We start from the raw sequence: 56,579 nt of genomic DNA, 5'->3' as shown, positions 1-56,579 counted from the left end.
AACGCCACATCATACATAAATGAAGGATGCCCAAAAGATCCTGACCGCATTTTACCCTTCATCCAGGGAGGGTTTCCAATCATGGCTGTGGATTCAGTCTGACCGTAAAAGTCCCTTATCTCTGTGTTGGTATGGTTTTTCCATTTTTCAATCACATCGGGATTCAAGGGTTCTCCGGCGCTGACAGATTGCTTTAAACACGACAGATTAAAAGAGTCAAGATTCATGTTCGCAAACATTCTCCAGGCGGTCGGAGGCGCACAAAACGTTGTCACTCCATGCCTTGAAACAGCATCAAGATATTGTTCTCCATCCAGAAATGAAAATTTAAACCCGGTTGTTGTGGCACCGACATTAAAGGGGGCAAAAAAACTGGACCATGCCCATTTTGCCCATCCGGGTGCACTCAGGTTATGATGGACATCATCAGGCTTTATACCAATCATCACTGTGGTTGACAAGTGTCCCACCGGGTACGATATTGCTGTGTGTCCGACCCTTTTAGGAAGACCGGTTGTCCCCGAAGTGAAAAAGCAGAAAAGAATATCGTCGTATCTTGTCTTTGCAGTCTCAGCTTCAAGGGATTCATTTTCAATCGCATCAAATGATATCCAGCCCTCTTTTTGTCCTAAAACCAGTTTAAGTTTCGGTTCAATATCTATTTCTTCAAGAGCTTTATCAATCAGGCATGCAGAATCTTCATCTGCCACGATAGCCTTGGGAGGATAGGTTTCAAACCTGAATTCCAACTCTCTTTGACTCATTGTAGTTGCTGTTGGAACATTGACCATTCCCGCCTTAATGCAGGCAAGTCCCGCAAACCAGCTTTCAGGTAAGACGGGACTCATCATATAGAGATTATCCCCTTTTTCGACCCCTGATTTTAAAAAGAAATTTATCAGTTGATTTGCCTTTTGCGATAAGGTTCTGTAAGAATAAGTTTTGGTCTCCAAAGTATCGATATCTGTCCAGATCAAGGCTTTTTTTTCAGGATTTCCCTTGACATGAAGATCTTCAAATATGTCAGCGGCCCAATTAAAATATTCAGGCGGTTCCATGGCATTTAACCGGGCAAACAGTTTTCTGGCGCAATCTTCCTTGTCCAGGGTTTCTTCCATCATATTTATCCGGATAACCTCTTTGAAAAACTCTTTCATACCTTTGAAACACTCCTTGCATTCTTATTTAATGTTCGTTATAAGATTTGACTAAAACACTTGATTGTATAAGTTATCACCACAATGTTTGTCAAAGTTTATTTCTGATTTCTTGTGAATTTAAACTATTAATCAAAATTAGCCGCCATATATGAAAAAAACCGATACAACCATAATACTTGCTCCGCTCCAGGGTTTTACCGACGTCACCTATCGAAATGTATTCTCAGATCATTTTTCAGGTGTTGATGAGGCGGTGGCTCCATTCATTTCAACCATGGGCCAGATGCGATTAAAACCCTCCAGAATAAAAGATGTCGATCCTGAAAATAACAAGAAACTTTTTGTAGTTCCTCAAATTCTTGGAAATGTTGCCAAAGACTTCATATTTCTTGCTGATCACCTTTATGAAATGGGTCATCAAAAAATAAATTGGAACCTGGGCTGTCCCCATTCAAAAATTGCAAAAAAAAAGAGGGGGTCAGGGCTTTTAATGTATCCTGAGGAAATTGATACCTTTCTGGATACCGTGTTATCCAAAATTTCAAATACACTTTCTATAAAAGTCCGGTTAGGCAGAAGATCAAAAGATGAAATTTTCAAGGTCTTACCTGTTTTGGATAAATATCCCTTAGATGAAATCATTCTTCACCCCAGAACCGGGCTACAAATGTATGAGGGGACACCAGATCATGATGCATTTGAGAAAACACTTCTTTGCAGCCGGCACCCGCTCACTTATAACGGTGATATAACGGATTTAAATTCATTTTATGCCGTTCAAAAAAAATTCCCCCATATCAGACGGTTCATGATTGGCCGGGGAATTCTTTCCAACCCATTCCTTGCAGAAAATATAAAACAAATTATCGTAAAGAAAGATCAAATTGAACGATTAAAAGATTTTCATGACGATCTTTTTGACAGTTATAAAAAAATATTCTCTGGACCGGCTCATTTAACCGGACGAATGAAAGGATTCTGGAGCTATCTTGCATCCTTTAAGCAAAGCAGAAAACCGCTTAAAAACATACTGAAAACCAACTCTATCGCTAAATACCAGGACATGGTGAAACGCTTTTTCAACGCTGAACTTGAATTTAATAAATAGATAGGAGCTTTTACCTATTGTGTTATCATTAATTTTTTTATTATACATATAGAATAATTTTTAGTGTATATTAATAATATGGAGATAATAAGTGAATAAGCTTAAATTGATTGAAACACTGAAAAACAGATGTTCTCTGAGTCAAAATGAAGCAACTGACGTCGTGAATTTATTTTTTTTAGAGATGACAAATGCCCTGACAGATGGGAATCGAGTCGAACTGAGGGGGCTATGGTCCTTTTATCTGAAAGAATATAAATCCTATACCGGCAGAAATCCGAAAACCGGAGAAACTGTCCGGATTGATTCTAAAAAGCTTCCCTTCTTTAAATGTGGCAAAGAGTTAAAAAAGAGAGCTGATTACACGCCCAATTAATTAATATATGTGATAAAACGCTAAAATAACCATTCCTTAAATAAAAATACGGGAGTACTGAAAATGATTCAACCAACAAAAAACATCCTTTTTGCATCTGATCTTTCTGCCAGTATGAAGCAGGTTTTTGAGCATGCTGCTACTTTGGCCATCCGCAATAATGCAAATATCGTCGTTCTTCATGTGATGGAAGAAACTCAGCATTCTGAAAAACGAATCCAAATGGCGTTTGGCGAACAATTATATGAAAACTTAAAATCAAAGCATCGAAATGGGGCAAGAGACATCCTGATAGGAAAAAATATTGATGCCCTGAAAATCCGTCAGGCCATTGCCGGCTTTTTTGAAGGTGCCGAACAGAACAAAGACGCATCTGAAAATCATTCCCTGATTTCGAAAATTCTGGTGGCTGAAGGTCGTTCCATTGCCGATGAAATCACATCAACGGCTAAAGAGGAAGAATGCGACTTGATCGTCATGGGGTGCAAACAACAAGGCCTCCTGGCAGAAGCCATGGGAGACCATGTGGTAAGAAAGGTATTGAAACGGTCCGGCGTTCCGATCTTTATCGTTCCCTTTATGGAAAAATAAACAACGCTAAAGACAGATCTTTTTAATATGTTCCAGGTATTGGCCCATTCCTCTCATAAAAATATCATTATGATTTGCCCCCTTGATCTCCAAAAGTGTTTTATCGCTTGAAGCACATGCATCAAAGAGCGCCTGGCCATCTGAAAATGGAATAATGTGATCAAATTGAGCATGAATCAAAAGAAAGGGTTTTGAAAATGTTTTAATTTTATCGATATTTTCAAAACCCAGTTCTTCCTTAAAGCCGATGATCTGAGGATTAATACCAAGCTTCTGCAGCAATGGTGCCGCCCAGGCAAATCCACTTTCAATCATCAGACATTTAAAATCATTTGCTCTTGTAGCACAAAGTTCAATTGCTGATGCACTGCCCAAAGATCTTCCCATAACACAGAGAGGGCCGGTCAATTTCATAGTTGACATATACGCCAGGACAAAATCAAAAATCCTGAGGCAATCCTTCATCATTGATGTGACAGATGGGCTGCCTGTTGATCTTCCATATCCCCGGTAATCTACGACTAAAAAATTAATACCTATATCATTATACAGACATCCGAAATCGTCATAATCGGAAACAATTTCCCCGTTGCCATGGAAAAAAAGTATCACAGGTGCATCATTCTTTACAAAATGAAATGACGCACCCACCTGAATCCCTTCGTCAACCGGGATCATTATGTCAGCCCGGTTGTTTCTTGTCTGCCTTAAGCTGTCTTCAAATCGCGGATGGAAAAGATACCTCAAAACTTGAGGTTGATCCAAAACTGATAAATTTTTCGTGTTCGATTGTGCCATACACCCCTCCTCCTGGCGGAATCATTCTTTATTCAGCGTTCTTTGCCCCTGGCAAAGGTTACAACTATTCCAAAAACTGAAAGGACAGCACCCATAGCCATTGTTCGCTTAAAACTGATCATAAAAAAAGGTTCCATTGCTGCCAGATAATTTTCAAGGGTTGAGCCATTTGTAAGCGTTGAAAAAGAACTTGTAAAAATCAATCCGGCCAGCGCAACTCCGATCACCATCCCGATATTCCTGGCCGTAGCAACAGCCCCGGAGGCTATTCCGCGTCTTGACAATGGCACACAACTCATAATGGCCGTATTATTGGGAGACACATAAAGCGCTGTTCCGATTCCGGCAAGGGCAATCCGCCACATAATTGATAAAACACCCATGGACGGATGAATATGCATTAATGAAATCAGAGACAATGTCAAAACACTCATGCCAATCATGCATAAACGCCTTGAACCAAACGTATCATACAGCATTCCTGACACGGGACTTACAAATAAAAGGAACAAAAAAAGAACGATCATGATCAACCCTGTTTTTGATGCGGAAAAACCACAGGGATATGTCAGGTAAAACGGCAGCATAAAGACAATAACAAAAAGAGCCGCAAATAAAATAGCCGAAGAAATCACAGGAAATAAAAATAATTTTATTTTCAAAAGTTCCATATCAAACAATGGATAGTCCGATCTTGCCTCATTTGCCACAAAACAGATACTTGCCAGGATGCAAAGGCCTGCAAATGAGAGGGACAGAATTGAAGCTATCCCCCACTTGGACAATTGTGTCAAAAAAATAATCAGGCTTGATATTATAATGATCAATAAAACACTTCCTGTTTTATCCATGGGCTCATAGCTTCCCTGGGCCGTATGAACGCTTTTTAAAATAAATATTCCGCCTATGGCGGCAGCGATCCCAATGGGAATATTGATATAAAAAATGAACCGCCAAGAGAGATATTCAAGAATAAGCCCGCCAACGACCGGTCCGGTCGTAAGCCCGGCAGCGACCACGGCCCCGATCATTCCAAGTGCTTTTCCCCGCTCCTGAACAGGGAAAACATCTACAATCAGGGCTGGTGAACAGGCCATCAGCATAGAAGCCCCACACCCTTGTACAGCCCTGGAAATAATTAAAAATTGAGGCGTTCGGGCCATACCACATAATAGAGAACCAGCCACAAATATAGCAAACCCCAGGACATACACAGATCTCCTGCCTTTAATATCAGAAAGCCTGCCAAAGGTTAAAAGCAGAGAAGAAATGGTCATAAGATAAATTAAGACAACCCACTGAATGGTTTGCATATCTGTTTGCAAATCCTGCATCATATAAGGGAGTGCGACATTGACAATACTGGAATCCAGGGTTGACATAAAAATTGAGGTTGCAACAAGGAAAAAAATTTTCCATTTTTTTTCATCAACAGGGGTCATCTTTTCATTCCATTCTTTGTAGTAATGAAAAGATTATGTTATATGAAGCCAATTGACAAGAAAAATAAAAACGGATGGGAGGGCTATGACCGCTGTTAATGAACTTGTCTTAATATATCTTGAAGATATGCCCATATCTTTTGCAAGGGTGGAGAGTATCCTGCCGGATGCAAAAAAAGACTGGTATCATATCAAACTGCTAATGCTCCAAATCCCTTTGCAGTTTGTCACATGGACTTTAAAAGATGACTATATTAATGGCCAGGAGTTTCATATGAATGGTAAAAAAATGAAAATAGAAAAGGTTGAAAGCCCTATTGAAGATCTACCATTATCAAAGCCAGACAATCCTTCCGATCAGAAAACCAAAAAAAATATTGGCTCCGGAAAAAAGGAACAAGCCAAGATCATCTCTTTTCCCGGCTTGAAAAAGAATCATGAACCGGAATCCGGATAAGATCTTATCTGCCTCAAGAAGAACGGATATTCCCGCCTTCTACCTGGACTGGTTCATGGACCATATCAAACTCGGATTTTTCAACATAAAAAATCCATACAACAAAACCATTAAAAAAGTCGAGGTGTCCGGGGGTTCAATTCATTCAATTGTATTCTGGTCAAAAAACTATGATGCATTTATCAAAGTTAAAGCGGGGGAAAAACTGACGCGACTTGGATTCAATCTCTATTTCAATTTTACAATAAATTCGGAAATCTCTTTACTTGAGCCTAATCTGCCACCCTTAAAAAAAAGGCTTGAACAATTAAGCGAACTTGCCTCCCTCTTTGGACCTGAAAAAATATCCTGGCGGTTTGACCCCATTTGTTTTTATGAAACAGACGACAGCGGCCCGGCAAAAAACAATCTTTCAGACTTTACCATGATAGCAGCAAAGGCATCAAAATTCGGCATCAAAAAATGTGTCACAAGTTTTTTTGACAACTACGCCAAGATCCAGAGAAGACTTAAATTTTTATGCCAAAAAAATCATCAGACTGTTTTTTTTGCTGATCCGTCCATGGATAAAAAAAAAGCAGTGATTCATCGAATGGAAAAACATTTGGCAACAACTGGCATAACGCTTTATCTGTGTTGTGAAAAAGAATTATTCTCAAATCTTGATGCCGATACAAGGATTCAACAAAATTCATGTGTAGACGGCAATTTGTTAAAAACACTCTTTAGGGGTCACCCTGAAATTAAAAGAGACTACGGCCAACGCTCAAAACAGGGGTGTAACTGCACTAAATCCATTGATATTGGATCGTATGAAGAACATCCATGTTTCCATAATTGTCTTTTTTGCTATGCAAACCCTCAAATTGATACCTTCATTAAAAAAACTAAAATTCAATGAAAATTAAAGACCTGTCTATAAACGGAAAAACCTTTTTAGCTCCCCTTGCAGGAATTACCAACCTGCCGTTCCGACTTCTTGTAAAAGAATGCGGTTGTGCTGTTGTCTGTTCTGAAATGGTCAGCGCCAAAGGTATTTTTTATAACTCTGAAAAAACCCTGGATCTTTTATCTTCTAAAAAAGAAGAACAGCCCCTGTCTGTTCAATTGTTCGGCTCTGATCCCGACTCCATGGCAAAAGGTGCAAAAGTTGTACAGGACCTGAAAGTTGCCAATATTATCGATATTAACTTTGGATGCAGTGTGAAAAAGGTCGTAAAACAGGGGGCCGGGGTTGCATTGATGAAAGACCCCGAACTAAGTAAAACAATCTTAACGGCCGTCCGAAAGGCAATTGATCTGCCGCTGACAATAAAATTACGGTCTGGATGGGACCCTTCAGGTCAACAGGCATTCAACCTTGCACAAATCGCTCAGGATACAGGAGTTGATGCCATTGTCATGCATCCCAGAACCGCAAGCCAGGGATTTAAAGGCAAGGCAAACTGGGACTTAATTAAAGAATTAAAGCAGCAATTGTCTATTCCTGTTATTGGCAATGGCGACATTAACACTGTTGAAGATGCTCAAAAAATGGTCACACAGACCGGATGTGATGCTGTCATGGTTGGGCGAGCTGCCATGAAAAATCCATTTATCCTGTCCCAGATTGATGATTTTCTTGCTACCGGATCTTATAAAATCCCTTCAAATTACGACATGTTCAGGACAATGGAGCGGTTGACCGAGATGTATGTGACTTATTTTGGAGAAAAGCCTGCCTGCAAAATGCTTCGAGGCAGGCTTTCATGGTTTGTAAAAGGAATGCCCGGGAGTTCTAATTTTAGAAAAAATATATCCCGCATCAATTCAAAGAATCATGTACTGACGCTCATCAAAGAATTTGAAACCGGTATGGCGTAGACTTTTATTCTTTTTCATAAACGGCTGTTGCTATGGAACTGACTCCTCCTCTGGGTGTAAATTCACCTGTGACTTCCATTCTTAAGGGCTTTAAAACCTGAACCAGATCATCAAGGATCTTGTTGACCACATGTTCATAAAACATGCCGACGTTTCTAAATTGCAACAAATAGTATTTTAATGACTTCAGTTCAACAATGGTCTCATCAGGTTGGTACTTTATCGTGATGCAGCCATTATCCGGCAGGCCTGTCATTGGACATACCGACGTATATTCTGGCTGCTTAATGATGATATCAATACTTCGTTTTGATTTATAGGCGTATGGTAAGGATTCTAAAAGATCAGTCTTTACAATACTTGGATCTTCAATTTTATAATTGGTCTTATAGGTTTTATTTTCAATCATACTAATTTCCCCCTCACTATTCATAAAAATTATCAAATAATAAATTTTATCATAAAGAAAATCATGTTTCAAACGATTAAAAACTACGATTAAAAACTACGAAAAGGCGCACCCTTGTCGCCATTTGAAAAATCGTAAAAAAAGCTTGACAAAAGTTTGGAAAAACAGGATAAATACCTGACTCTAGTATTACGCTGACATTAAAGAAATTTTGAATTTTCCTTTAAAAATCAATGGGTTGAAAAATTTAAACGATTTTAATCAAATTTGGTATCACCATTTTTGACATTTTTATATAGTCCGAGGAGGATATGAACTAAATGAATGATTTTTTACAAAGCCTTCGTAATGGCCAGGCTGGAAAACAACAAACACCCAAAACGCGTAAAAACTATGATAATTCCTATCATTACACCAGTCCCCCCAGGTTTCCTTCTTCTGGCGGATACCAGAACACCAGAAACCAGTACATGAAAAAATCCCCTGCTCCACAGCAAGCTGGAAATCAGCCCCCAATGGATGATACTTCAACAATAATCATGTTAGCAGAAGCCATTGAAAGCTTAGGCAGCCATTTTGAAATCCTGGCAAAAAATCAGGATTACATGATAAATGCCCAGGAAAGAACTATAGATATGCTGGAACGCCAGGCCATTGCCATTGAAAAAATTGTAGATCATCTGAATATCGATCCCGGAAAGGTACCAGTGCCTATAAAAAATAGTGCCTATAAAAAAACTTTTGAACACCATTATGTAACCTCCCAAAAACCGAAATCTGACATCACTGAATCTGACATCACTGAACCTGACATCACTGAATCTGTTAAAAAGCCTGTTAAAAAGCCTGTTAAAACGCCTGTTGAAAATATCGAACCTAAAAAAACGATCATTCGAAAAAGAAAAAAAATCGTGGCAAAAAAGAATGAAAAAAATGCTTCAGCCGACCCAAAACTTCTCAGCCGTAAAACTGTCATGGATATCATCCACAGCATGAGAGCCGAAGGTGCCACATTTGACATGGTTGCAAGCCGTTTGGTTGAGTTAGGTCAACCCACATTCTCCGGCCGTGGAGAATGGCATGCACAAACCATTCACAGGCTTTGCAATAAAAAATAAGCTTATCTTAAATTTCAAAATAAACAGCGGGCAGGAAAACTCTATCCCGCTGTTTATTTTTTCAGGAAAGTCATATACTCTTCCCATTCCGAAGGAAGGAGCTGCTTTTTTTTCGTATTACAGTCTTTGCAGCATGGCACAAGATTAAACTTTTCCGACCTCCCGCCACGGGCTAAAGGAATGACATGATCCATGGTGAGTTCTTTTGGCAAAAAAATATTTTTACAATAATGACAAATTCCCAAAGCGCGTTTCCGCTTCCACCATTGACTTGATCGTAGTTTTCTTGCCTTATCCCGTTCTTTTTTTAAAAAGACTTCATCTGTGAAAGTAAAAAACTGATCCATGGGTTTAGTAACCAAACTCGTCCAAAATCCTTCTATTGTCGACCCAGTTCTTTGTCACTTTTACAAACAATTTTAGCAGTACCTTTTGCCCGGTCATTTGTTCAATATCTTTTCTTGCCTTAGTCCCAATTTTTGACAGCATGGAACCTCTTTTCCCAATAATGATACCCTTTTGAGAATCCCTGATGACATGGATACTGGCATGGATGACAATCAGCTTTTTTTCCACTTCAAAAGAATCCACAGTAACCGCGCTTGAATAAGGGATCTCCATCCCTGTTAACCGAAATACTTTTTCCCTTATTATCTCTTTGACCATAAATTTTTCAGACACATCCGTAAATGTCTCTTCAGGGAACAGCCTGGGACCTTTTGCTAATGATCCTTCGACTTCTTCAAGTATGTTTTTTATCTGGATATTATTTTTAGCTGAAATCGGAATAATGGCTTTAAAGTCATGCAATTGTTGAAATTCCTCAACAAGGCTATAGATCTGTGCCTTTTTAACCAGATCAATTTTATTCAACGCAAGGACAATAATTTTAGGTGTTTTTTTCAATTGCGATATGATCAGTTTCTCTGCTGAATAATTTCTGGATGAAGCGTCTACCATAAACAGGATCACATCCACATCTTCTAAAGCCAGCATGGCCTGACCAACAATTCTCTTGTTCAACAGGGTTGTACTCTTATGTATCCCCGGTGTATCAACGAAAATAATCTGGGATAACGGCCTGTTAACAATACCAAGAATTCTATCCCGGGTTGTCTGAGGTTTTTTGGATGTGATGGAAATTTTCTGACCCAGCACCTGGTTGAGCAAAGTGGATTTTCCTGCATTGGGAGCGCCGATGATTCCCACAAATCCTGATCGGATATTATTTTCTTCTTTCTTATTCATTATACCCACCCATTAAATTCTCAATTTCCTCTAAAATGGTATCTCTTCCTTTTTTTGTCCTTGTTGAAAAAAGAATAACATTGTTCTTTTCCCGGTTCATTTGGGAGCAAATAGAAAAGAGCCTTTTCTGCTGCTTTGTTTTTGACAATTTATCAGATTTTGTTAAAACCACCAGATATGGTATTTCATGGGCTTCCAGCCATTCCATCATATCAAATTCTTCTTTGGCCGGATCTCTTCTAATATCTATCAATAGAATCAACCCAAAAAGACTTTTGCGCTGGGAAAGATACAGGTTAACCATTGGCTGCCATTGAGACCTGATTTTTTTTGATACTTTAGCATAGCCATACCCTGGAAGATCCACAAAAGAAAGCGTTTCATTAACCAGAAAAAAATTGATGAGCTGAGTACATCCCGGTTTTGAGCTCGTTTTCACCATACTCTTTCTCTGGATCAGTGTATTGATCAAAGAGGACTTGCCTACATTGGATCGGCCCGCAAAAGCAATTTCCGGAAAATCATACTCCGGGTACTGGGATGGCTTAACAGCACTCTTAACGAACTCGACAGTTTTAATCATCATGACAAGTTTTTTAAATAACCTTCCATACGATCTAAGCCAATTTTCAGATTCTCCATGGAATTTGCATAGGAAAATCGTAAGTACCCTTCCCCGTTTGCCCCAAAATCAATCCCCGGGGTGACCCCGACATGGGCTTTTTCCAGAATATCAAAGGCAAGGGCATATGAATCGGTTGAGATGTGTTTTGCATTGGCAAACACATAGAATGCACCTGTGGGTTCAATGGTAATCCCAAGCCCCATTTTCTTTAATCTCTCAATGACATAGATGCGGCGCTTGTTGTACGTCTCTTTCATGACCCGGGTCTCTTTATGGGCACCTTTTAAAGCTGCTGCACCTGCAAGCTGAGCCACGGAATTTGCACAAATGAAAAAATTCTGCTGAAGAATCTGTAACGCCCGGACAAATTCAGGTGGCGCTATCAGATATCCAAGACGCAGGCCGGTCATGGCAAAAAGTTTTGAAAAGCCGTTCAACACAAAAGCGTTATCTGTAAACTCAAAAATTGAATGTTCTTTTCCTTCATAGACAAGCCCGTGATAAATTTCATCTGAAATCACATAAAGGTTGTTGGCTTCTGCAATATCCACAATCTGCTGCATTCTGTCTTTTGGAATAACATTTCCCGTTGGATTGGAGGGGGAATTGATGAATATAGCACGGGTTTTAGACGTGATTTTCTCTTTTATTGCTTCAGGAGTATAAATAAACCCTTCTTCTTCCAGGACCTGAACCGTCACCGGAACCCCTTGAACATAATTGATGAAATTTGCATAGCAGGCATAGTGTGGATCAGAAATAATAATCTCATCCCCGGGATTTACAAGGACGGAAAACAAAAGCAGCATAGCCGGAGAAGTGCCTGAGGTCACCAGAATCTGCCCGGTATCAATGGTCGTGTTATAGGTTATTTTATGATATTCGCTGATGGCCTCCCTCAGCCGGATATCACCCAGGCTGTGGGTATAGTGTGTCTCATTTTTGGAAAAAGCTTCAATGGCGACCTTATTAACACAGGCGGGCACATTAAAATCAGGCTCTCCGATCTCCATATGGATGACATCAATACCGGATGCTTCCATTTTATGGATCTTTTCAAGGATCTCCATAACAATAAAAGGCGTTATCTTTTCACATCTGTCAGCGGGTTTCATTTAGAGTACCTTGTTTAACGGATATTCAATAATTCCTTCTGCGCCAGCTTTTAATAATTGTGGAATCAAATCTCTGACCAGTCCCGTATCAATAATGGTTTCAACAGCAAACCAGTCGGATTGATATAAAGACGCTATGGTGGGAGCATTCAGACTCGGCAGAAGCGAAACAACCTTTGCAATTTTATTTTCAGGCACATTCATTTTTATTCCCACCAGCTTTTCAGCAACGAGTGCCCCTTGCAGCAACATGGCGATCTGTTCTATCTTCTCTCTTTTCGCAGGACTTTTCCAGGCTGTCTTATTTGCAATCAATTGGGTGTTTGTTACCATGACTTCATGGATCACCCTTAAATTATGAGCCCTTATCGTACTCTCGGTTTCCGTGATCTCCACAATGGCATCTGCAAGGCCTGAAACAATTTTAGCCTCTGTGGCACCCCAGGAAAATTTTATGTTTACATCAATATTCCGGTCTTTAAAAAACCGTTTTGTAAATTTTACAAGCTCAGTGGAAATGGTTTTACCTGCAAGGTCCTCAAGGGTTTTTACGGGGGAATCATTTGCAACGGCAATCACCCATCTTGCAGGTCGGGCACTGACTTTTGAATAGATAAGATCGGTCACCACATGGACATCGGATTCATGCTCTGCAATCCAGTCAAGGCCTGTCAATCCGGCATCGATGACGCCACTTTCAACATTGATGGACATCTCCTGGGCACGGCACATGGCGCATTCAATGGCGTCATCGTTTATATCGGGGAAGTAACTTCTCCCTTCGAGACTGATTTTCCACCCGGACCGGTTAAAAAGATTTATGGTTGCATTCTGAAGGCTTCCCTTGGGAATTCCTAATTTCAATATTTTTTCCATTATTTATATACCTCTTTTGGATCAAAAATTTTCGATTCTACTATTTTTAAATCATTATCTTCCACTTTTGAAAAAAAACAGCTCTTATACCCTTTATGGCAAGCGGCACCACCCACCTGGTCCACCTTTAAAAGGATGGTATCATTATCACAATCCACCCGGATTTCCTTTACATTCTGCACATGGCCGGATATTTCCCCTTTTTTCCACAATACATTCCTTGATCGGCTATAGTATGTGGCTTTTCCACTCTTCATAGTTTCATTAAAGGCTTGTTCATTCATATAGGCAAGCATCAGGACTTCCCCTGTTTTGTAATCCTGTGCAATAGCAGGAATCAATCCATTGCCTTTTTTAAAATCAAGTTTAAAATCAAATTTTACCATGATATGTAACAACTCCGTTAGAGTGTAATAATCAAAACTTAATTAAATAACCAGTATTGTTCAAAAAGTCAAATTTTAAAAATTGCACCTGCCGGACAGAAGGAAAGTGTTCGGTTCCAAGAGTTGTTTTTGTTTGTCTTGTACCAAACAATACGTTAATAATGTTATGAAAGGAACATAAAATTTGACAGACTTTTTAAAACTTGGTTCCAAAAAGATTGAGATACAATGGCATCAGAAAAGACAAACAGATCGCCTAACCCTGATCTTTTTGCATGAAGGCATAGGGTGTACCGAAATGTGGAAAGATTTCCCCCGGATGGTATCCCAGAACACGGGTTGCCCATCCCTGGTTTTTTCAAGGTTTGGATACGGCAATTCAGATCCGTGCCCTACCCCATGGAAAATCAATTTCATGCACAAAGAAGCGTTAACCATACTGCCTGAAATTATAAAAGAAACTCGAATAGAAAACTATATTCTGATCGGCCATTCCGACGGTGGATCAATTGGAACTATCTTTGCCGGCAGTCCATATGCAAAAGGCCTGAAAGGTCTGATCACGGAGGCGGCCCACGTTTTCTGCGAACAGATCACCGTGGATTGCATCCAACAGGCAAAAATAAATTATGAACAGCATAACTTAAGGCAAAGTCTTGAGAAATATCATGGTAAAAATACGGATAACGCGTTCAGGGGCTGGAACGACGTCTGGCTACACCCTGATTTTATCAAATGGAACATTGAAAAATACTTATGCAGAATCAAAGTTCCCATGCTTGCCATCCAGGGAAAAGACGATCAGTATGGAACTGAAAAACAGATTAACTCCATTAAAAGCCATGTTAAACATGCCGAAACTTATCTGATTGATGATTGCAGGCACTCTCCACACCTTGAACAGCCTGAAAAAGTATTAAAGATTATGACTCAATTTATTCATCAGATTAAAGAATGAACAATAGAACATGAGGAAAAGCGTGTGATCCCCTGGGAAAAAATTGACCGGGCAAAAATTCCCGGACATGAAGGCTACGTTACCCTGCGGAAACGCGGTACGGAATTCTCGATCCGAACCGCAGGAACAGAGCTGATGAACAGCCGCGTCCACGGTTCTGAAGATGCGCTGGCTGATCTCACATACAGCCGTATCAAACAAAAATCGGACTTAAGAATTCTCATTGGCGGCCTCGGCATGGGCTTCACCCTGGCAGCAGCACTTGAACAATCGAAACCGGACACACGTATCATTGTATCCGAACTGATTCCGGCTGTGGTCAGATGGAACCGGGAATACCTGGGGCACCTTGCAGAAATGCCGCTGGATGATTCCCGGGTATCTGTCGCAGAAGAAGATGTGGTAAAAACCATCGGAAGAAAAAAATCCGTTTGGGATGCCATACTGCTCGATGTGGACAATGGCCCTGAAGGGCTTACCCGGAAAACCAATAACCGCCTATACAGCAGATCCGGTCTGGAAACATCCTTTTTTGCTCTTTGCCCCGAGGGGATTCTTGCTGTCTGGTCTTCCGGAGCAAACGAGACATTCACCCGCCGCCTGACGCAATGTGGATTCCAGACTGAAACAATAACCGTGCGAGCCCACACATCCAAAAAAGGAAGCCGGCACACAATCTGGCTTGCAAAAAAACCCTGACCCCTTGGGATACGGTTGCTTAAGCCGCCTTCCGGATCATAGCTTCCCGAATTTTTGCAACTTCCGTGCTTTCAATATACTCGTCAAAGGTCATGAGCCGATCAATGACACCGCCCGGGGTGATTTCGATAATTCTATTTACCAAGGTGTTCACAAACTCATGGTCATGGGAGGTGAAAAGAATCACCTCCTGGAATTTGACCAGGCTGTCATTTAAGGCGGTGATGGATTCCAGATCCAGGTGGTTGGTGGGTTCATCCATGATCAGGACATTGGATTCGGAAAGCATCATCCTTGAGAGCATGCAGCGAACCTTTTCCCCACCCGAAAGCATGCTGATTTTTTTAGTGGCATCATCTCCGGAAAAAAGCATACGTCCCAGGAATGTCCGGGCAAAATTCTCGTTCTCCTTTGGGGGAGCGAACTGTAGAAGCCAGTCGATAAGGCTTTGATCACCTTTGAAATAAGCGTTGTGTTCCTTGGGAAAATAGGATTGGGTAATGGTGACACCCCACCTGAAAGTACCGCTGTCAGGTTCCATTTCCCCGGCCAGAATTTGAAAAAGGGTGGTCTTCGCCATGCTGTTTTTGCTCATAAAAACGATCTTATCTCCACCGTTCACAATAAAACTCACATTATCCAATACCTTTTCCCCATCAATGGTCTTGGTGAGTCCGTCCACTTCCAGGATCACATTACCACAGGGTCGTTCCGGCTTAAAGCAGATAAACGGGTATTTTCTTGACGACACCGGCATGTCCTCAATGGTGAGTTTCTCTAAAAGTTTCTTCCGGGAAGTGGCCTGCTTGGATTTGGAGGCGTTGGAACTGAACCGCTGGATAAACGCCTTCAGTTCATTGGCCCGGTCAGTGACCTTCTTGTTTTCCGCCTGTTTCTGTTTCAGGTTCAGCTGACTGGCCTGGTACCAGAAATCGTAATTCCCCATGTACACAGAGATCTTACCGAAATCAATATCTGCAATGTGAGTGCACACCTGGTTCATGAAATGGCGGTCATGTGATACCACGATTACCGTGTTCTTGAACCGGTAGAGAAACCCCTCAAGCCAGGCAATGGATTTGATGTCCAGGTTGTTGGTGGGCTCGTCCAGGAGCAGGACGGCCGGGTTTCCGAACAAGGCCTGGGCAAGAAGCACCCGAACCTTTTCCCCGCCCTCGAGCTCCTTCATCTTTTTCTCATGCAGCTCTTCGATAATTCCCAGACTGTTTAAAAGAACCGCCGCTTCAGACTCTGCCTCATAGCCGTTCATCTCTGCAAATTCGAGCTCAAGCTCACCTGACCTGATGCCGTCTTCTTCGGAAAAATCAGACTTGGCATAAAGTGCATCTCTTAGCATCATAATTCTGTACAACTTTTCATGGCCCATGATCACAGTGTTTAAAACCGTATCCTCATCAAAGGCAAAGTGATCCTGTCTTAAAACCGCGATTCGCTCTCTGGGCCCTACTGAGATGGTTCCTGTGTCCGATTCGATATCCCCGGCAAGAATCTTTAAGAATGTGGACTTCCCTGCGCCGTTGGCGCCGATGAGTCCGTAGCTGTTTCCCGGTGTAAACTTTATATTGACGTCTTTGAACAAAACCCTCTTGCCATAGGCGAGGGTAACGTTGGTTGCGCAAATCATTGTTGTTTTATTTCCTTTTCATTAAATAAAAAAACCACCGGAACAGATCCCGCGGTTCAAAATTCGGCTGCAATATATCATCTTTTAAAGTGAAAAGAAATCTTTTTTTCAAGGATTATCCCTGCTGCGAACTGACATGATTTTATGACACCTTTAATATTTTTAAGATATCATATTGAAAACATGATAACAGTAATTGTATTGTTGAATTTAAAATACATGCAAGGGTTAAAATGAATTTCAAAAAAGAACGAAGAAAGATCTTAGCCTGTTTTTTGAATTGGGTTGCTGCTTTTGGTATTGCCTCATCCTGGCCTTTGAGACAGGCAATTTCAAAAAACAACGAGCCATATCAAGGGGATGTCATGAAACTGCCACCAGCTAAAACAGAAGGAACGATCGCAGTAGAGACGGCGATCAAACAACGAAGGACCGTCCGGTCGTATAAACCGCAGATTTTAAGTTTAGATCAATTCGCCCAGCTGTTATGGTCTGCCCAGGGTATTACTGAAAACAACGGATTCAAGCGGAGTAGCCCTTCAGCAGGGGCACTGTATCCCATGGATGTCTATGCTGTTGTAGGACAAGACAGTGTAGAACAGATTGAAGCCGGCGTTTATCACTATGAAGTCAGAAGGCACATGGTGTCATGGGTGACAAAACAAGACTTGAGAGATAGTGTCGCCAGGGCCGCTTTTTCCCAGATGTGGATGGCCAAAGCACCGCTTAATCTTGTTATTACTGCAGAGTATAGCCGAGTGACCGTTAAATATAGGGAACGAGGTGTTCGATATGCGATGATTGAAGCAGGCCATATAGGTCAAAATCTTTTTCTCCAGGCAGAAGCTCTGGGACTCAAGGCCGGAATCGTCGGAGCATTTCATGATAATAAGCTCATTAAGGCTATGAAGATACCCCGCTTACACGAACCCCTGCTGATCATGCCTGTTGGATATGCAGGATAAATATTTCATCTTTGGTAGGAACCGTTTAATATTTACATGTGCTGACCCTGCTTAAAGATGGTTGTTACATTGCATTAAATTCATTCATGTGTTAAATTTTATCTATATTCAATGCAGACTACTAAAGAGCAACTTCAATTAAGAATAAGCACGATCTCAAATCTCAATTGATCTCTACTCAGCAGATTATATCTTTTTTTGATCAAAAAATTACATGGTGTGAGTTGATGCAAGATAAAATCAACTCTGATTCAAAAAACAGACTTAAGAAGGGGGTATCATGCTTGTAAAAGTCATTATTAAAAGGAACGTTCGTGAAGGCAAGGAAAAACATTTTTTTTCACTGCTGAAAAATCTCCGTTTCAATGCCATGCATCAAAAAGGCTATATTTCAGGAGAAACTCTGATTTGTGCTGAAAATACAAACAGAGTGGTTGTGATCAGCAAATGGGAATCCCTGGAAGACTGGAGCAATTGGAAAATAGATATAAAAAGAAGGGAAATAGATGCCAGGCTGGGTGAACTCCAGGATAACCCGACCATTTATGAACCTTATGTTTTCAGCAAGTATAAGGCTGCAGCTGAACAGGGTTTCCCACCTCCTCTACAGAAACAGCGCTTGTAAAATTTAATACATTCGGCAACAATTTATAGATGAATAATTTCAATTTGAGTGTCCGTAATCTGTGCAAGGCCAATATCATCGGCCAAATTAAATACCTTGTCCAGCTTTGAATTCACCACCCTTGGATCGTTGCCGATGATTGAAAACCCGATTTGAGCCCACGAATGACTGTCATTATAGTCTGTTTCGGCAATGGAGATATTGAACTTGTTTTTAATTCGGTTGATAATGGATTTAACGATACTGCGTTTTTCCTTCAAGGAACTGACACCGTACAGTTTAAATTTGATTTTGCCAGTTCCGACCACCATGAATATTTCCTTGAATAGGGTTAAAAATTCAGACAACCAAGATCTATATGTTTTTTAATGATAAATGGAAGGTTGGTTTTTTTCAATCTATTTTAAACAGATCATTTTAAACGAACTAAATAGATTATAGATTTTAACAAAAATAATGTTGATGTAACTACCTTAATGGGGGTTTGTCATTTTTGTTACGTCAAGTCTCCAATAAAAAACATTCCGGTATATCCTTTCTGAATCAATTATATTTCCACCAAAGTTGATCAATCGAAATGCCTTTACAGGCTTCAGAAATATTGATACGATATTTTGATTCAGATTTCTTTTAGTTTACATAGTCAGATATGCCCCATATTTTAAAGATATGCGGTTAATTATCAATATTTAGAGTGATATACGGACAACCGCTTAATTACTTGTTAGCAGCGAAGGGAATCACATGGACTTGAGCAAGTTTGAGAACCAAGTATTCTTTACGACTTTGAGGATCACAATTCCAAGTTCAGACGGGAAGTCCAGTTCAATTGGCACGGGCTTCTTATTTAACATGCCATTACGACAAGAAGGAATGGTAGGACATTTCTTGGTATCGAATAAGCATGTATTCGGCGACCCACACCGGACCATTATTTTGAATTTTCATAAGCTCAAGAACGGGGTAGATGAGCCAGATCTCGGACAAGTTCTCCCCATCGTAATTCAGAATTTTTCAGAGCACTACTATAGTCATCCTGACGATAAAATCGACTTAGCCTGCATCAACGTGAGTGCTTTTGCCGGGCCAAGCCATGGCGTCTATTCCAAACATCTTCACTGCGAGTTCACAGAGGAAATCGATCTCACCAAACTGTTGCCTGGGACAGAAGTTTCTTTCGTTGGCTATCCAGATAACCGCTTTGACACGGCGCACAACCTCCCCATCTTGAGGAAAGGCTATCTCGCCACATTGCCATCCGTCGATTTCAATGGCTTGAAGCAGGTTCTGATTGACGCTCAAGTATTCCCAGGTTCTAGCGGCAGTCCAGTCTTTGTTGTTGTAGCCGGAAAGTATCGACTGCTCGGGGTGGTGACCCAAACAATGATCAAGAACGCTGAGCTAACAACGATGCCTGTTGAATATTCACTGGGCGTAAAGCAGACAATCGGCCTCGGTATCGTCCTTAAAACTGAATTGGTAATGCAGTTGCTCCAGGTAGCTAAAGATGGGCTTTCCAACCGAGTCGATAGTTCAACCGCAACACAGCCCTAACCCGGCATTCAATCGGCCAGGAGGGCCAATAAAGGTCGAGTTGAAATATGTAAAGGACATCAATATAATCAATAACATTTGAATAGAGAGGGACGTCGTACCTCCGCCCCTCATTCAAGGCGTTCAACTTTATTTTCTGACAATCGTAATCAAATCTATTTGCGATCACCCTGTTTTGCAGCTCCATAAGTATTGCCATAACACAAGTAATCTGATAATAACCATCTAAAAAAACATTAAATATTTAAATATTTTTCAGGATGTTATGGCAAAAAGAAAAAGCAAATCCGAGATACTGAAACAGAGAAGCAAAAAAAAGCAAAAAAGTATTGTTCTTTCCCTTTTCAAGTGGTTTTTTATTTTATTTATTATCTCAGGACTTCTGGGTTGTGCAGGCCTTGCCGGACTTTACTATTATCTCAGCCGTGATCTGCCGAAAATAAACACCTTGAAAGATTACAGCCCTGCCACTGTGACCAGTGTGTTTTCAGATGATGGAAGGAAAATCGGAGAATTTTATGAGGAAAGAAGGGTTGTCATCCCTTTATCTGAAATGCCGGAAAATCTGATCAACGCTTTTGTGGCAGCAGAGGATTCAAGGTTCAGGGAACACCCCGGCATTGATATTCTTTCCATATTCAGAGCATTTTTAAAAAACTTTAAAGCTGGCACCATTGTCCAGGGCGGCTCCACGATCACCCAGCAGGTCACTAAATCTTTTTTGTTGACCCCGGAACGGACCTATGAAAGAAAATTTAAAGAAGCTATGCTTGCTTACAGGATTGAAAAAAAATTCACAAAAGATGAAATCCTTTTTCTTTATCTAAACCAGATATATCTGGGTCACGGGGCGTACGGCGTGGAAGCGGCATCTGAAAACTATTTTGGAAAACATACAAAAGATCTTAATATAGCAGAATGTTCAATGCTGGCAGGCCTGCCCCAGGCACCCAGCAGATATTCTCCTTTCAGATTTCCCGACCGGGCTAAACAGCGACAGATTTATGTACTGAACCGGATGAAGGAAGATGGTCTTATCACAAATCTTGATGTCACAGAAGCCATTGATCTCAAACTGGATATCAAACCCAGAAAAAACTGGTTTATTGAAAGAGTCCCCTGTTATACCGAGCATGTCAGACGATATGTTGAAAAACATTACGGCAAAGATGCTCTATACAAACAGGGCCTTCAGATACACACAGCCGTCAATATTGAACTCCAGAAAATCGGAAGGGATGCCGTAAACAAAGGTCTGATTGAACTCGACAGGCGAACGGGGTATCGAGGTCCGTTGAAAAGCATCCCTGCCCTTCAAATAGAGGATTTCTGCGCAAACATTTCAGAAAAACTCGACAATCAGCTGCTGAAAAAAGGAAATACCTATCAGGGGGTTGTACTAAGTATTGATGATAAAAAAGGTGTCACCAGGGTCAGAGTAGGAAATTTTCACGGTATAATTAAGCTTGAAACCATGACATGGGCCAGAGAACCAGACCTTGAAGTCGCTTATTATGAAGCCAAAGTTAAAAAACCTTCCCAGGTTTTTAAGCCCGGGGATATCATTATGGTTAAAGCGGTCAATGACATCGTTGAAAACAATGAGTTTGAGTTCACTCTGGAGCAGGAACCCGTCGCCCAGTCTGCGTTGCTGAGCATTGAGGCGGAAACCGGTCATGTAAAAGCCATGATTGGTGGACGCGATTACAGAAATAGTCAGTTTAACCGGGCTTATCAATCCAGGCGCCAGCCGGGAAGCGCATTCAAACCCATTATTTATGCTGCGGCCCTTGATAAGGGATATACGGCTGCAAGTGTCATCATAGATTCCCCTGTTGTCTATGAAGACACGGAACGTGATTTTATATGGAAACCCCGCAATTACAAAGAAAAATTTTTTGGCCCGACCCTGTTCCGTAACGCCCTTGTAAAATCAAGAAATGTTGTCACCATTAAAATTCTTCAGGATATCGGAATAGATTATATAACCGATTATGCCCGAAACCTTGGAATTGCATCAGATATCAGTCAGGATTTATCCACTGCACTTGGATCATCTGGGCTTTCGTTGCTTGAACTTGTCAATGCTTATTCTGTTTTCCCAAACCTGGGCTATCTGGTTGAGCCTGTATTTATCACAAAAATTTATGACCGAGACGGGAACTTACTTGAAACCTCCAAACTGATTCGAAAAAAAGTCATTGATATGAGTACGGCCTATATCATGACCAATATCATGGAAAGTGTTATAAAATCAGGGACAGGCTGGAGAATTAAAGCCCTTAAACGCCCTGTTGCAGGAAAAACAGGAACAACAAACAATCTGTTTGATGCCTGGTTCATGGGCTATACACCGAGATACACTACAGGTGTCTGGGTCGGACTTGACCAGGAAGCCTCTCTTGGAAAAGGAGAGACCGGATCAAGAGCAGCCAGTCCCATCTGGCTTGAATTTATGAAAAATGCGTTGGAAGGAAAACCTGCCAGTACCTTTAATGTTCCAGAGGGCATCGTTTTTGCAAAAATTGATGCCAAAACAGGACTGCTTCCCATTGAAGAATCTGAAGAGACAATCTTTGAATGCTTTAAGGAAGGCACCGTGCCGACCGAATATACACCAAAACCGGATACGGCTTCTGATTCCGAAGATCTTTTTAAAGAAGGAATTTAGGATTCGCCTGGCTGATACCTACCTGGTCAGCTGACATTGCTGCATCCAGGCGAATTAAAAACTTTAAAGATGGATATCGCTCGCCAAGCCTTTTTAAATTAATATTTTTGTCTCCTCTCAGCCGCGACTCTGATTTTGGATGAACGGTTAAGGCAAGCCTTTCTGATCTCAGCAGGTCAGGTGACCTGTCTATCTTCCTACAGACTCTATCATAAAAAAGCTCAGATAAAACAAGATGCCCAAATGCAGGGTGCCATGGCCCGGCAAGCACCATTGATTCATCTTCCATCATGCCGGAAGCCTGCAGTCCCATGCGAATAACATCGACCTTAGCCGCTTTAAATATTTGAACCATTTTTTTAACAAGCCTGATACTCTCTTCAAGGCTGAGCGGCTGATACCTGCCCTTTTGATACCATTGCTCCATGAGACTGCCTTTCAAAACCATCAATGGATAAATTCTGGCAAAATCAGGAGTAAGTTGTGCCACTTTTTTTGTACTTTCAAACAATGAATCCTCATAATCACCCGGCAACCCCACCATTACCTGGACACCGATCTTGAATGAATATTCTTTCAACAAGTGTATGGCGCTTATCGTATCCTTGCCGGTGTGGCCCCTGTTTGAATTCAACAAAATCTCATCGTTCATGGACTGGACACCCAGTTCAATGGCAGATATATTGTATGGGTTGACCAGATCAAGTGCCTGTCGGGTGATGGTATCCGGTCGGGTGGAAAACCGTATACCGCCAATTTTTTTTGTATGGATATAGGGCTGGATCAGATCAAGTAATTGAATGATGGTTTCATGCGCCAGCCCCAAAAAATTTCCTCCGAAAAAAGCAAGCTCCACCTGTTCACGCTTGCCTTTATACTGTAAATACTGTGTCACAGTTTGATGAATGGCTGTTTTATCCGGCAGTCTTTCTTTCTGGTTGGTAATAATGGATTGATTACAGAATGCACATTGATGAGGACATCCTGAATGAGGAATGAATACCGGTATAACAAGGGGTTTGATTGTCTGATCCATAAGGGAAACCTCCAATCAAGTCATCAGGGATTTATTTTTTTAAGAATCTTTAAGGCTTTTTTAGCAGAATCCTGCTCTGCTGCTTTTTTTGTTTTCCCAAGACCTTTGGACTCGATACCAAAAAGATTTAAACTGATCTCAAACGTTTTATCATGATCAGGGCCGGTCTCATTGAGGATAACATATTGGGGTATTATTGCACCATGCTCCTGGGCAAATTCCTGCAATATGCTCTTATAATCAACAATCTTTTCATTTGACAGAATTTTTTCAAGGCTTTCACTGAAAAGATCATGGGTCAACCGGTATGCTGTATCAAACCCCGCATCCAGATAAATAGCTGCAATAACAGCTTCAAAGGTATCGGACAGTATGGAATTTTTATCAAATCCCCTGGAAAATGCTTCCCCTTTTCCAAGCCGGATAAATCTGCCAAGGTCTATAAACCTTGCCATATCGGCAAGGGCAGGTTCACTGACGAGATTGGATCTTTGCTTTGAAAGCTCTCCTTCTTTTTCTAACGGGCTCTTTTCCATCAACACGTGCCCGATGCATAACCCTAAAACGGCATCCCCCAAAAACTCAAGCCGCTCATTATCAGAAGAGCATGAATCCTGATTTTCATTTAAATAAGACCTGTGGCACATTGCATTATTCAATAATGATTTGTCTTTAAATGAATATCCGATATTCTTTTCAAGGATGCTTAAATTTGTATATTTTTTTTTTGTTTCTTCCAAACGGTTATTTAATGCTTTAAATAAAGAGTATCCGATGTTGAGATTATCTTTACCCGAACCGATATGAACTCCTTCATTAAATATCCCATGGAAATCAGAGCCGCCTGTCATCATCATGCCCTTTTGGTTTGCAAGTTCTTGATAAAAAGATGTCAATGAGGCGTCATGGTCGGTATAATAAACCTCTATGCCTACAAGGCCATAGGAGATAAGGGTATCAATAAAATTTTCCAGTTGATGAGTTTTATTAAACCTCAGCAATCCTGGATGTGCCAGGACAGGAATCCCGCCTGCCTCAAGAATCGTTTGAATTGCCTGCTGACAGGACACTTTATATTTATCCACATAAGCGGGTCCGCTTTTGCCAAGATACTTATCAAACGCTTCCCTGAAGGTTTTTACATATCCCAGTTCCTTCATGAGTTCTGCAATGTGAGGACGACCGGTCTGGTTCGCACCAAAGCGCTTTTCCACCTGCTCAATGCTGATGTTGAATCCAAGGCTGTTTAATTTTTCAATAATTTTCGGATTTCTTTGGACTCTGGCCTTTTTCGCATCATCAAGAATAACATTGAGATTTTTATCATAAACGCTGAACCCATATCCCAACAGATGAACACTTCCCACATCCTTGAATCTGGATGGCGGCTCGCAACTGATTTCAACTCCGGTAATAAATTCCGGGCAAGTTGTTAAGGGACTTTTTAAGATTTCCTTGATACCATCTATTGTATCATGATCTGTTATAGAAATGGCTCTGAGTCCGGCCTTTTTTGCCAGAGTTATAATTTCTAGGGGAGAAAACGACCCATCCGAAGCTGTAGAATGTACATGAAGGTCAATCAATGAGCTATCTTGCATCTGCTAAACGCCAAGAGCCTTCTCCATATCCTCTTCACGTGTTTTACAGTCAATACACAGGGTAGTGACAGGTCGTGCCTTAAGCCGTTTAATGGAGATCTGTTCCTCACAAACCTCACATACTCCAAATGTTTGGTTTCCGATACGCACAAGTGCTTTTTTGATTTTCTTGATCAATTTGTGTTCACGATCTCTTATACGGAGTTCAAAATTTCTCTCAGCTTCATGGGCAGCCCTGTCCGTTGGATCGGGAAAATTCTCTTTTGGTTTGGTCATACCGGTTACAGTGCTGTCAGCATTGGAAAGGAGTTCATGAAGCCTGTCATCTAAAAGATTTTTAAAAAAATCTAAATCTTCTTTTTTCATTATGTTTGCCCTTTTTCTTAATATACAAGAATATCCGAAATTTGATACTATACTTGAATTTAATAAAATGTAAAGAATTAATATGGAAGGATTCCAATTGTTGGTAAAGCAAATAACAAAATCTTTGACTATTCTTCTTCGGGTATATCCAGGTTAAATAATTGTCGTGTAACATTGAGGTAAAGGGAATCATCTCTATGGTCACCGGTATTACGCAAAAAAAGGATGGGGTCATGAATGGTTCTGGTTGCAATGGCCCGGGTCATGCGTTTGATTGCCTCAATATCTTCTTGTGAAAAATGGTTCAGATTTGAAAGGGTTTTTTTACATTCAATTTCAACTATGGAAGACATTTTATCGTTCAGTGCCTTAATCGTCGGCACAACGGCAAGGCTTTCCAGCCATTTGCGAAATTTTAACACGGCTACTTCGATAAATCTTTCAGCTTTAACCGTCTCTTTCCCCCGTTGCTCAATATTTGACTCGACAATATTTTTCAAATCATCGATATCATAAACATAGGCGTTGGAAATCGTGTTAATTTTCGGGTCAATGTCCCTTGGAACGGCAATATCAATGAAAAAAAGCGTATGATGACGCCTTTTTTTCATGACCCGTTTGACTTGGTTTTGTGTCAACACATAATCTGTTGCACCGGTTGAGCTGATAATAATATCAACGTCTTTTAATGCGTCTTCCCTTTCTTCAAATTTAACAGCCTGACCATTGAATTTTTGGGCAAGATCCACTGCATTTTTAAAGGTTCGATTTGCCACCACAATATCTTTAACTTTATTGGATATCAGGTGTTCCACAGCCAGTTCCGCCATTTCACCGGCCCCCAGCAGCATGACACTCTTTTGGGATAAATCCGAAAAAATTTTATTGGCAAGTTCAATGGCAGCATAGCTGATGGAAACTGCATTATCACCAATCCCTGTTTCTTTTCTAACTTTTTTTGCAATACTGAAAGTCTTGTGCATCAGCCGATTCAGCAGCACGCCTGAGGCCTTGCTTTCTACAGCAACCCTGTAGGCCTGCTTGATCTGGCCTAAAATCTGGGGTTCGCCAACCACCATTGAATCCAGACTTGAGGCAACCCTGAACAAATGCCGGATCGCATCATCCTCTTTATGAATATATAAGGAATTTTTAAACTCGGATATGTCAACTTTCTTATGATGCGAAATAAATGCGATAATTTTATCAATCTGTTCACCGGTTTCAGGAACATATAGAACTTCTGTCCGGTTACAGGTGGAAAATATAAGGCTTTCTTTAATGTCTTCATCCTGTTTTAAAAATTCAAGGGCTTTTAAGGTCTCTTCATCGGAAAAAGAGAGTTTCTCCCTGAGTTCCACGGGCGCGGTTTTATGATTTATGCCGATTAAAATAATTTTTGACATTGTTCTTTCTTTATTTTGTAAAGGCCTGGTGATGACCGCCCAACAGCATATTGACCCCAAGAAACGTGAACATAATGATAAAAAAGCCGATTATGGTCATTATGGCTGATTTTCTGCCGCGCCATCCCGAATAAAGGCGAAGATGCAGCAAAGCCGCATAAACCAGCCAGGTGCCGGCAGAAAATACTTCTTTGGGATCCCAGCTCCAGAATGTGCCCCAGATGATTTTTGCATAGATAAACCCTGTCACAAGGCCGATTGTAAGCAGGGCAAATCCCGTGGTTAAACAAGTATACCCGACATTATCCAGAAAATCCAATGACGGCAGGCGCTTAAAAAAGAAGCCGGGACTTTTTGTCTTGATCCCTTTTTCCTGCAACAGGTATAATATCCCGGTTCCGCAGGCCAGCCCAAGGGCAGCCTCGCCTGTAAGCACCAGGATAATGTGGGAGTAAAACCAGAACCCTTTAAAAACAGCATTACTTTCAACCGGTGCATCGGGAATCATCAATACCGCCAGCATAATGGCAGATAACAATGCTGAAGCAAAAACCCCGAGAATTTTAAGATCAAATTTGTATTGGAAAAACAGAAACATGCAGCCCAGAGCAAGTGCTGCTGCGGATAAACTCTGGGATAAGTTCTGTATGGGCGCATGCCGGGTTGCTATCGTGTAGATCATCATGCTGATAAAATGAAACACAATGGCTGTTGTAATCAGGCGAAAGGCTGTTTTTTGATACATTGATTTTTGTTTAAACAAAAACAGCAGATATCCTGCCATGCTTATGAAATAGAGCACGGTTGTCAGCTGTAACACCATATCCGCAGTTTGAAGACTCATTCATCGCTCCTTGAAGAAACAAGATCTTGATATGAATATTGCTTTCCAAGAACATCACATAAGACCGCGTTTATGTTTATTGCATCATTTGCTTCGATCAGTTCAAGAATCCCTTTCTCAATGAGGGTATGGAATATCTCTTTATGTTCATTCGGGGCATGCCCTGATGATAAAAGTTTTTTGCGAATATTCCCCATCAAAAATAACAATTGAGCATACTCAGGACCAAACTGATGTTCAAGATCCTTCCTGATTCTCTTTGCCATTGCAGGACTTGATCCGGATGTTGAAATGGCCAGGATAAGATCTCCCCTGTCCACTATCGAAGGAAGCAGAAAGTCACTATTTTGGGGTGCATCGGCTATGTTACAGAGAATATTGAGCATTGAAGCATCGCTTTTTATCTGTTGGTTCAAATCAGCATCATTGGTCGCCGCAAAAACAAGAAACATCCCGTTCATATCTTTCTTTTCATATTCTTTTTTTTCAAGACAAATGGATGTTTTTTTCAAATCATCAAACTTAGGAGAAAAGCGATCACTGATCACTTTTACCTTTGCACCGCATTTTTCAAGGGTTACGGCCTTTCTTGCCCCGACATTGCCACCCCCCACGACAAGACAATCCCTGCCTTTCAACTCAAGAAATATGGGATAATATTTCATTGTTCTCCTTTATTCAACCCTTGTTTGCATAAAATAATTAATATATATTGCCCTATGATATTTTTCAATATCTAACCCTGTTATTTAGGATAATTTACATGATTATTGATACACACACCCATATTTTTCCAAAAAAAATCAAACAGGACCGTTCCGAATACTTTGATAATGAGCCTGAATTCAAGCTGCTTTATAATTCGCCTGAAGCTAAAATCAGTAATATTGATGATTTAATAGAATCAATGGACATATATCAAATTGATATCTCTGTTATTTGCGGATTCCCCTGGCGAAACCCTGACCATACAAAACTAAACAATAACATCATCATTGAGTCGGTACTAAAACACCCGGACCGAATTAAGGGTCTTGCCTGTTTCAATGCGTCCTGGGATGGTGCAGCTGACGAAACCCAAAGATGTATTGATGCCGGTCTTTGCGGTGCAGGAGAACTGGCATTCTACCTTTCCGGGATTAACAAAGAGGCTCTGGCATTCCTTGATCCTGTCATGGCCGTTTTAAGAGATAAAGGTGACCTGCCCTGCATGATCCACACCAATGAACCGGTAGGACACAAATATCCCGGTAAAACACCCATCACCCTGGAGCAGATATACACGCTTGCCAAAACCTTTCCTGACAATAAAATTATCCTGGCCCACTGGGGAGGGGGAATTTTGTTTTACAATATTATGAAAAAAGAGACAAAAGGCACCTTAAAAAATATCTGGTATGACACAGCTGCCTCCCCTTTTTTATATGATTCACAAATCTATGACATCGCGGTTGATGCGGGAGTAGTAGACAAGGTTCTTTTTGGGACGGATTTTCCGTTGCTGACACCTGACAGGTATTTCAAGGATATTGACAATTCAAACATCACTCCCCTTCAAAAGGAACAAATACTGGGTAAAAATGCTGCCTTATTGTTTGGATAATAGCTGCCAGCCACAGTAGATGAGTATCCATATGGGAAAATACAGACGTCATCATTAACCAATAAAGGATTTACTTATATGAAAAAGGATACACACAATTTTGTTCAGAAATATAAAGGTCTGGGGGCTTTTGGCCTTAATCGGGAAACAGATGAAGAAACCATTATGTTTTATCTTCAAAAATTCTCTGAAGATTCATTTTTAAAAACAATTCTCCCAAGGCTGCCTGATCAGGAACTCGAAGAAATATACCTGTTTATTAATGACAAATTGAAACAGCATCTTTCTGAAGATGAATATCATAGTCTTTTCTTAAAAGATCGATAATATTGTAATTATTGGTTTGTATCGGTAAGTATTTTTCTTTTTCTTAAAGATATTCAAATATATTGTTGACTCTTCCCTAATATTAACATATTCAAACCTCATTTCGACAAATAAATTTTAAAAAACTTTATTGGAGACTTGAAAATGAACAAAAAGAGAATTTTTACCTATACCTTAGCTGTTATCTTCACAATGTTCCTTGCCGTCAGCGCACAGGCCCAGAGCAAAAGCCTGATGATGGCAACCACCACAAGCACGGATAATACAGGCCTTCTGGATTATCTTATCCCCCACTTTGAAAAAGAAACCGGGATTTCCCTGAAATGGACTGCCACGGGAACGGGTAAGGCATTAAAGCTTGGCCAGAACTGTGATGTTGACGTTCTGCTGATTCACGCCCCGCCCGCAGAAAAAAAATATATGGCAAATGGATACGGAAAAGACAGGAGAGAAATCATGTATAATGATTTTGTTATCATAGGGCCTGAAAATGATCTGGCCGGCATAAAAGGCAAAAGCATATCCGATGCCCTCAAATCGATCGAAAGCAGACAGGCCATGTTCATGAGCCGAGGTGATGATTCCGGAACCAATAAAAAAGAAAAACTCCTGTGGGAAAACGCCGGTATCCAGCTGCCTGACAAAGAAAAATGGTATGTCCAGACAGGACAGGGCATGCTTGCCACCATCAATGTTGCCCGGGAAAGGGATGGATATACCATGACAGACAGAGGCACATACATTAAATACCAGTCCTGGAATGGCGGCAATGCCCCGTTAAAGATTCTGGTTGAAGGAGACAACATCCTTTTGAATCAATACAGCGTATTAACACTTGATCCGAAAAACTGTCCGAACGTCAAATATGATCTGGCGCTCAAATTCTCAGACTGGATGGCTTCACAAAATACCCAGGATTTGATAAAAAACTTCAGGCTTCTTGGCAAAAATCTGTTTATACCAAACGCAAAATAATTAAAGGAGTTTATGGATTTTATTGTTGCAGGCTTTATCAAAGCCATCGAGCTTCTGCTATACGGCGACAGCTCAACCTGGACTGCGGTCTGGGCAACAATAAAAGTATCCACGGGCTCCATGGTCTTGAGCATTGGAGCAGGTCTGCCCTGCGGCTTTCTTCTTGGATATTTTGACTTTAAAGGCAAAAAGCATTTAAGAACGATTCTTGATACCATGCTTGCCCTCCCAACTGTTTTCATCGGCCTTGCCGTTTATGCATTTATTTCGCGACAGGGCCCCTTGGGCGAACTGGGTCTGCTTTTCACCCTGACAGGAATTGCAATAGGCCAGACCATCCTTGCCTTCCCAATTGTAACCGCGATTACTGCTTCCACCATTGAAAACATTGACCATGACCTAAAACTGACCCTTGTCTCCCTTGGTGCAGGCAGACGTCATATCATTGCCACCTGTCTTTGGGAGGTCAGGTTCGGTATCCTGGCAGGGGCGGTCACAGCCTATGGCAGGGTGTTAACCGAAGTCGGCATATCAATGATGGTCGGCGGCAATATCAAGTACCACACCCGGACGATCACAACAGCCATTGCCCTTGAAACAAACAAGGGTCAGTTTGCCGATGGCATTGCCCTGGGGCTTGTTTTAATCACCATTGCCTTTATTGTGAACCTTTCCCTGTCTTTTTTAAGGAAGCAATGACAAAAAAAAAATTAGCATACCATTTACAAGATATCCATCACTATTATGGAAACACAAAAGTGCTCGATATTAATGACCTTAAAATTGAAAAAGGCTCGATCACAGGTCTTATCGGGCCAAATGGCAGCGGCAAAAGCACGCTTTTAAAACTTTTGGCTTTTGCCCGGAAACCAACCCGGGGACATATCTTTTATAAAGGAAATCTGGAACTTCCCTTTTCACCAACCGTCCGGTCAAAGGTGACGCTTCTGACCCAGAAACCCTATCTCTTAAAACGGACAGTTTTTGAAAATATTGCCTATGGTCTGAAAATCAGAAAAGACAAAACCCACCTCAAAGAGAGGGTAAAAAAAGCGCTTTTAAATGTCGGGCTTGATTATCAAAAATTTGCCCATAGAAAATGGCACGAATTGTCAGGTGGAGAAGCTCAAAGGGTTGCCATGGCTGCCAGGCTTATCCTAAAACCCGAAGTTCTGCTCCTTGATGAACCCATTGCAAGTGTTGACACTGAAAGTGCTGAACTGATCCGCAAAGCATCCTTGAAAGCCAGGGATAATTGGGGGGCCACCCTTGTCATTGCAAGCCATGATCTGCAATGGCTCTATTCCATCAGTGACAAACAGCTTTCCATCTTTAAAGGAAACATATTTTCCACAGGCATGGAAAACATTATTACCGGACCCTTTGTAAAATCGGATGAAAAAACAAATAAAAAAAACCTTGTAAAAAAGCTTGATGACGGACAGATCATCACCCTAAAAGCCCCTGCCCCAAAAACATGTACTGCCATTATCAGAAAAAAAAATATTTCCATTGCACTTGAAAAACAACCGGACAATGGCATTCTGAATCAACTGTCCGGCCATATCGTTTCAATGCTCCTGGAAAAGCAAACTGAACATATCATGGCCTTCATCTCTATTCACGATCTTTCCTTTGTTCTCAGATTGACCTCCGATCAAATCAGCAGCCTTGATCTCTATCCTGGGAAAAAGGTGGTTCTACAATTTTCCTCAAATGATGTTGAATGGCTTTAAATATTAACCTCGATCCGGATCAAGGACAAGAAAAAATAATTTCCCATATTTATTCATATGGCCCGCAGTAAATTCAGCATAATTATTGTTTCCGCAAAAAAGATCCGCCCTTGCAGGTCCTTTAATGGCTCCGCCCGTATCCTGGTTTAATACAAAAAAAGAAGCTTTTTCCCATTCATTTAAAGGATTAATATTTACGGTATCCGGCAATTGGGCCTGCATAAAGCACAAGGCTCCCTTGGGGAATAATCTTCTGTCCGTGGCAATGGATCGCAAGGCCGTAACTTCAACACCAAGACTGCCATAAGGACCGCCTTCTTCTTTTTGGAAAAACACAAAACTCTCATTATGGTGCAGGACTTCATCCATTCTTTGAGGATGCAGCTCAAGCCAGGCTCTGATAGCCTGCATGGACATGTTTTCTTTTAAAATCTCGTTTTTCCTGATCAGATATCGCCCGATGGATCGATATGCGTTCCCGTTGGTCCCGGCATAGTGAACCCTTAATATTTCCCCTTTGCCCAAATCAATTATTCCCGATCCCTGAATTTCCAAGAAAAAACGATCTACTCGGCTTTTGACCCATACGACGGGCACTGATCTTGTGTGGAAATCTTCTATAAAATTAATTTGTTTCCTTGAATAATATGGCACCACCCTATTTTTTGAATCGTTGACCCTTGCCATCAGGCGGTTGTGACCTTTAAACTGATCTGAAAATGCTGACAAATCAATTTCCAGTAAATCATCAGGTCTGGAATAAACCGGATATGGGTAAGCAGTACTCTTTTTAAGGCTCCCCTCATAGGTCGGCTCAAAATATCCGGTAAAAAGTACGTCGCCATCCTCGTTCCCTGCTGCTTCATAAACAACAAAACTGGATCTGATAAATGCATTCAAAACTTTGGTGGAAGGCTTTTTTTCCAAAAATGCCTTAAACGTTTCCAAAGATGCAATCATATGGGCAGCCGTATATATCTCTTTTCCATAGTGATATTTTCGTTCCAAGGGTACCTTTTTAAAATACTCAAGACTGTGATCAATGGAAGCTGCCAACCCTTTAAAATCCAAATTATCAATAAATAAAGGATGTTTCTTGGGGTTCAATTTTTTCAGGGAACTAAACTGTGTAATTTCTTCTCTGATTCCGGGAAAGCATCCGGTAAAAAAACATACCATGATTACAAGGAAGAAAACCCCTGTCTGTTTTATTGACATTTTATTCATCATCTTGATATCGCTTGCTAAATTCTTTGGTAAACATTTTTGAATAATCTATTTTATGTAGATCATCCATGGTTTGAGAAGAGACGTCAAGGCTTTCCAGTTTTTTAGCCGTAGACATAACCCTAGTTTCCATTGCTCCCACCGTCCTGTTATAGGTTGTCACACACTTTTCAATATCCTTTCCAAGGCGGTTGATATTGTCGGTCATACTGCAAAGCCTGGAAAAAAGCTCAATCCCGAGATTTCTGATCTCTTCTGCATTTTCATAGCTTTTTTTCTGTTTCCAGGAATAAGAAACCGCTTTTAAAAGGGCTATCAACGTAGTAGGCGTGGCAAGGATCACCCCTTTTTCTATCCCCTTTTCAATCAGATCCGGACACACTGTCAAAGCAGCGCTGAAAAAATTTTCTCCCGGGATGAACAGCACGACAAATTCAGGGGTTGGCGAAATCTCTTTAAAATAATTCTTGGACGATAAGTTTAAAATATGCTTCATTACCTGACGCCCATGATCTTTCATCCGGTCTTTCCTTTCCTCTTCCCCGGATGCTTCAAGCGCATCAAGATAGGCCATCAAAGGAACCTTGGAATCAATAATAATTTTACGGTTTCCCGGCAGAGTGACCACCATATCAGGTCTGACAGAACCCTTGCCGCTCCCGGATGAAAGTTGTTCTTCAAAATCACAATACTCGGCCATCCCGGCCAGTTCAGCCACTCTCTTTAAGGTGATTTCCCCCCATCGCCCCCTGACATGGGGAACCCTTAATGCCTTAACAAGATTTCCGGTTTCAACATGAAGAAGGTTCTGGTTCCTTCCCATTTCCAGGAGCTTTTCAGTGATGGAACCATAGGCCTTTTCTCTATCTTTTTCCATAACATTTAAATGGGCCTCATATTTATCAAGGGTCTGTCGGACAGGATCAACCGTTCTTAAAATCTCATTTCCCTTGATATCAAAATCTCTTCTGGCCTCTTTCACATAGGAAGAAAAATATTTATCCGCAAGCTCAATAAATTTAGCGGAATTATCAAACAATGCCTCATTAGACAAATTTTTCAACTTTTTTGAAAAAACCAGAACCCCTGATTTTGCAAGGATGGCACAGACAAGTACCCCCACACAAAAACCACTCCCCAGATATGCCAGATTTTCAAGAGTAATCACACTATTTTGCAGAATATGTTCCGCTTTTACCTCCTGATTTGGATTTCAGATAGATATCGGATATTCTCATGGCCTTGTCATAGGATTTACACATGTCATATATGGTTAAGGCCGCGACGGAAACAGCCGTCAATGCTTCCATTTCAACGCCGGTTTTTCCTGTCAGCGACACTTCGGCTTCAATATCAATGGCATGGTTTTCCTTATCAAAGGAAAAATCGATCCTGGCATGAGTGATATTTAACGGGTGACACATGGGAATCAAATCCGATGTTTTCTTTGCTGCCATGACACCGGCAATCCTCGCTGCTTCAAGAACATTTCCCTTTTTCACTTTTTCATCCATGATCCTGTCAAGGGTATCGGGTTCCATTGAGATCTTCCCGCCAACAACGGCGACCCGCTTGGTTTCGGCCTTATCTCCCACATCCACCATTCTGACCCTGCCGTCTTTATCAAGGTGTGTAAAATCCGTCATTTTTTTACCTATTTAAAATATTGTTTTTTGCTTGTTGCCTCAGTCTTCACTAAATTCAATGTATCCGTCAATGCTTCAAGTACATTCTCCCGGATATCCCCTGCAACCACCAGAAACATCACGTCATCGCCAACAGCAAGTTCTTTCCCCTCGTTGATATGAATCAGGATATCAATAATACCCGGCCTTTTTTTCTGTTCATCAAGGATCTGATCCAGCCTGTCATGGTCCACAACAACTTCAAGTCCGGTCACTTCATCGCCCTCCCGGGACGTGGCTCTGACCACACCGTTATGGCATAAAATCATCCCAGCCTTATGGTAATCAGGATGTTGTTTTATCTGCTCTACCATTGTTGCTATATTCATATCTCTCCCCTTATTTACTGCCCTGTTTTATTTGCGATTATTTTGGCTTTCTCAAGATCTTTTGGTGTATTCACATTAAAGATAAACCTCATTTTGGGGTCCAGCATTTTTAATTGTTCCACTGGAATCTCCTTGACCTTTTTTTTTCTGAAAAATTTTTTAATCATAAAAATATTTTTTTTGAGATTCTCCTCTATCAAAGGAATACAATCCTTTGAATACACGGCAGACAATGCTTCAAGCCCGTCATCCGTGCGGGGAATAATCACTTCATACCCCGGCTGAATCTGGCCCACGATATATTCAACAACCGACTGCTCGATAAAAGGGGTATCACAGGCCGCTACATACGCATATGGATAAGATGCATAAAAAAGACCTGCATGAAGACCTGCGAGCGCGCACTTTGAAGGAATGATATCCGTCACAATTGTCATGTCCCATCCGGCAAACTCTTCTGGTTCGTTTACCACGATAATGACTTCCTTAAACAGATTCGAGAGCAATCCATAAATACTTTCAATAATCATGAAATCCCCGATCTTTCTAAAGGCCTTCTTCTTTCCCGGTAGCCTGCTGTTTTTCCCGCCGGCCAGTATCACACCTGTACAGTCAAATTTCATTCACACTATTCCTGCTCAAAGATAAAATTTTATCTTACACTGAAATTATAGCAACTCAAAGTTAAAATCAAGGTGTTGCCCACCATAAAAAAAGATGATACACATTCTAAAATACATATAAATCAAGGGAAGCCCGTTATATGAAAAAAAAAAAGACCATCCTTAACGATCAGGATTTTATCAGGATCATCACAAGAATGTCCCATGAGATAATAGAAAAACACAAAGGGACCCAAAACCTTGCCCTTGTCGGGATACAGACCCGGGGGGATTTTCTTGCAAAAAGGCTGGCTGATCAGATCCGAAAAATAGAGAATGTGGCACTGCCTGTTGGCAGCATGGATATCAACATGTACAGGGATGACTGGACAAAAATCAGCCACCAGCCGATCGTACGACCATCTAATATTCCTTTTTGTGTGGATGACATGGATATTATCCTTGTGGATGATGTGCTGTTTACAGGGCGAACCATCAGGGCTGCCATGGATGCCTTAATGGATTTTGGCAGGCCTTCCCGTATTGAACTTGCCATCCTGGTGGACAGGGGGCACAGGGAACTTCCCATCCAGGCGGATTACAAAGGAATCTCAATCAACACCGAACATCAGGATATGATCAATGTCCTGGTTGTCGAACATGACAAGCAGGATATAGTTTATATTGAACAGGATTAAGACATGAGCACATTTTTACACAAAAAAAACGTACCGGATGACATTAAAATTGCCGTTATTTCAGTCTCAACAACAAGAGATCTCACTGAAGACAAGTCCGGTGCATGGATAAAAAAACAGGCAAAAAAAGAAGGATTTGAAGTGGTGATTCATCAAACCATAACCGATGATATTGTCGCCATCAGGGAATTAACCGAACATGTAACAGATCAGATCTGCCCTGATGCCATTATCATGTCAGGCGGTACCGGCATCAGCCCCAAAGATGTTACTATTGAAGCGGTCAAGCCCTTGTTTGAAAAAGAGCTTTCCGCCTTTGGCCCTCTTTTTGCCCAGCTAAGCTTTGAAGAGATTGATTCGGCAGCCATCCTCTCCCGCGCAACCGCCGGAATCATAAAGCAGACCATTATCTTTTGCATGCCGGGCAGCATCAAAGCCTGCAAGCTGGCCTGCAATGCCCTGATATTTCCTGAACTTGGACATCTCTTGAAACACATTAAGGAATAGAAAATGAAAGAACTTGAAAACTTTATTGATAACTGGAATGAAACCGACTCAAAAACAAAACAGGCGTTTATCCAAATTTATGAACACTTAAAAACACTTGAGGATACCACCCTGGAATTCCATGCAAGGCCAAAAGTGAGCTATTCTTTACGCCCAAGGCACAAAAGCCAGAAAAACCGCTCTTTGTTTGCCATGGTGGATATCATAGATGATGATCCCGATGACAGATGGCTGTCTGTCTGCTTCTATGGTGAGATGATAACCGATCCTGAAGAAACCGGCGACCTCATCCCCGAAGGCCTCCTTGGTGAAGACGGATACTGCTTTGACCTGTATGAATATGACAAGGATGAAATTGAATATCTGAAACAGAGGCTTTCCCAGGCATACGAAAACGCCAAAGAATAACTTTTTGATAATACTTTGTTATTCATAAAAATAAGGATTTAAATTAATGGAACTTACGATTATCGGTACAGGATATGTAGGGCTTGTGACAGGGGCATGTTTTTCAGAAATGGGAAGCCGTGTAACCTGTGTGGATGTTGATACTAAAAAAATTGAAAATCTGAAAAAAGGAATTTTACCGATTTATGAGCCAGGTCTTGAATCCCTGGTGCTTCAGAATTATAAAGAAGGGCTTTTAAATTTTTCCACCCGCCTGTCCGAGGTGGCAAAAACGTCCACTGTCTTTTTGATTGCCGTTGGAACACCTCAGGGCGAGGACGGGTCTGCAGATCTTCAATATGTTCTCCATGCGGCAAAAGAAATTGGACAAAATATAAATGAGTATGCCGTTATTGTAAACAAATCTACTGTACCTGTCGGCACAGCTGATAAGGTAAGGGCAATCATTCAAACTGAACTGGAAAAAAGGGGGAAAGATATAAAATTTGATGTGGTCAGCAACCCTGAGTTTCTAAAGGAAGGGGCTGCGGTTAAAGATTTTCTAAAGCCGGACAGGATTGTGATGGGAACGGATTCTCCAAGGGCAGCCAAGATCATGAGGCGTTTATATGCGCCCTTTTCCAGAAATCGGGACAAACTGATTCTCATGAATGTCCGGGATGCGGAGATGACCAAATATGCAGCCAATTCCATGCTGGCCACCAAAATATCCTTTATGAATGAAATCGCCAATATCTGCGAGCGGCTGGAAGTGGATGTTGAAAATGTCAGAAAAGGTATCGGAGCTGATACCCGGATCGGATATTCCTTTATTTATCCGGGGTGCGGATATGGGGGGTCTTGTTTTCCCAAGGATGTAAAGGCCTTGATACGATCCAGCCGGGAAGTGGGGTTTGAGCCAGGACTTCTGGATGCGGTTGAAAAGCGAAATATGGAGCAGAAGCGTGTTCTGGTGAAAAAAATCAATGCCCGGTTCTCCGGTGAATTGACAGATAAAATGTTTGGTGTCTGGGGAATGTCGTTCAAGCCTGGCACCGATGATATGAGAGAGTCCTCTTCCATTGTTCTGATTGAAGAGCTGATAAAAGCCGGTGCCCGTGTCAGGGCCTATGACCCTGTGGCTCTGGATCAGGCAAAAAAAGAGTTCCCTGAAAAATGGTTTGAGGATGGCCGGCTTATGTTTGCGGACAATCAGTACCATGCTGTTGAAGAAGCCGATGCTATGGTGTTGGCAACGGAATGGAAGGCCTTCCGGCAGCCTGACTTCAAGGCTTTGTCAGATCTTTTGAAACATAAAATCATTTTTGACGGCAGAAACCAGTATGACCCTGAAGAAATGATGGAAAGGGGGTTTGAGTATCATGGTATCGGACGGGAGATTGTGGTAAACAACATCACTCTACACGAATAAAAAAGCAATGACATACTGGTAAAAAGTATCCTCAATTTGTTTCATCGCAAAAAATGGGAAATTTCCGGAATTTATAGGAAAAGTTCTTGACAATAGGAAAAGTTCTTGACAAATTGATGTTATTCAAATATTTCGTTGGCTGGTGTATGTGTTATCGGTTCATTTTTGTGAGACATAGGCCAAGGACGGCGTGGACTGTAAAATGGGAAAAAAAATGGGAAATGGGAAAAACGGATTTATACCAATTGGGCTGAATAAGCTTAAGGAAATTGGGCTGAACAGGCTTAAGGAAATCCGGGTCGGTCAGGGACTCACCATAACGGCTCTTTCTAAATACGCTAATGTGAGCACAAAGGTGATAAGCCAGACGGAAAGGATGTTGATAGATCCAACCCTTGTAACAAAAAATAAGATTGTAAAAGGGCTGAATGCTGTAAGATCAACGCGCGAAAAATTATTGAATTATAAAGAAGTTTTTCCTGACTAAAACAAAAAAGCTGGTTCTCCTCTCAAGGACAAATTTGGAATAAACCCGGTGATACGTCCTGTCGGCACATAGTAACATTATCTGATAGTCCGGTCAGACGGAAAACCTGATATTTAAAATATCCCCATCTTCGACAAGATAGTCCTTGCCTTCCACATAAATTTTGCCGCCCTTTTTAAGTTCTGCTTCACTGCCTGCTTCCATGAGTTCATCATATTTAAATACTTCACCCCGGATAAAACCTCGTTCAAGGTCGGAATGAATTACTCCCGCAGCCTGGGGCGTTTTCGCACCCTTTCTGACCAGCCACTGCCGGACCTCATCCTTTCCAACCGTAAAAAAGGAAATCAGGTTCAAAGACTTCAAACAAAGCTTTGTCAGACTCTCAAGGGCTGTTTGCGTTATACCAAGGTCTTCTAAAAATTCATCTTTTTCTTCCTGGGTATCCAGCATGGCAATTTCTGCCTCAACCTTTGCAGACACCAGCATGACTTCCATTTCTTGGGTTTCACAGCTTTGTTTGAATGATGACAAAAGAACCTCATTTCCGAGATCGTCTTCAGACACGTTGACGGCAATGACCAATTTTTTCCTTGTAATAAAGGGATAACTTCTAATCATCTTTTCTTCATCATCCATTAATTCAATCAATCTTAGTGGTTTTTCCACTTCAAGGGTATCTTTTAACTTGTTCATCAGCGCAAGTTCTTTTTGCTGATCTTCATCCTTTATCTTTTTAACCATGGCCTCAAGCCGTTCGATACGTTTTTCAGCAAATATCTGATCGTGCATGATCAATTCAGAATTAACCATCTCAAAATCCCTTATGGCGTCCACAGACCCTTGGGCATGGTAAATGGCATCATCTTCAAAAGCACGAACCACATGACAAATGGCGTCCATATCTGCAATATCTCTGAAAATCTCACCTTTGGAAATGGTTTCAGCTTCCATTTTTGGAAGTAGAACAAGATCAATTCTTGCCCTCACATTTTTTTTGGGTTCATACATTTCAACAAGTTTATTGAATCTTGAATCAAGAATGTCTGCGGCACCGGGCAAGGGTTTAAACGCTTTGGACGGTTCTTTAATCTCATTTCCTGTCAAAATTTGAAACAATGTTTTTTTGCCTGTCTGAGGCAGACCGATAATTCCAACCTTCATGGGTTAGCTGTATCCTTATTTTAATTAAAATTTTACATCATAGAAAAAATAATGTATCAAATTTATAAACAATTAAACAGTACAAATAAGGAACATGTCTGTGCCTGAAAATATTTATATCCCTCCCTTTCTTTTTGGAAACGGTCACATTCAGACTATCTTTCCTGTGGTTTTCAGAAAAGTTGATTCTGTTTGCTACAAAAGAGAAAGGATTACAACCTTTGATAATGATTTTCTTGATATCGACTGGTCAACAAATAACAATAACAGGCTTGCCATTGTATCCCATGGACTTGAAGGCAATACCAGCAGAGCTTATGTCAAGGGTATGGTAAAAGCCATCAACAATGGTGGCTGGGATGCTCTGGCATGGAATTACAGATCCTGTAGCGGTGAACCCAACCGCCTGCTTCGATCCTATCACAATGGAGTGACTGATGATTTGTCCTGGGTGATCCATCATGCCAAACACAGATATCCGTATAAAGAGATTGCTCTTGTCGGCTTCAGCCTCGGCGGGAACCTGACCCTCTTGTATCTGGGGAGGGAAACGCCTGATCCCATTGTCAAAAAAGCGGTTGTGTTCTCTGTCCCTTGTGATTTAAAAGCCAGCTCAAAAATTTTAGCAAAGCCTACAAACAAAATTTATATGAAGCGATTTCTGATAATGCTGCATCAGAAAATCAAGGCAAAAATGGAAATCCTGCCGGGACTGATTGATGATAAAGGGTATGATAAGATCAAAGACTTTAAGGCATTTGACGACAGGTATACAGCCCCCGTTCATGGGTTTAAAAATGCCTATGACTATTGGAAAAAATGTTCCAGCAAACCATTTATTCCCGATATCACTGTTCCAACACTCATCATCAATGCGGTTAATGATCCGTTTTTATCCGAAGCATGCTTCCCCGTCAAAGAGGCCGGATCCAACAAACATATAACACTCAGCATGCCGGAATCAGGAGGGCATGTGGGATTCGTCTCCTTTAACAAGGAAAACTTATACTGGTCGGAAAAACAGGCTATAAAATTCTTAAACAGCAATGATCTCTAAGAACATGAGGGTTAAGGCAATCTGATCTGTTGTTTTTCCACATCTTTATGCTGACGATACAAAATAATTACGTGCCCTATCATGCCGGCAATATGGGAGCGGGTTGCTTTCGCAATCTCTTTTGTTAAAAATTTTTTCTGATCTTTTTCTTTATAATCATTAAATTTTACCTTGACCAGCTCTGCTGCTTCAAGGGCCTGATCAATCTCTCCAATAAGCATGCCGGTAATTCCTTTCTGACCGACAAAAGCAGAAGGGTTCAGATTATGGGCAAGCCCCCGTAAATACTTTTTTTGTGATCCTTTTAATTCTTTCAAGTCATACATCCTTTTTCAAATATTACCGCCGGTAACGTATTGCCGACATGTTGACGAAAATTTTTTGATCATTATTATACACTTATATGGTATGATTCAACTGAAATCGGTTTTAACTTTTTAAAAGGATGGTTAAACATGGCTTCACAAAAAGTAACTTTGAATGTAGAAGGTATGAGCTGCGGCCATTGCTCGGGAATGGTCCAAAAGACTCTTGAAGAAATAGACGGCATTTCCAATGTATCTGTTGATCTTAATGCAAAAAAGGCATCTTTTAATGCTGATAATTCAGAACTTGTTGACAAAGCGATTAAAAAAATAAATGAGGCCGGATACAGGGCATGAAAAGATCAACCTCCGGCGTTAATATCCTGTCCTCCATGGATGAGGCCTCTTTAAGCAGCTCGACTGAACTTTCCAACCCCATGGCAGATTATGAGAAACCAGGGTTTAAACTGTGCTCCTATGTGAACAGATTTATTAAAACCGATGCAGGGCTTATTCCCATCATCAAATCAAAGCTTGGGAAAAAAGACCTTTTTTCAACCTTTTACGTAAGGTGCGGCATCAATCGGCATACCTATACAGTGGCTCCCGGACTTTACGCCATCGGAAAACCGGATAAAAATTCCGAGGTTCTTGTTACTGCAAATTTTAAATTAACGTTTGATCATTTACGAAAGGAACTTAATGACATCGATGCATGGATTCTGGTACTGGATACAAAAGGGATCAATGTATGGTGCGCGGCAGGGAAGGGAACCTTTTCAACCCGGGAACTTGTGAAAAAGATTAAAGACTGCTCCCTTGAAAAGATCGTGGATCATAAACGGGTCATTGTTCCTCAACTGGGAGCGACAGGCGTAGCGGCAAGAGATGTCAAAAAGCAGTCCGGATTCAGGGTGGTGTATGGTCCGATACGGGCTAAAGATATCCCGATTTTTCTAAAAAATAACAGAAAAGCGGATAAAAAGATGAGACAGGTCACATTTAAGCTGTATGAACGGTTCATCCTGGCACCTGTAGAGATTCAAATCGTGCTGAAACCAGCCTTGCTCACAGCACTTATTCTGTTCATCATTTCCGGTTTTGGACCGGATATTTTTTCTTTTTCCGGGGCTTGGGAAAGAGGGATAATTTCTATTTTTGCCCTTTCGGCAGGAATATTTTCAGGTGCATTTGTTACCCCGGTCCTGCTTCCTTTTATCCCATCCAGGGAATTTGCTCTCAAGGGAATCATTACCGGAAGTATTTTTGCCATACCCCTGATGACTATAATATCATTTGCCATTAGTAGCTTTGCAGGATTGCTGGCACTTTTTTTATTCAGCGTGACCATCAGTTCTTATCTGGCTATGAATTTTACCGGGGCAACACCGTTTACGTCACCCTCAGGGGTTGAAAAAGAAATGAAACGGTACCTCCCTGTGCAATTGGTTTGCCTGGTAATTTCATCCGGGCTCTGGATATATTCTGCATTTTGACCTAAACCCTGAAGGATTTAAATATGGAAAATTTAAAATATTTAGATGACGTATCAACCCTGGTACTCAATGAAGAAAAATGTATCGGCTGTAGCTTGTGCACCGAAGTCTGTCCTCAAGCAGTTTTTGAAATGAAGCAGGACAAAGCCCATATTGTTGATTTTAATGCCTGCATGGAATGTGGTGCCTGTGTTAACAATTGTCCTTCCCAGGCCATATTCGTCAATCCGGGTGTCGGCTGAGCCGCCTATATTATCCAGGTTTGGATAAAAGGAAAAGAAAACGCCTCCTGTGGCAGTGGCGAGTGCTGCTGAGCACTGGAATGAAACAATAGCTCTTTTTCTCTTTAATCTGATTTTGGTCTCTTTCCAAGTGTCAACTCAATCCTTGCCGGGGTGATATGTACAATGTGAACTCTGTCATTGGGTAGTGTTAAATTTCCCGTGGTAATATTGTAAAAGGATGTCCCGGACTTTGCTGAAAACAAGTCAATAGAAGTGATGATATTATTTTCATCCAACAGGCTGACATCTTTCCTAAGTCCGCGACAGATAATAGAAATTTTTGGATCAACCGGCTGAGATACCATGAGCCCTGCCGGGGTATTTCTGAAGTTAAGCGGCAGATTGATTTTCTTTTCAAAATTTTGTTGCCCTGCAAAAAGCAGCCACATAATAAAAACCAGAGCAAAAACTATTATTTTAATTTTATATCGCCTGGTAAACCAAAATTTTATCTTTTCTTTAACATCCGTATCTGTCTCTTTAAAGTCAAAGACCGCGTCCTCAAGAAGAGCAACCAACTCTTTTTCATCGTTCACTTTTCGAATATCATTATCAACAGCAAAGGAGACTTCCCCTCTTTCCTCTGAAATAATCATCACCCAGGCATCGCATTGTTCAGTCAGCCCTAGAGCGGCCCTGTGTCTTGTTCCCCATTCCTGGGGCAAATCTTCTCTTGCAGATAAGGGCAGATAGCAGGATGTTTTTAAAATTTTCCCTTTGGAAATAAGGATAGCCCCGTCATGCAGAGGAGATTCTTTATAAAAAATGGAGCCCAATATTTCAGGTTGAGGGTCGCATTCCATGGAAATCCCTTTTGTGATCAAATCAAATACAAGGTCTGTTCTTTCAAAAACAATGATCGCGCCGATTCTTTTTTTTGCCACATCAAACGCCCAGCCTGCAAACGCCGGAACCCAGCCATCGGCTGCTGATTTATGTTTAAATCCTATAGTTTTCAGGGGGTTAAACCGCTCAAGCATTTGCCTGATTTCTCTTTGAAACAAGATAATCAAGAGGATCACAAAGACCTGCCACAAAATCTGAAACACCCAGGTGGTTAGAAAAAGTCCCCAGGATTTGGCCACAATGAAGACCCCGCTTAAAAGAACAATGCCAATCAGGGCTTTGAAAGCCTTGGTGCCCCAAAACCAGATATAAAACTGATAGGAGACAATCGAAATAAACAAAATATCAAGAATATCCGGCAATCCGATATTTGACAATATAGCAAACAAATTCATGAGGTACCTTTCTCCAGTCTGATTTACCGGATACTATGACATATTGCGCCTTGGTTTGTATAGTGTAAAACTTTGAAGTGCTTTGTATCATTTCTGATCATCGTATGATATTGATAAAAAAATAACCGCTGCGGCCAACAGAGGGCGATATGGGGAATTCGCCCCAAAGATCATGGACCGGCAAAATAAAGAGGATTCGAACTTATATGCACGGATGGGCCGGAAACATACTGGTAATTGATCTGACAAAAAAAAGCATTGAAATTGAGAAACCCGGTCTCGACATATTTAACCGGTATGTCGGTGGCAAAGGATTAGGCGGCAGATATTTAAGACAATGTGCAACACTGCCCTGGGATCATCCCGACATGGTAATCTGTATATTTACCGGGCCTCTCACAGGAACCATATCCCCTACATCAGGACGTGCCCATATCCTCTCAAAATCACCGCTTACAGGACTTGTGGGAGATTCCTCCGTTGGCGGAAAGCTTGCCACCCGGCTTAAACGGGCAGGGTGGGACGGCATTGTCATCAAAGGCAAAAGCAAAACGCCTGTCGGCATTACGATAAAGGATAACCGGGTAGAGTTTAAAGAAGCCAGCGGATTATGGGGGCTTGATACAAATGCTGTCCATAAACAAATCAGGCCGGGAAATGCATCTTTAGCATCTATAGGGCCGGCGGCTGAAAATGGTGTGCGGTTTGCTTCCATAATAGTAGACCGCCATTTCGCTGCCGGCAGAAGCGGGCTTGGACTTTGCCTTGCCCAAAAAAAAATCAAATATCTCCTGGTGGACGGCACAGGTCATAGTAAGGTCAAAAATCCCAAAAAACTGAAAGAAGCAAGAGAAGACATCTTAAGACTTACAGCCGCCTCTCCTGCACTTATGGGCCAGTTCGGCTTCACCTGCCTTGGTACAGGGGCGGTATATGATCTCATGGACAACCGCAGAATGATGCCTACTGATAATTTTCAGCGCACCCGTTTTGAGCACGCATCCAGACTCAATGCAGCCGCCTACGCCAAAACCTATGGGCCCAAAAAACACGGGTGCCTTGGCTGCCATATTCTTTGCAAAAAAATCGGGACAAGAAACAGACAATCCATGGCTATGCCAGAGTTTGAGACCATGTCTCATTTTACAGCCTTGATCGGGTGCGCAAATACCGACCTGGTCATAAAAGCCAATGAACGATGCAATTGTTTTGGCATGGATACCATATCTGTGGCGTCAACTCTGGCCTGCAGGCGTGAAATAACCGGCCTTGATTACACACCGGACAAGGTCTTATCTCTTTTAGATGATATTGCTTTTGGAAAAGGTGAAGGAAAAGATCTTGCCCTGGGAGCAAAAAAGTATGCAAAAAAAATGGGAGCCCCTCAAGCCGCTATGGCTGTCAAAGGGATGGAACTTCCGGCCTATGATCCCCGGGGAGCTTACGGCATGGCACTGGGATATGCCCTGTCCACCCGGGGCGGATGTCATTTGCGTGCCTATCCCATAAGTCATGAAATTTTCAGGAAACCTGTGGCCACGGATCGATTCAGTTTCAGCGGCAAGGCCAGGATCATAAAGATTGCTGAAGATCTGAATGCCGTTGTGGACTCACTTATCGCCTGCAAGTTTACTTTTTTTGCTGCCAGCCTGGAAGAATATGCAACTGCCTATGAAGCTGTCACAGGAATTGAAACCAGTGCCCAGGATCTCTTGAAAAAAGGGGAATGCATTTATTATAATGAACGAATCATGAACGCGCTGAACGGCTTTGACGCAAACGATGACGACCTGCCGGATCGATTTTTCACGGAAGCCGGATCAAGCACAAATAATATTTGTATTCCCCCCATCAACAGAGATGTATTTCTGGATGCCCGAAAAAAGTATTATGATATCCGGGGGCTTACCATCAATGGTATGCCTCTGAAAGATAAAGCACAAACACTTGGACTTTTATGGAACAACTTGTAAATAAATATGCGAACAAACTGATTCAGGCAAGACTGGGGCTGAACTCTGGCCCTTCTCAGCCATTGATTGGCGGGCTGGATGATACCCTTGTCTGGAACCGCAAGGCAGATGAGACCCGTCTTCTGGAAAATGTTTTTAAAGAACTGGATATAAACTCTCTGGTTTTTTTAAAGCCCCGGGAACCCTATGGCAGCCTCATAAACTTTCTGGCAGAAGGCGCCCTTAAATCCAATGGTTTGATCCAGCCAAAAGATTGTGAGACAAGAACCTTTCTCCATGATCTGCCCGTGATCAAAAAATTTTGTGCAGGCCAAATCATCCAGGTGTTAAAAAAAAGGAAAAGCGTAATCATTGCACCTGGAAAAACAGATGACAATTTCAAAGGCCCTGCAATTGTTGCCCATGGTATGGTAAGTCCGGAACAGGGATTTGTAACCATAAGCTCTGTCTGTTTTGCAAGTTTTATTAAATTTTTTACAGATTATCTGGAAGCACTTCAAACAGGACTTGCCACGGCAGATGCCCACGATCTGTTTGACTCCATCATCCCGTATGTGAAACCGATACAAAAAAAAATGCCCGAATTTATCCCGTCACCTTTCCCAACTGAAGAAACCGTTTATTCAGCCATTATTGAGGCCGGTCAAAAAACGGTTGAATATGAACTTGTGGACTCCTATTTCGGCAATGTCTCCTATTTCTGGAACGAAACCCTTTACATCAGTCAAACCGGAAGCTCTCTGGATGAGCTTGGCGGATGCATTGATCCGGTTCCCCTGGACGGTTCCACCAGTGCCGGTCTTACCGCCTCAAGTGAACTGACAGCCCACCTTGCAACCATTTCCCACACCCGTTGCAAGGCCGTCCTCCATGGCCATCCCAAATTCTCGGTTATTTTATCCATGGATTGCGACCCTGTTGAGAAAGCTGCCTGTAATTTTAAAGAACAATGCCACATCAAATGTCCTCAAAAAAGGCTTGTGGGGTGCACCCCCATTGTGCCGGGCGAAGTCGGCACAGGCCCTTTCGGACTTTGTAATACGCTGCCTTTGGCGCTTGAACAGGCAAACAGTGCCATTGTTTATGGTCATGGTCTGTTTACGATTGGAAAAAATAATTTTTCCGATGCCTTTCGTACTATGCTGGAAGTTGAAGATCTCTGCCGCAACACCTATTTTGAAAAAGTACGCCTTTTAAGAAAAACCTAATACATGGCTTCTATCAAATCCTTAAACGCATCGTTGACGAATTTTCGCTTAATTTTCATGGTGGGGGTCACTTCACCGTCTTCTTCGTAAAGCCGCTTGGGCAGAAGGGTGAATTTTCTGATATTTTCAACCCTGGCAAGAGTTTCATTTACCTTTTTAACTTCGCGATCACAGAGCGCAATCACCTGTTCGTCACAGGTTAAATCTTTATAGGTTGAAAACTGAATTTTGTTATCCTGGGCAAATTTCACAACATTGTCTTCATCAATCATAATCAGGCAGGATAAAAATTTTCGCCTGTCTCCGATCACAACAGCATCATTGATATAAATACTTGCCTTGAGTTTATTCTCAATATACTGAGGGGTGATATTTTTACCGCCCGCTGTTACGATAATATCTTTTTTGCGGTCTGTTATTTTTAAAAACCCATCCCCATCAATTTCGCCCACATCTCCTGAGTAAAGCCAGCCATCAATAATAGTTTCAGCCGTTGCTTTTTCGCTTTTATAGTATCCTTTAAACACCCCTGGAGACCTGACAAGGATTTCACCATCTTCCGCAATTTTAATCTCTATGTCTTTAAGTGGTCTTCCCACGGTTCCAAATTTTGTTTTATCCTCCGGAGAAACTGTGGTAGCACCTGTGCCTTCAGTCTGTCCATACACTTCGATCAGGTTCATTCCAATGGATTGATAAAAGCGCAGCACCTCTTTTGAAATGGGAGCTGCCGCTGAAATCGCCACCCGGATATTTTCAAAGCCAAGTCGTTCTTTCAGCTTTCTGAAAATCGTAAACCAGGCAATGAAATAAAAACCTTTGAGAAAAAGACCAGGTGTCTTAAAATTCATTACACAATCCGCCCGTTTTTCACCTATTTTCAGGGCAACATTGAAGACAAACCGCTTGAACCACGTGGCATCCGCCATTTTGATCATGATATTGGAATAGTATTTTTCCCAGATCCTTGGGACACCATATCCAAAGGTCGGAGAGACTTCCATCATATTCTGCATAACCGTATCCGGCTTTTCCACAAAATTGACAATATAAGCAAACTTTAAAGGAATAAAAACGCTGAACAGCCTTTCAAAAATATGGCATAATGGCAAAAAGGACAAAACATTATCACTTTTAGATATTTTTAAAGTGCTGTCAATAGCCCCAGGCATCCATGTCACATTTTTATGGGTGAGCATGGCACCTTTGGGTGGACCTGTGGTGCCCGAGGTATAAATGATCACTGAAAGGTCATCCGGCCTGACCTGGGCCTGCCTGTCTTCAAAAAGAGATGGATGCGCTTCATTTGCTTTGCTGCCTTTTTCAAGGAGTTGATCAAAGGTCATCACCATGGGATCTGTAAATGCCAGAAGTCCCTTTGTGTCCCATACAATAACCTTTTTTAAAAGCGGCGCATTCTGTCTGAACATCAACCATTTGTCCAATTGTTCTTCATTCTCCACAAATAAAAACCTGGCATCACAATGATTGACCACATACTCCACCTGCTGCCAGGCATTGGTGGCATAGACCCCGACCGACACTCCACCCACGCACTGAATCCCAAGATCAGCCATCACCCACTCAATGCTGTTATCGCCGATAATACAGGCACTATCTCCTTTTGCAAACCCCATGGATACCAGGGCACATCCCACTTTTTTTGCTTTGTCATGGTATTCATCCCAGGTGATATCATGCCAGATACCCAACTCTTTTGTTCGCAAAGCAACCCTTGAACCGTTTTGGCTAACCGTCTGATTAAACACCTGGGGAATCGTCTCAAATATGGGTTCTGTCTTTTTCATCGCCATGCTTTCTTTCTTTTCCATCGCTGGTAGCCTTTAGCAGAAGTTTCGGATTTTATGCCAAGATAAAACTCTTTGACATCCTTGTCTTCCAAAAGATCTTTTGCTTTTCCTTTCATTACAAACCGACCGTTTTCAAGGATCAGGCCGGTGGAAGAAATGGAAAGGGCCATATTGGCATTCTGCTCCACCAGAAGGATGGTGGTTCCTTTGGAATTTATCTCCGTGATAATAGAAAAAATTTCTTTGACCAGAATGGGGGAAAGCCCTAAAGACGGTTCATCAAGGATCAGCAGTCTGGGTCTGAGCATCAAAGCTCTCCCTATGGCAAGCATTTGCTGTTCTCCACCCGAGAGTGTGCCTGCCCATTGGTTGGTTCTTTCCTTTAAAACAGGAAAATACTCAAACACCTGTTTAATATCCTGTTTTATCCCTGACGAGTCTTTCCGAAGATAGGCACCCATCAATAGATGTTCATGAACTGTGAGTTCCTTAAATACTTCCCGACCTTCCGGCACATAGGCAATACCTTTACGGACAATTTTATCAGTATCCCATTTTTGAATGGGAATACCGTCAAATTCAATGATGCCCTTGTCTGGCTGGTCTTCTATCTGGCCCATGATGGTCTTTAAGATGGTTGATTTTCCTGCTCCATTATTGCCCAGAATGGTTGTGATGCTTCCCTCTTCCACGGCAAAAGAAGCGCCTCGGATAGCATAAACCAGATCATAATAGGTCTCGATATTTTTTACTTCTAGCAGATCCGGCATATTTAGTTTTCCTCCCCAATGTAGGCTTTGAGGACTTCTTTATTCTGCTGGACCTCTTCAGGGATTCCAAGGGTGACCTGCTTTCCGAAATTAATGGCCAGAACACGGCTTGAAATATCCATGACCATTTTCATATCATGCTCAATGAGCAAAATGGAAATCCCCAACTCATCCTGAATATCCTTGATCCAGAAAATCATATCCTGTTTTTCTTCCGAATTCATGCCGGCACAGGGCTCATCCAGCAGGAGCAGGGAGGGTTCCAGGGCAAGAGCTCTTCCAAGTTCAATAAGCTTCTGGGTCCCATAGGGTAAAGCTCCCACAAACTTGTCCCGGACATTCTCAAGCTCCAGAAATTCGATAATTTCTTCCACTTTTTCTCTGTGTTGAATCTCTTCTCTGGCTGCAAAAGAAGATTTTCCCCACATGAACATACCTCTGAAAAGTCCTGTTTCCATGCGGATATGACGGCCCAGCATAATATTTTCCATGGTATTCATATGGGAAAATAGCTCAATATTCTGAAATGCCCGGGCAATGCCCATCCTGGCGATAGTGTCTGGCTTTTTGTCTTCAAGACAATTGCCTTTAAACCGGATGCTTCCCTGATTCGGTTTGTACAGCCCGGATATGCAGTTGAAAAGGGTGGTCTTTCCTGCACCGTTGGGACCGATCACAGAAAAGATCTCACCCTTATTCATGGTAAAGCTGATATCCTGGAGGGCTTTTATCCCGCCAAAGGAAATAGACAGGTGGTCAACCAGAAAAAAAGAGGATTCCATATTATTTTATACTCATCCAGTCCGTCAGCTTCTTATACTTTCCACCGGCAAGACACTGAACCAAAAATGTCTGGGAGGCCCCTTGCCGTGAATACATGTCATTCTTGTTATAAGGTTTATAATTAACTTCAGGGCCGATCCCTTTAAATCCTTTTATCCCTTCCATAGCCGTAATAAAATTTTCCCTTGTCAGATCACGTCCTGCAGCTTTCAATCCTTCAATCATAGGCTCGGTAAAAATGATGCCGGCATAATAAAAAACGCCCCATCTTTCTTCCTTGGCTGCATATTTATCAAACACTTCTTTTTTATATTTATTAAGCAAAGGGTGATCAGAATCAGGAAGCTCACCCAGCGTAGCGGTAATCACACCTTCCCAAAGACCTTTTGTGATACTCATCATCAAAGGAAAGTCAGAGGTGGTACTGGTACTCATGAACTGGGGTTCAAACTTCATAGCCTTGGCTGTTCCGACAATTCTTGCAGAATGTCCCACTCCTGTCCACAGTAATACCAGGTCTGCCTTGGATTGTCTTAGCTTCATCACATGGGGTTTAAAATCGGTATCTTTATTTTCCATGGACACCTGAGCAACTGCTTTCATGCCATGAGCTTTTAGTTCTGCAAGAGCCCCTCGCAGCCCGTTCTTCCCATATTCATCATTCAAATAAGCAATGGCAATCCGTTTTTTCCCCATTTTTTCAATGGCGTATTTAATAAGTGCTTTTGCCTCACCATGATACAGCGGATAGACGGCAAACAGATTTTTCTGGGGAGGATTTACCCAGTGCAAGGAACCTGCAGCAGGCCCTACCCAGGGAATATTTTTTTTAGCCAGATAATCTTTTACCGCAAGCCCGGGAGATGTTCCCACGCCACAGGCCCAGGCAAACATCCCTGTGCCTTCCTGGAGTTCTTTAACCCCGGCCTTTGTTTTGGCTGGATTATATCCGTCGTCAAACATGTGGTAAACAATTTTTCTGCCATGAATACCGCCATTGTCATTGATCCATTTAAAATAATCGCCTGTACCCCTTGCAACATTACCCCAAGCCGCTGCAGGGCCGGTCTGAGGGCCCCACTGCCCAAGATGGATTTCCGTGTCTGTCACACCCTCTTCAGCACATAGGTTTGGAGCAAAGCTCAACAAAAAAGCCAACGAAACAAATAAAACAAGCATTAATCTTTTTTTCATCATTCCCTCCTTTTTAAACAATCATTGGTTCTATATTACGTTCACGTATTCCCTGATTAAAACCCGAGTTAAACCTGAATTAAACCTTTTTTACATAATGCCTGGCAAAAAGACCGCTTGGCTTAACACACAACACAAGCACAATAATGACAAAAGCAACCACTGATTTAAACTCAATGGATATATATCCGCCAAACAGATTTTCAATAATCCCCAGCATATAGGCAGCAATAACAACGCCTGGCAAAGAGGTCATTCCCCCCATGACAGCTGCAGCAAATCCCTTGAGCATGGGATCCCACATCATAAAAGGCTGCATGATGATCGGACAAAGCAGCAGGCCTGCCACAGCTCCCACAAGAGAAGAAATCCCCCAGGTCATCATCATAATCCGATTGGTTCTCACCCCGACAATCTGTGCGGCTACACTGTTTTGCTAGGTGGCTTTCATGGCAAGTCCCAGTTTTGAATATTTAAAAAATAAATAAAGTACACTCATTAATAATAAGGCTACCACCAATGTCAAAACTTCAAGTTTGGTGATAAAAATATCCCCGATAATAAAGCTGTCATAGGGGCTTATTGGAAACGGCATGGATTTTTGGTCTGCACCAAATTTCCATGACACAAATCCTAGAAGAACCATCTCAATACCAATGGTGATGACGATCATCCCCAGGACATTGGGTTCCTTTGCCCGCCTAAGAATTGCAAATTCTAAAAAGCATCCCAAAAGAGCTGCGAATACGAATGCCCAAAAGAAAGCAAGATATACAGACATATTGAAAGAGGTTAAGAGCATCATGGCAAAAAAAGATGAAATAAGGGCCATTTCACCCTGGGCAAAATTGGGTACTTCAGATGTTTTATAAATGATGACCATGGCAAGACCCATTAAGGCGTAGGAGCTTCCCACTGCAATACCGTTGACAACCATCTGGATCAAATCAATCATTTAGGTCTCCATATTAAAAAGGCCAGGTTCGCCAATATTTTTTCGTTCGAATCCATATGCCATAGAGCCCAAGGGGTTCAAACAGCATGATCGCAATCAAAATAGAACCAAATACAATATATTGAATATTGGATACACCGGTAATGGAAAACCAGCTTTTAGAAAGATGCTCCAGCCATTCACCGACATAGGGGATATCAAGAATATTCCTCAATTTCAAATCCAGCCAGCAAAGAAGCGTAGCACCTGCAATGGCGCCCATCATGGAACCAAGACCTCCCACAACTACCATGGCCAGAAACATGATGGACATCATCAGGGTAAATATTTCCGGCTCAATAAACTTTAAAACAAAGGCATATAAACCACCTGCAATGCCGGCATAAAATGCACTCACTGCAAAGGCAAGCGTTTTGTAGTAAAGGATATTCACCCCCATGGTCTGGGCCGCAATATCAGCATCCCGGATGGCAATAAATGCCCGGCCTACCCTGGTCCTGATCATATTCCGCATAAAAAGCAGCAGGAAAATTGTCAGGGTGATCAACAGGTAATAAAACTCCTTATCCGTATCCAGAATCCAGGGGCCAATGGTGATGTCTGGTGCATGGATACCTTCCCTGCCACCAAAAAGTTCAATCCGCCCGATAATCTGGGTAATGGTCAATCCAAATCCCAGTGTGGCTATGGCAAGATAGGGCCCGTCAAGCCGAAGCGCAGGCAGGCCCAGCAGGAACCCGAAACAACCTGCAATAAAAGCGGCACATGGCAGGGCCAGAAGAAATGGGAATCCTGCCTTAACCATCAGAATAATCGTTCCATAGGCACCAATGGCAAAAAATCCGGCATGACCAAGGGAAATCTGCCCTGTATATCCCACCAGAAGATTTAAGCCTGCAGCAACAATGATATTAATGGCAATATAATTGGCCACATAGATATAATAATTATTTACAACCAAGGGAAATAAATAGAGAGATCCGATTAAAACTAAAAACCAGAAAATAACAGACGGAGATGTTAAAAGTTGTACATCCTCATAATAATCTCTTTTCATATCCATGTAAAACAATCCTTTTAGCTCAACTATCTGATGAAACAATTTATATTACTACTTATTTTCTAAGCTTGTAGGTTGTCAAGCAAAAAAGGAAATCCTGTTGCACGGCAGCTTGAACATTTCCATTTAATATAGTATCTTTACAGCAAGCCAATGTAGCTCAGGCGGCAGAGCAGCTCACTCGTAATGAGCAGGTCTACGGTTCGAATCCGTACATTGGCTCCACTCAAAATTCTCGTTAAACCGGCACAAATTGAAAAAAATGCGCCCTGTTTTGCGCCCTACCCTTTTTTGATGGTTTAATCCCCGTCGATGTGCTGCATAATTTCCTGCTTGCTTTACCGCTTGCTGTCTTCTCCTTGACAACCCCCTGTCATTAACAATAAATACAACAAAGAAAACAAATAACTTAATATCAAAAGGAGCATCCCCAAAATTGGCCTGTACAAAAACAACAGTTATTGAAAAAATCGCAGATAAAAATAAATAATAACAACAATTCTGGCAAAACTAAAAATTATTATTATACATGGCAATATTATTTAAAATTTTATTAATACTAAGTTCAATAGCTATATTTTTTAGCTGCTCACCAAAACAGCATAAATTTAAAATTATCGATGATAACGAACAAACTATTTCAAAACCTAAAGAATCTGACAAAAATTCTATTAAAAATGTAATCCTGAAAGAATTTGAAAAATGGAAAGGAACTCCTCATAAGATGGGAGGAAACAGCAAAAGAGGGATAGATTGTTCAGGTTTTGCACACTACATATATACAAAATTATTTAACATAACTGTTCCAAGGACAACGAAACAGTTTTTTACTGCGGGAATAAAAATAAATAAATCACAATTGAAACCAGGGGATTTAGTTGCTTTCATGCCTCACTCCTATCCAAGGCATGTTGGGATTTATATTGGAAAGAACAAATTCATTCATGCGTCTACATCAAAAGGTGTCATAATGTCTGATCTCGGTAATCCTTACTGGAAAAAACATTATGTTATGTCTCGACGAATTATAAAAAACAAACTTTTAATTGACTCACCTGCTTATTCCATAAAGTTAGATCAATAGATTTCTTTTAAGATTTCACTTTATAACATAATCGAAAGCAAAAATTATTTTCCTTAAAAAGGGAGTTTTAAGTTGTATAGCACTTTCTGGACATATTTCCTGGCAGCAATAGCATCTGATACAATTATCGTAGTTGTATATCTGGATATTTGCCATAAGAATCAAATTTTTATACATCTGCCATAAACCCGTTACGATCCAGGTTATCTTATCCGTCCAGTGCCTGAATAATTTTTTAAAGTTCTCAAAGGTCTTCC

62 protein-coding genes, 1 tRNA gene and 1 pseudogene (1 of these 64 running past the window's edge) are annotated in these 56,579 nt (G+C 41.4%); 31 read left to right on the top strand and 33 right to left on the bottom strand.

The annotated features are described in order from the left end of the window. Positions 1-1,157 carry the 5' portion of an acyl-CoA synthetase gene (locus tag QAI40_RS03400; RefSeq protein ID WP_299977701.1) on the bottom strand. Its footprint begins 610 nt before the window's first position, so the window shows 1,157 of its 1,767 coding nt (coding positions 1-1,157); it begins with the start codon at positions 1,155-1,157; its stop codon lies beyond the left edge, outside the window. A 151-nt stretch (positions 1,158-1,308) separates the two neighbouring features. Here QAI40_RS03400 and QAI40_RS03395 point away from each other — a divergent pair, with 151 nt between their 5' ends. The 3 genes from QAI40_RS03395 (at position 1,309) to QAI40_RS03385 (ending at position 3,235) form a co-directional block, all read left to right on the top strand. Continuing rightward, positions 1,309-2,268 carry a tRNA-dihydrouridine synthase family protein gene (locus tag QAI40_RS03395; RefSeq protein WP_299977698.1) on the top strand — a complete coding sequence of 320 codons (960 nt, stop codon included), beginning with the start codon at positions 1,309-1,311 and terminating at the stop codon, positions 2,266-2,268. A gap of 91 nt (positions 2,269-2,359) precedes the next feature. Continuing rightward, positions 2,360-2,644, top strand: coding sequence for an HU family DNA-binding protein (locus tag QAI40_RS03390; protein ID WP_299977696.1), 285 nt, complete (start codon positions 2,360-2,362; stop codon positions 2,642-2,644). Between the two features lie 63 nt (positions 2,645-2,707). After that, the gene (locus tag QAI40_RS03385; protein ID WP_299977694.1) at positions 2,708-3,235 is read left to right on the top strand and encodes a universal stress protein; all 528 of its coding nucleotides are present in this window, start codon (positions 2,708-2,710) and stop codon (positions 3,233-3,235) included. Positions 3,236-3,241: 6 nt separating this feature from the next. Here QAI40_RS03385 and QAI40_RS03380 read toward each other — a convergent pair whose 3' ends face one another. Next, positions 3,242-4,033 (bottom strand): alpha/beta hydrolase, encoded by a 792-nt coding sequence (locus QAI40_RS03380; protein WP_299977691.1) that lies wholly within the window; start codon positions 4,031-4,033, stop codon positions 3,242-3,244. Between the two features lie 32 nt (positions 4,034-4,065). Further along, positions 4,066-5,475: an MFS transporter gene (locus QAI40_RS03375; protein ID WP_299977688.1), complete on the bottom strand. Its 1,410-nt coding sequence runs from the start codon at positions 5,473-5,475 to the stop codon at positions 4,066-4,068. 85 nt (positions 5,476-5,560) lie between these two features. Here QAI40_RS03375 and QAI40_RS03370 point away from each other — a divergent pair, with 85 nt between their 5' ends. From QAI40_RS03370 to dusB, 3 genes are read left to right on the top strand one after another with little or no spacing between them, the layout of a single operon-like run. After that, positions 5,561-5,932 carry a hypothetical protein gene (locus QAI40_RS03370; protein WP_299977686.1) on the top strand — a complete coding sequence of 124 codons (372 nt, stop codon included), beginning with the start codon at positions 5,561-5,563 and terminating at the stop codon, positions 5,930-5,932. Further along, positions 5,913-6,833, top strand: coding sequence for a DUF1848 domain-containing protein (locus tag QAI40_RS03365; RefSeq protein ID WP_299977683.1), 921 nt, complete (start codon positions 5,913-5,915; stop codon positions 6,831-6,833). The genes QAI40_RS03370 and QAI40_RS03365 overlap by 20 nt, the downstream gene beginning before the upstream one ends. Beyond that, positions 6,830-7,795 (top strand): tRNA dihydrouridine synthase DusB, encoded by a 966-nt coding sequence (gene dusB / locus QAI40_RS03360; protein ID WP_299977681.1) that lies wholly within the window; start codon positions 6,830-6,832, stop codon positions 7,793-7,795. Before QAI40_RS03365 ends, dusB begins: the two co-directional genes overlap by 4 nt. 4 nt (positions 7,796-7,799) lie before the next feature. Here the strand turns inward: dusB and queF are convergent, their stop codons facing one another. Continuing rightward, positions 7,800-8,204, bottom strand: a complete 405-nt coding sequence (gene queF, locus QAI40_RS03355; protein ID WP_299977679.1) for a preQ(1) synthase — start codon at positions 8,202-8,204, stop codon at positions 7,800-7,802. A gap of 320 nt (positions 8,205-8,524) precedes the next feature. Here queF and QAI40_RS03350 point away from each other — a divergent pair, with 320 nt between their 5' ends. Then, on the top strand, positions 8,525-9,322 hold the full coding sequence (locus tag QAI40_RS03350; RefSeq protein WP_304511453.1) for a hypothetical protein: 798 nt from the start codon (positions 8,525-8,527) through the stop codon (positions 9,320-9,322). 53 nt (positions 9,323-9,375) lie between these two features. Here QAI40_RS03350 and QAI40_RS03345 read toward each other — a convergent pair whose 3' ends face one another. Genes QAI40_RS03345 through hisI form a run of 6 tightly spaced genes read right to left on the bottom strand, consistent with a single transcriptional unit; the run spans position 9,376 to position 13,572 of the window. Further along, on the bottom strand, positions 9,376-9,669 hold the full coding sequence (locus QAI40_RS03345; protein ID WP_299977707.1) for an HNH endonuclease: 294 nt from the start codon (positions 9,667-9,669) through the stop codon (positions 9,376-9,378). 4 nt (positions 9,670-9,673) lie between these two features. Continuing rightward, entirely contained in the window at positions 9,674-10,570 is an 897-nt protein-coding gene (gene era / locus QAI40_RS03340) for a GTPase Era (RefSeq protein ID WP_299977673.1), read from the bottom strand. After that, a complete protein-coding gene (gene yihA, locus QAI40_RS03335) occupies positions 10,563-11,156 on the bottom strand; it encodes a ribosome biogenesis GTP-binding protein YihA/YsxC (RefSeq protein WP_299977669.1) in 594 nt (197 codons plus the stop codon). Before yihA ends, era begins: the two co-directional genes overlap by 8 nt. Next, positions 11,153-12,310 carry a pyridoxal phosphate-dependent aminotransferase gene (locus QAI40_RS03330; RefSeq protein ID WP_299977666.1) on the bottom strand — a complete coding sequence of 386 codons (1,158 nt, stop codon included), beginning with the start codon at positions 12,308-12,310 and terminating at the stop codon, positions 11,153-11,155. The genes yihA and QAI40_RS03330 overlap by 4 nt, the downstream gene beginning before the upstream one ends. After that, entirely contained in the window at positions 12,311-13,186 is an 876-nt protein-coding gene (hisG, locus tag QAI40_RS03325) for an ATP phosphoribosyltransferase (protein ID WP_299977663.1), read from the bottom strand. It lies immediately after the preceding gene. Next, the gene (gene hisI / locus QAI40_RS03320; protein WP_299977660.1) at positions 13,186-13,572 is read right to left on the bottom strand and encodes a phosphoribosyl-AMP cyclohydrolase; all 387 of its coding nucleotides are present in this window, start codon (positions 13,570-13,572) and stop codon (positions 13,186-13,188) included. The genes hisG and hisI overlap by 1 nt, the downstream gene beginning before the upstream one ends. Positions 13,573-13,756: 184 nt before the next feature. Between hisI and QAI40_RS03315 the strand changes: the two genes are divergently transcribed. Together QAI40_RS03315 and QAI40_RS03310 are read left to right on the top strand one after the other, a co-directional pair. Further along, positions 13,757-14,530 (top strand): alpha/beta fold hydrolase, encoded by a 774-nt coding sequence (locus tag QAI40_RS03315; protein ID WP_299977657.1) that lies wholly within the window; start codon positions 13,757-13,759, stop codon positions 14,528-14,530. A gap of 24 nt (positions 14,531-14,554) precedes the next feature. Beyond that, positions 14,555-15,229 (top strand): hypothetical protein, encoded by a 675-nt coding sequence (locus tag QAI40_RS03310; protein WP_299977654.1) that lies wholly within the window; start codon positions 14,555-14,557, stop codon positions 15,227-15,229. A gap of 19 nt (positions 15,230-15,248) precedes the next feature. Here QAI40_RS03310 and QAI40_RS03305 read toward each other — a convergent pair whose 3' ends face one another. Further along, complete coding sequence (locus QAI40_RS03305; protein WP_304511452.1) at positions 15,249-16,874, bottom strand: ABC-F family ATP-binding cassette domain-containing protein; 1,626 nt, start codon at positions 16,872-16,874, stop codon at positions 15,249-15,251. Positions 16,875-17,107: 233 nt separating this feature from the next. Here QAI40_RS03305 and QAI40_RS03300 point away from each other — a divergent pair, with 233 nt between their 5' ends. Both QAI40_RS03300 and QAI40_RS03295 read left to right on the top strand, forming a co-directional pair. Continuing rightward, a complete protein-coding gene (locus tag QAI40_RS03300; RefSeq protein ID WP_299977648.1) occupies positions 17,108-17,839 on the top strand; it encodes a SagB/ThcOx family dehydrogenase in 732 nt (243 codons plus the stop codon). Between the two features lie 280 nt (positions 17,840-18,119). Next, a complete protein-coding gene (locus tag QAI40_RS03295; protein ID WP_299977645.1) occupies positions 18,120-18,464 on the top strand; it encodes an antibiotic biosynthesis monooxygenase family protein in 345 nt (114 codons plus the stop codon). Positions 18,465-18,487: 23 nt separating this feature from the next. On the opposite strand, the gene QAI40_RS03290 is transcribed toward QAI40_RS03295, so the two are convergent. Then, positions 18,488-18,775, bottom strand: a complete 288-nt coding sequence (locus QAI40_RS03290) for a DUF503 domain-containing protein (RefSeq protein WP_291347227.1) — start codon at positions 18,773-18,775, stop codon at positions 18,488-18,490. A 433-nt stretch (positions 18,776-19,208) separates the two neighbouring features. Between QAI40_RS03290 and QAI40_RS03285 the strand changes: the two genes are divergently transcribed. Together QAI40_RS03285 and QAI40_RS03280 are read left to right on the top strand one after the other, a co-directional pair. Next, positions 19,209-20,018 carry a trypsin-like peptidase domain-containing protein gene (locus QAI40_RS03285; protein ID WP_304511451.1) on the top strand — a complete coding sequence of 270 codons (810 nt, stop codon included), beginning with the start codon at positions 19,209-19,211 and terminating at the stop codon, positions 20,016-20,018. Positions 20,019-20,283: 265 nt separating this feature from the next. Further along, positions 20,284-22,689, top strand: coding sequence for a penicillin-binding protein 1A (locus QAI40_RS03280; RefSeq protein ID WP_299977635.1), 2,406 nt, complete (start codon positions 20,284-20,286; stop codon positions 22,687-22,689). Here QAI40_RS03280 and QAI40_RS03275 read toward each other — a convergent pair. From QAI40_RS03275 to QAI40_RS03250, 6 genes are all read right to left on the bottom strand, one after another. After that, positions 22,673-23,725, bottom strand: a complete 1,053-nt coding sequence (locus tag QAI40_RS03275; RefSeq protein WP_299977632.1) for an elongator complex protein 3 — start codon at positions 23,723-23,725, stop codon at positions 22,673-22,675. The two genes, QAI40_RS03280 and QAI40_RS03275, sit on opposite strands and share 17 nt — an antisense overlap. A gap of 23 nt (positions 23,726-23,748) precedes the next feature. Continuing rightward, positions 23,749-25,326: a ribonuclease III gene (gene rnc, locus QAI40_RS03270; RefSeq protein ID WP_299977628.1), complete on the bottom strand. Its 1,578-nt coding sequence runs from the start codon at positions 25,324-25,326 to the stop codon at positions 23,749-23,751. Between the two features lie 3 nt (positions 25,327-25,329). Beyond that, positions 25,330-25,692 (bottom strand): RNA polymerase-binding protein DksA, encoded by a 363-nt coding sequence (dksA, locus tag QAI40_RS03265; RefSeq protein ID WP_299977625.1) that lies wholly within the window; start codon positions 25,690-25,692, stop codon positions 25,330-25,332. Positions 25,693-25,820: 128 nt separating this feature from the next. Next, the gene (gene hemA, locus QAI40_RS03260) at positions 25,821-27,098 is read right to left on the bottom strand and encodes a glutamyl-tRNA reductase (RefSeq protein WP_299977622.1); all 1,278 of its coding nucleotides are present in this window, start codon (positions 27,096-27,098) and stop codon (positions 25,821-25,823) included. A 10-nt stretch (positions 27,099-27,108) separates the two neighbouring features. After that, on the bottom strand, positions 27,109-27,942 hold the full coding sequence (ccsA, locus tag QAI40_RS03255; RefSeq protein ID WP_299977619.1) for a cytochrome c biogenesis protein CcsA: 834 nt from the start codon (positions 27,940-27,942) through the stop codon (positions 27,109-27,111). Next, positions 27,939-28,607 (bottom strand): precorrin-2 dehydrogenase/sirohydrochlorin ferrochelatase family protein, encoded by a 669-nt coding sequence (locus tag QAI40_RS03250; protein ID WP_299977616.1) that lies wholly within the window; start codon positions 28,605-28,607, stop codon positions 27,939-27,941. The genes ccsA and QAI40_RS03250 overlap by 4 nt, the downstream gene beginning before the upstream one ends. A 98-nt stretch (positions 28,608-28,705) precedes the next feature. On the opposite strand from QAI40_RS03250, the gene QAI40_RS03245 reads away from it, so the two are divergent. From QAI40_RS03245 to QAI40_RS03225, 5 genes are all read left to right on the top strand, one after another. Next, positions 28,706-29,545 carry an amidohydrolase family protein gene (locus QAI40_RS03245; protein ID WP_299977614.1) on the top strand — a complete coding sequence of 280 codons (840 nt, stop codon included), beginning with the start codon at positions 28,706-28,708 and terminating at the stop codon, positions 29,543-29,545. A 78-nt stretch (positions 29,546-29,623) separates the two neighbouring features. Beyond that, the gene (locus QAI40_RS03240; protein WP_299977611.1) at positions 29,624-29,872 is read left to right on the top strand and encodes a cytoplasmic protein; all 249 of its coding nucleotides are present in this window, start codon (positions 29,624-29,626) and stop codon (positions 29,870-29,872) included. Between the two features lie 144 nt (positions 29,873-30,016). After that, positions 30,017-30,847: a substrate-binding domain-containing protein gene (locus tag QAI40_RS03235; RefSeq protein WP_299977608.1), complete on the top strand. Its 831-nt coding sequence runs from the start codon at positions 30,017-30,019 to the stop codon at positions 30,845-30,847. A 12-nt stretch (positions 30,848-30,859) separates the two neighbouring features. Beyond that, complete coding sequence (locus QAI40_RS03230) at positions 30,860-31,546, top strand: ABC transporter permease (protein ID WP_299977605.1); 687 nt, start codon at positions 30,860-30,862, stop codon at positions 31,544-31,546. Continuing rightward, on the top strand, positions 31,543-32,583 hold the full coding sequence (locus QAI40_RS03225; protein ID WP_299977602.1) for an energy-coupling factor ABC transporter ATP-binding protein: 1,041 nt from the start codon (positions 31,543-31,545) through the stop codon (positions 32,581-32,583). Before QAI40_RS03230 ends, QAI40_RS03225 begins: the two co-directional genes overlap by 4 nt. A 3-nt stretch (positions 32,584-32,586) precedes the next feature. Here the strand turns inward: QAI40_RS03225 and mltA are convergent, their stop codons facing one another. The 5 genes from mltA to mobA are packed head-to-tail and all read right to left on the bottom strand — an operon-like array spanning position 32,587 to position 36,447. After that, positions 32,587-33,801: a murein transglycosylase A gene (gene mltA / locus QAI40_RS03220; RefSeq protein WP_299977600.1), complete on the bottom strand. Its 1,215-nt coding sequence runs from the start codon at positions 33,799-33,801 to the stop codon at positions 32,587-32,589. 1 nt (position 33,802) lies between these two features. Then, entirely contained in the window at positions 33,803-34,978 is a 1,176-nt protein-coding gene (locus QAI40_RS03215; RefSeq protein ID WP_304511450.1) for a DNA recombination protein RmuC, read from the bottom strand. Position 34,979: 1 nt separating this feature from the next. Beyond that, complete coding sequence (moaC, locus tag QAI40_RS03210; protein ID WP_299977594.1) at positions 34,980-35,456, bottom strand: cyclic pyranopterin monophosphate synthase MoaC; 477 nt, start codon at positions 35,454-35,456, stop codon at positions 34,980-34,982. Between the two features lie 8 nt (positions 35,457-35,464). Continuing rightward, positions 35,465-35,824, bottom strand: coding sequence for a molybdenum cofactor biosynthesis protein MoaE (locus QAI40_RS03205; RefSeq protein ID WP_299977592.1), 360 nt, complete (start codon positions 35,822-35,824; stop codon positions 35,465-35,467). A 14-nt stretch (positions 35,825-35,838) separates the two neighbouring features. Next, positions 35,839-36,447: a molybdenum cofactor guanylyltransferase gene (gene mobA / locus QAI40_RS03200; protein ID WP_299977589.1), complete on the bottom strand. Its 609-nt coding sequence runs from the start codon at positions 36,445-36,447 to the stop codon at positions 35,839-35,841. Positions 36,448-36,587: 140 nt separating this feature from the next. Here mobA and pyrR point away from each other — a divergent pair, with 140 nt between their 5' ends. The 5 genes from pyrR (at position 36,588) to QAI40_RS03175 (ending at position 39,937) form a co-directional block, all read left to right on the top strand. After that, a complete protein-coding gene (gene pyrR, locus QAI40_RS03195) occupies positions 36,588-37,124 on the top strand; it encodes a bifunctional pyr operon transcriptional regulator/uracil phosphoribosyltransferase PyrR (protein WP_299977587.1) in 537 nt (178 codons plus the stop codon). Between the two features lie 3 nt (positions 37,125-37,127). Then, the gene (locus tag QAI40_RS03190; protein ID WP_299977584.1) at positions 37,128-37,631 is read left to right on the top strand and encodes a MogA/MoaB family molybdenum cofactor biosynthesis protein; all 504 of its coding nucleotides are present in this window, start codon (positions 37,128-37,130) and stop codon (positions 37,629-37,631) included. Between the two features lie 3 nt (positions 37,632-37,634). After that, positions 37,635-38,039, top strand: a complete 405-nt coding sequence (locus QAI40_RS03185) for a hypothetical protein (protein WP_299977581.1) — start codon at positions 37,635-37,637, stop codon at positions 38,037-38,039. Positions 38,040-38,085: 46 nt separating this feature from the next. Next, positions 38,086-39,450 carry a UDP-glucose dehydrogenase family protein gene (locus tag QAI40_RS03180; protein ID WP_299977579.1) on the top strand — a complete coding sequence of 455 codons (1,365 nt, stop codon included), beginning with the start codon at positions 38,086-38,088 and terminating at the stop codon, positions 39,448-39,450. A gap of 202 nt (positions 39,451-39,652) precedes the next feature. Then, the gene (locus QAI40_RS03175; protein ID WP_299977576.1) at positions 39,653-39,937 is read left to right on the top strand and encodes a helix-turn-helix domain-containing protein; all 285 of its coding nucleotides are present in this window, start codon (positions 39,653-39,655) and stop codon (positions 39,935-39,937) included. A 93-nt stretch (positions 39,938-40,030) separates the two neighbouring features. Here QAI40_RS03175 and ychF read toward each other — a convergent pair whose 3' ends face one another. Beyond that, entirely contained in the window at positions 40,031-41,101 is a 1,071-nt protein-coding gene (gene ychF / locus QAI40_RS03170) for a redox-regulated ATPase YchF (protein WP_299977573.1), read from the bottom strand. A gap of 100 nt (positions 41,102-41,201) precedes the next feature. On the opposite strand from ychF, the gene QAI40_RS03165 reads away from it, so the two are divergent. Then, positions 41,202-42,158, top strand: coding sequence for a YheT family hydrolase (locus tag QAI40_RS03165; protein WP_299977571.1), 957 nt, complete (start codon positions 41,202-41,204; stop codon positions 42,156-42,158). A gap of 11 nt (positions 42,159-42,169) precedes the next feature. Here the strand turns inward: QAI40_RS03165 and yhbY are convergent, their stop codons facing one another. Then, positions 42,170-42,484: a ribosome assembly RNA-binding protein YhbY gene (gene yhbY, locus QAI40_RS03160; RefSeq protein WP_331520615.1), complete on the bottom strand. Its 315-nt coding sequence runs from the start codon at positions 42,482-42,484 to the stop codon at positions 42,170-42,172. Positions 42,485-42,613: 129 nt separating this feature from the next. Between yhbY and QAI40_RS03155 the strand changes: the two genes are divergently transcribed. Genes QAI40_RS03155 through hgcB form a run of 3 tightly spaced genes read left to right on the top strand, consistent with a single transcriptional unit; the run spans position 42,614 to position 44,273 of the window. Next, a complete protein-coding gene (locus tag QAI40_RS03155; RefSeq protein WP_299977565.1) occupies positions 42,614-42,820 on the top strand; it encodes a heavy-metal-associated domain-containing protein in 207 nt (68 codons plus the stop codon). Next, positions 42,817-43,959, top strand: coding sequence for a mercury methylation corrinoid protein HgcA (gene hgcA / locus QAI40_RS03150; RefSeq protein ID WP_299977562.1), 1,143 nt, complete (start codon positions 42,817-42,819; stop codon positions 43,957-43,959). The genes QAI40_RS03155 and hgcA overlap by 4 nt, the downstream gene beginning before the upstream one ends. A 23-nt stretch (positions 43,960-43,982) precedes the next feature. Next, positions 43,983-44,273, top strand: a complete 291-nt coding sequence (hgcB, locus tag QAI40_RS03145; protein WP_299977560.1) for a mercury methylation ferredoxin HgcB — start codon at positions 43,983-43,985, stop codon at positions 44,271-44,273. 32 nt (positions 44,274-44,305) lie between these two features. Here the strand turns inward: hgcB and QAI40_RS03140 are convergent, their stop codons facing one another. Beyond that, the gene (locus QAI40_RS03140) at positions 44,306-45,484 is read right to left on the bottom strand and encodes a diadenylate cyclase (RefSeq protein ID WP_299977558.1); all 1,179 of its coding nucleotides are present in this window, start codon (positions 45,482-45,484) and stop codon (positions 44,306-44,308) included. Between the two features lie 149 nt (positions 45,485-45,633). Here QAI40_RS03140 and QAI40_RS03135 point away from each other — a divergent pair, with 149 nt between their 5' ends. After that, positions 45,634-47,457, top strand: coding sequence for an aldehyde ferredoxin oxidoreductase family protein (locus tag QAI40_RS03135; protein ID WP_299977554.1), 1,824 nt, complete (start codon positions 45,634-45,636; stop codon positions 47,455-47,457). Then, on the top strand, positions 47,442-48,665 hold the full coding sequence (locus QAI40_RS03130; protein WP_299977551.1) for a class II aldolase/adducin family protein: 1,224 nt from the start codon (positions 47,442-47,444) through the stop codon (positions 48,663-48,665). Before QAI40_RS03135 ends, QAI40_RS03130 begins: the two co-directional genes overlap by 16 nt. Here QAI40_RS03130 and QAI40_RS03125 read toward each other — a convergent pair. The 6 genes and pseudogenes from QAI40_RS03125 to QAI40_RS03100 form a co-directional block, all read right to left on the bottom strand. After that, complete coding sequence (locus QAI40_RS03125) at positions 48,662-50,497, bottom strand: AMP-dependent synthetase/ligase (protein WP_299977548.1); 1,836 nt, start codon at positions 50,495-50,497, stop codon at positions 48,662-48,664. The genes QAI40_RS03130 and QAI40_RS03125 overlap by 4 nt on opposite strands. Next, the gene (locus QAI40_RS03120) at positions 50,470-51,246 is read right to left on the bottom strand and encodes an ABC transporter ATP-binding protein (protein ID WP_299977545.1); all 777 of its coding nucleotides are present in this window, start codon (positions 51,244-51,246) and stop codon (positions 50,470-50,472) included. The genes QAI40_RS03125 and QAI40_RS03120 overlap by 28 nt, the downstream gene beginning before the upstream one ends. A 2-nt stretch (positions 51,247-51,248) precedes the next feature. Beyond that, positions 51,249-52,028 (bottom strand): ABC transporter ATP-binding protein, encoded by a 780-nt coding sequence (locus tag QAI40_RS03115; RefSeq protein WP_299977542.1) that lies wholly within the window; start codon positions 52,026-52,028, stop codon positions 51,249-51,251. Position 52,029: 1 nt separating this feature from the next. After that, positions 52,030-53,223, bottom strand: a complete 1,194-nt coding sequence (locus QAI40_RS03110; RefSeq protein ID WP_299977539.1) for an ABC transporter substrate-binding protein — start codon at positions 53,221-53,223, stop codon at positions 52,030-52,032. A 79-nt stretch (positions 53,224-53,302) separates the two neighbouring features. Then, positions 53,303-54,160 (bottom strand): annotated as a pseudogene (locus tag QAI40_RS03105) (branched-chain amino acid ABC transporter permease). Between the two features lie 31 nt (positions 54,161-54,191). Then, positions 54,192-55,241, bottom strand: a complete 1,050-nt coding sequence (locus tag QAI40_RS03100; RefSeq protein WP_299977537.1) for a branched-chain amino acid ABC transporter permease — start codon at positions 55,239-55,241, stop codon at positions 54,192-54,194. A gap of 146 nt (positions 55,242-55,387) precedes the next feature. On the opposite strand from QAI40_RS03100, the gene QAI40_RS03095 reads away from it, so the two are divergent. After that, positions 55,388-55,463: transfer RNA gene (locus tag QAI40_RS03095), tRNA-Thr, on the top strand. A 304-nt stretch (positions 55,464-55,767) separates the two neighbouring features. Further along, positions 55,768-56,322 (top strand): C40 family peptidase, encoded by a 555-nt coding sequence (locus QAI40_RS03090; RefSeq protein ID WP_299977534.1) that lies wholly within the window; start codon positions 55,768-55,770, stop codon positions 56,320-56,322. Between the two features lie 15 nt (positions 56,323-56,337). On the opposite strand, the gene QAI40_RS17145 is transcribed toward QAI40_RS03090, so the two are convergent. Further along, positions 56,338-56,478 carry a 4Fe-4S binding protein gene (locus tag QAI40_RS17145; protein ID WP_367278835.1) on the bottom strand — a complete coding sequence of 47 codons (141 nt, stop codon included), beginning with the start codon at positions 56,476-56,478 and terminating at the stop codon, positions 56,338-56,340. Positions 56,479-56,579: the final 101 nt, after the last annotated feature.

This window comes from Desulfobacula sp. (genome assembly GCF_030611305.1).
GTDB lineage: Bacteria > Desulfobacterota > Desulfobacteria > Desulfobacterales > Desulfobacteraceae > Desulfobacula.
Note: the sequence above shows the minus strand (reverse complement) of the source record. Positions and strands in the feature narration are given on the sequence as shown.

Bases quoted from the DNA above. Each gene is read 5' to 3' on its own strand.
- QAI40_RS03375 (WP_299977688.1), bottom strand. From the start codon at position 5,475: ATGACCCCTGTTGATGAAAAAAAATGGAAAATTTTTTTCCTTGTTGCA.
- QAI40_RS03100 (WP_299977537.1), bottom strand. From the start codon at position 55,241: ATGGATATGAAAAGAGATTATTATGAGGATGTACAACTTTTAACATCT.
- queF (WP_299977679.1), bottom strand. From the start codon at position 8,204: ATGATTGAAAATAAAACCTATAAGACCAATTATAAAATTGAAGATCCA.
- QAI40_RS17145 (WP_367278835.1), bottom strand. From the start codon at position 56,478: ATGGCAAATATCCAGATATACAACTACGATAATTGTATCAGATGCTAT.
- rnc (WP_299977628.1), bottom strand. From the start codon at position 25,326: ATGCAAGATAGCTCATTGATTGACCTTCATGTACATTCTACAGCTTCG.
- hisI (WP_299977660.1), bottom strand. From the start codon at position 13,572: ATGGTAAAATTTGATTTTAAACTTGATTTTAAAAAAGGCAATGGATTG.
- QAI40_RS03385 (WP_299977694.1), top strand. From the start codon at position 2,708: ATGATTCAACCAACAAAAAACATCCTTTTTGCATCTGATCTTTCTGCC.
- hgcA (WP_299977562.1), top strand. From the start codon at position 42,817: ATGAAAAGATCAACCTCCGGCGTTAATATCCTGTCCTCCATGGATGAG.
- yhbY (WP_331520615.1), bottom strand. From the start codon at position 42,484: ATGTATGACTTGAAAGAATTAAAAGGATCACAAAAAAAGTATTTACGG.
- QAI40_RS03330 (WP_299977666.1), bottom strand. From the start codon at position 12,310: ATGAAACCCGCTGACAGATGTGAAAAGATAACGCCTTTTATTGTTATG.
- era (WP_299977673.1), bottom strand. From the start codon at position 10,570: ATGAATAAGAAAGAAGAAAATAATATCCGATCAGGATTTGTGGGAATC.
- QAI40_RS03125 (WP_299977548.1), bottom strand. From the start codon at position 50,497: ATGGAAAAGAAAGAAAGCATGGCGATGAAAAAGACAGAACCCATATTT.
- QAI40_RS03115 (WP_299977542.1), bottom strand. From the start codon at position 52,028: ATGGAATCCTCTTTTTTTCTGGTTGACCACCTGTCTATTTCCTTTGGC.
- QAI40_RS03290 (WP_291347227.1), bottom strand. From the start codon at position 18,775: ATGGTGGTCGGAACTGGCAAAATCAAATTTAAACTGTACGGTGTCAGT.
- QAI40_RS03205 (WP_299977592.1), bottom strand. From the start codon at position 35,824: ATGAATATAGCAACAATGGTAGAGCAGATAAAACAACATCCTGATTAC.
- QAI40_RS03120 (WP_299977545.1), bottom strand. From the start codon at position 51,246: ATGCCGGATCTGCTAGAAGTAAAAAATATCGAGACCTATTATGATCTG.
- QAI40_RS03275 (WP_299977632.1), bottom strand. From the start codon at position 23,725: ATGGATCAGACAATCAAACCCCTTGTTATACCGGTATTCATTCCTCAT.
- QAI40_RS03285 (WP_304511451.1), top strand. From the start codon at position 19,209: ATGGACTTGAGCAAGTTTGAGAACCAAGTATTCTTTACGACTTTGAGG.
- QAI40_RS03185 (WP_299977581.1), top strand. From the start codon at position 37,635: ATGAAAGAACTTGAAAACTTTATTGATAACTGGAATGAAACCGACTCA.
- QAI40_RS03110 (WP_299977539.1), bottom strand. From the start codon at position 53,223: ATGAAAAAAAGATTAATGCTTGTTTTATTTGTTTCGTTGGCTTTTTTG.
- pyrR (WP_299977587.1), top strand. From the start codon at position 36,588: ATGAAAAAAAAAAAGACCATCCTTAACGATCAGGATTTTATCAGGATC.
- QAI40_RS03365 (WP_299977683.1), top strand. From the start codon at position 5,913: ATGAACCGGAATCCGGATAAGATCTTATCTGCCTCAAGAAGAACGGAT.
- QAI40_RS03280 (WP_299977635.1), top strand. From the start codon at position 20,284: ATGGCAAAAAGAAAAAGCAAATCCGAGATACTGAAACAGAGAAGCAAA.
- QAI40_RS03180 (WP_299977579.1), top strand. From the start codon at position 38,086: ATGGAACTTACGATTATCGGTACAGGATATGTAGGGCTTGTGACAGGG.
- QAI40_RS03130 (WP_299977551.1), top strand. From the start codon at position 47,442: ATGGAACAACTTGTAAATAAATATGCGAACAAACTGATTCAGGCAAGA.
- QAI40_RS03090 (WP_299977534.1), top strand. From the start codon at position 55,768: ATGGCAATATTATTTAAAATTTTATTAATACTAAGTTCAATAGCTATA.
- QAI40_RS03245 (WP_299977614.1), top strand. From the start codon at position 28,706: ATGATTATTGATACACACACCCATATTTTTCCAAAAAAAATCAAACAG.
- QAI40_RS03295 (WP_299977645.1), top strand. From the start codon at position 18,120: ATGCTTGTAAAAGTCATTATTAAAAGGAACGTTCGTGAAGGCAAGGAA.
- QAI40_RS03370 (WP_299977686.1), top strand. From the start codon at position 5,561: ATGACCGCTGTTAATGAACTTGTCTTAATATATCTTGAAGATATGCCC.
- QAI40_RS03380 (WP_299977691.1), bottom strand. From the start codon at position 4,033: ATGGCACAATCGAACACGAAAAATTTATCAGTTTTGGATCAACCTCAA.
- QAI40_RS03135 (WP_299977554.1), top strand. From the start codon at position 45,634: ATGGGGAATTCGCCCCAAAGATCATGGACCGGCAAAATAAAGAGGATT.
- QAI40_RS03350 (WP_304511453.1), top strand. From the start codon at position 8,525: ATGAATGATTTTTTACAAAGCCTTCGTAATGGCCAGGCTGGAAAACAA.
- ychF (WP_299977573.1), bottom strand. From the start codon at position 41,101: ATGAAGGTTGGAATTATCGGTCTGCCTCAGACAGGCAAAAAAACATTG.
- QAI40_RS03140 (WP_299977558.1), bottom strand. From the start codon at position 45,484: ATGAATTTGTTTGCTATATTGTCAAATATCGGATTGCCGGATATTCTT.
- QAI40_RS03250 (WP_299977616.1), bottom strand. From the start codon at position 28,607: ATGAAATATTATCCCATATTTCTTGAGTTGAAAGGCAGGGATTGTCTT.
- yihA (WP_299977669.1), bottom strand. From the start codon at position 11,156: ATGATGATTAAAACTGTCGAGTTCGTTAAGAGTGCTGTTAAGCCATCC.
- hemA (WP_299977622.1), bottom strand. From the start codon at position 27,098: ATGTCAAAAATTATTTTAATCGGCATAAATCATAAAACCGCGCCCGTG.
- QAI40_RS03230 (WP_299977605.1), top strand. From the start codon at position 30,860: ATGGATTTTATTGTTGCAGGCTTTATCAAAGCCATCGAGCTTCTGCTA.
- QAI40_RS03300 (WP_299977648.1), top strand. From the start codon at position 17,108: ATGAATTTCAAAAAAGAACGAAGAAAGATCTTAGCCTGTTTTTTGAAT.
- QAI40_RS03155 (WP_299977565.1), top strand. From the start codon at position 42,614: ATGGCTTCACAAAAAGTAACTTTGAATGTAGAAGGTATGAGCTGCGGC.
- QAI40_RS03235 (WP_299977608.1), top strand. From the start codon at position 30,017: ATGAACAAAAAGAGAATTTTTACCTATACCTTAGCTGTTATCTTCACA.
- mltA (WP_299977600.1), bottom strand. From the start codon at position 33,801: ATGTCAATAAAACAGACAGGGGTTTTCTTCCTTGTAATCATGGTATGT.
- ccsA (WP_299977619.1), bottom strand. From the start codon at position 27,942: ATGAGTCTTCAAACTGCGGATATGGTGTTACAGCTGACAACCGTGCTC.
- dksA (WP_299977625.1), bottom strand. From the start codon at position 25,692: ATGAAAAAAGAAGATTTAGATTTTTTTAAAAATCTTTTAGATGACAGG.
- QAI40_RS03175 (WP_299977576.1), top strand. From the start codon at position 39,653: ATGGGAAAAAAAATGGGAAATGGGAAAAACGGATTTATACCAATTGGG.
- QAI40_RS03305 (WP_304511452.1), bottom strand. From the start codon at position 16,874: ATGATTTGCGCAACCAACGTTACCCTCGCCTATGGCAAGAGGGTTTTG.
- moaC (WP_299977594.1), bottom strand. From the start codon at position 35,456: ATGACGGATTTTACACACCTTGATAAAGACGGCAGGGTCAGAATGGTG.
- QAI40_RS03345 (WP_299977707.1), bottom strand. From the start codon at position 9,669: ATGGATCAGTTTTTTACTTTCACAGATGAAGTCTTTTTAAAAAAAGAA.
- QAI40_RS03395 (WP_299977698.1), top strand. From the start codon at position 1,309: ATGAAAAAAACCGATACAACCATAATACTTGCTCCGCTCCAGGGTTTT.
- mobA (WP_299977589.1), bottom strand. From the start codon at position 36,447: ATGAAATTTGACTGTACAGGTGTGATACTGGCCGGCGGGAAAAACAGC.
- QAI40_RS03240 (WP_299977611.1), top strand. From the start codon at position 29,624: ATGAAAAAGGATACACACAATTTTGTTCAGAAATATAAAGGTCTGGGG.
- QAI40_RS03190 (WP_299977584.1), top strand. From the start codon at position 37,128: ATGAGCACATTTTTACACAAAAAAAACGTACCGGATGACATTAAAATT.
- QAI40_RS03225 (WP_299977602.1), top strand. From the start codon at position 31,543: ATGACAAAAAAAAAATTAGCATACCATTTACAAGATATCCATCACTAT.
- dusB (WP_299977681.1), top strand. From the start codon at position 6,830: ATGAAAATTAAAGACCTGTCTATAAACGGAAAAACCTTTTTAGCTCCC.
- hisG (WP_299977663.1), bottom strand. From the start codon at position 13,186: ATGGAAAAAATATTGAAATTAGGAATTCCCAAGGGAAGCCTTCAGAAT.